At 69.7% G+C, this 54,389-nt stretch carries 57 protein-coding genes and 2 pseudogenes (1 of these 59 running past the window's edge); 29 read left to right on the top strand and 30 right to left on the bottom strand.

Translation table 11 applies throughout. From position 1 onward, the window contains the following. Positions 1–265 (top strand): annotated as a pseudogene (locus ACFU8W_RS34960) (HNH endonuclease); its annotated part reaches 20 nt to the left of the window's first position; the annotation flags it as partial. Positions 266–381: 116 nt separating this feature from the next. On the opposite strand, the gene ACFU8W_RS34955 reads toward ACFU8W_RS34960, so the two are convergent. Further along, positions 382–726: an ArsR/SmtB family transcription factor gene (locus ACFU8W_RS34955; RefSeq protein WP_384046052.1), complete on the bottom strand. Its 345-nt coding sequence runs from the start codon at positions 724–726 to the stop codon at positions 382–384. 102 nt (positions 727–828) lie between these two features. Here ACFU8W_RS34955 and ACFU8W_RS34950 point away from each other — a divergent pair, with 102 nt between their 5' ends. Next, positions 829–1,803, top strand: coding sequence for a zinc-binding alcohol dehydrogenase family protein (locus ACFU8W_RS34950; protein WP_384046049.1), 975 nt, complete (start codon positions 829–831; stop codon positions 1,801–1,803). Beyond that, positions 1,800–1,964: pseudogene (locus ACFU8W_RS34945) on the top strand (IS6 family transposase); the annotation flags it as partial. The gene ACFU8W_RS34950 and the pseudogene ACFU8W_RS34945, both read left to right, overlap by 4 nt. Here ACFU8W_RS34945 and ACFU8W_RS34940 read toward each other — a convergent pair. The 3 genes from ACFU8W_RS34940 to ACFU8W_RS34930 form a co-directional block, all read right to left on the bottom strand. After that, positions 1,915–2,226 carry a tetratricopeptide repeat protein gene (locus ACFU8W_RS34940; RefSeq protein ID WP_384046046.1) on the bottom strand — a complete coding sequence of 104 codons (312 nt, stop codon included), beginning with the start codon at positions 2,224–2,226 and terminating at the stop codon, positions 1,915–1,917. The pseudogene ACFU8W_RS34945 and the gene ACFU8W_RS34940 overlap by 50 nt on opposite strands. A gap of 373 nt (positions 2,227–2,599) precedes the next feature. Then, entirely contained in the window at positions 2,600–3,568 is a 969-nt protein-coding gene (locus tag ACFU8W_RS34935; RefSeq protein WP_384046042.1) for a LuxR C-terminal-related transcriptional regulator, read from the bottom strand. A 599-nt stretch (positions 3,569–4,167) separates the two neighbouring features. Next, positions 4,168–4,563, bottom strand: coding sequence for a contact-dependent growth inhibition system immunity protein (locus tag ACFU8W_RS34930; protein WP_384046039.1), 396 nt, complete (start codon positions 4,561–4,563; stop codon positions 4,168–4,170). Between the two features lie 107 nt (positions 4,564–4,670). Here ACFU8W_RS34930 and ACFU8W_RS34925 point away from each other — a divergent pair, with 107 nt between their 5' ends. The 5 genes from ACFU8W_RS34925 (at position 4,671) to ACFU8W_RS34905 (ending at position 8,660) form a co-directional block, all read left to right on the top strand. Further along, the gene (locus ACFU8W_RS34925; protein ID WP_384046036.1) at positions 4,671–5,339 is read left to right on the top strand and encodes a hypothetical protein; all 669 of its coding nucleotides are present in this window, start codon (positions 4,671–4,673) and stop codon (positions 5,337–5,339) included. Between the two features lie 260 nt (positions 5,340–5,599). Then, complete coding sequence (locus tag ACFU8W_RS34920; protein WP_384046031.1) at positions 5,600–5,779, top strand: hypothetical protein; 180 nt, start codon at positions 5,600–5,602, stop codon at positions 5,777–5,779. Positions 5,780–5,872: 93 nt separating this feature from the next. Next, positions 5,873–6,937, top strand: coding sequence for a sporulation protein (locus tag ACFU8W_RS34915; protein ID WP_384046027.1), 1,065 nt, complete (start codon positions 5,873–5,875; stop codon positions 6,935–6,937). A 364-nt stretch (positions 6,938–7,301) separates the two neighbouring features. Next, the gene (locus ACFU8W_RS34910) at positions 7,302–7,892 is read left to right on the top strand and encodes a hypothetical protein (RefSeq protein ID WP_384046024.1); all 591 of its coding nucleotides are present in this window, start codon (positions 7,302–7,304) and stop codon (positions 7,890–7,892) included. 54 nt (positions 7,893–7,946) lie between these two features. After that, on the top strand, positions 7,947–8,660 hold the full coding sequence (locus ACFU8W_RS34905; protein ID WP_384046021.1) for a DUF1775 domain-containing protein: 714 nt from the start codon (positions 7,947–7,949) through the stop codon (positions 8,658–8,660). A gap of 45 nt (positions 8,661–8,705) precedes the next feature. On the opposite strand, the gene ACFU8W_RS34900 is transcribed toward ACFU8W_RS34905, so the two are convergent. Next, the gene (locus ACFU8W_RS34900) at positions 8,706–9,065 is read right to left on the bottom strand and encodes a metalloregulator ArsR/SmtB family transcription factor (RefSeq protein WP_345515575.1); all 360 of its coding nucleotides are present in this window, start codon (positions 9,063–9,065) and stop codon (positions 8,706–8,708) included. A gap of 136 nt (positions 9,066–9,201) precedes the next feature. Between ACFU8W_RS34900 and ACFU8W_RS34895 the strand changes: the two genes are divergently transcribed. Beyond that, the gene (locus ACFU8W_RS34895) at positions 9,202–10,539 is read left to right on the top strand and encodes an MFS transporter (RefSeq protein WP_384046018.1); all 1,338 of its coding nucleotides are present in this window, start codon (positions 9,202–9,204) and stop codon (positions 10,537–10,539) included. A 54-nt stretch (positions 10,540–10,593) separates the two neighbouring features. On the opposite strand, the gene kdpC is transcribed toward ACFU8W_RS34895, so the two are convergent. Genes kdpC through ACFU8W_RS34870 form a run of 5 tightly spaced genes read right to left on the bottom strand, consistent with a single transcriptional unit; the run spans position 10,594 to position 15,228 of the window. Continuing rightward, a complete protein-coding gene (kdpC, locus tag ACFU8W_RS34890; protein ID WP_384046015.1) occupies positions 10,594–11,229 on the bottom strand; it encodes a K(+)-transporting ATPase subunit C in 636 nt (211 codons plus the stop codon). A gap of 13 nt (positions 11,230–11,242) precedes the next feature. Further along, the gene (gene kdpB, locus ACFU8W_RS34885) at positions 11,243–13,294 is read right to left on the bottom strand and encodes a potassium-transporting ATPase subunit KdpB (protein ID WP_384046163.1); all 2,052 of its coding nucleotides are present in this window, start codon (positions 13,292–13,294) and stop codon (positions 11,243–11,245) included. Positions 13,295–13,347: 53 nt separating this feature from the next. Further along, the gene (kdpA, locus tag ACFU8W_RS34880) at positions 13,348–15,012 is read right to left on the bottom strand and encodes a potassium-transporting ATPase subunit KdpA (RefSeq protein WP_384046012.1); all 1,665 of its coding nucleotides are present in this window, start codon (positions 15,010–15,012) and stop codon (positions 13,348–13,350) included. A 1-nt stretch (position 15,013) separates the two neighbouring features. Continuing rightward, the gene (locus ACFU8W_RS34875) at positions 15,014–15,103 is read right to left on the bottom strand and encodes a potassium-transporting ATPase subunit F (RefSeq protein WP_384046009.1); all 90 of its coding nucleotides are present in this window, start codon (positions 15,101–15,103) and stop codon (positions 15,014–15,016) included. Further along, positions 15,100–15,228: a hypothetical protein gene (locus ACFU8W_RS34870; protein ID WP_384046006.1), complete on the bottom strand. Its 129-nt coding sequence runs from the start codon at positions 15,226–15,228 to the stop codon at positions 15,100–15,102. Before ACFU8W_RS34870 ends, ACFU8W_RS34875 begins: the two co-directional genes overlap by 4 nt. A 135-nt stretch (positions 15,229–15,363) precedes the next feature. On the opposite strand from ACFU8W_RS34870, the gene ACFU8W_RS34865 reads away from it, so the two are divergent. After that, complete coding sequence (locus ACFU8W_RS34865; protein ID WP_384046003.1) at positions 15,364–16,116, top strand: DUF4118 domain-containing protein; 753 nt, start codon at positions 15,364–15,366, stop codon at positions 16,114–16,116. 9 nt (positions 16,117–16,125) lie between these two features. Here ACFU8W_RS34865 and ACFU8W_RS34860 read toward each other — a convergent pair whose 3' ends face one another. From ACFU8W_RS34860 to ACFU8W_RS34850, 3 genes are all read right to left on the bottom strand, one after another. Continuing rightward, the gene (locus ACFU8W_RS34860) at positions 16,126–18,657 is read right to left on the bottom strand and encodes an ATP-binding protein (RefSeq protein WP_384046000.1); all 2,532 of its coding nucleotides are present in this window, start codon (positions 18,655–18,657) and stop codon (positions 16,126–16,128) included. 59 nt (positions 18,658–18,716) lie between these two features. After that, positions 18,717–19,067: a hypothetical protein gene (locus ACFU8W_RS34855; RefSeq protein ID WP_384045997.1), complete on the bottom strand. Its 351-nt coding sequence runs from the start codon at positions 19,065–19,067 to the stop codon at positions 18,717–18,719. A 364-nt stretch (positions 19,068–19,431) separates the two neighbouring features. Beyond that, positions 19,432–19,692 (bottom strand): hypothetical protein, encoded by a 261-nt coding sequence (locus ACFU8W_RS34850; protein WP_384045995.1) that lies wholly within the window; start codon positions 19,690–19,692, stop codon positions 19,432–19,434. Between the two features lie 185 nt (positions 19,693–19,877). Here ACFU8W_RS34850 and ACFU8W_RS34845 point away from each other — a divergent pair, with 185 nt between their 5' ends. The 3 genes from ACFU8W_RS34845 (at position 19,878) to ACFU8W_RS34835 (ending at position 23,752) form a co-directional block, all read left to right on the top strand. After that, positions 19,878–21,830: an APC family permease gene (locus tag ACFU8W_RS34845; RefSeq protein WP_384045992.1), complete on the top strand. Its 1,953-nt coding sequence runs from the start codon at positions 19,878–19,880 to the stop codon at positions 21,828–21,830. Between the two features lie 540 nt (positions 21,831–22,370). Further along, complete coding sequence (locus ACFU8W_RS34840; protein WP_384045990.1) at positions 22,371–22,997, top strand: DedA family protein; 627 nt, start codon at positions 22,371–22,373, stop codon at positions 22,995–22,997. 377 nt (positions 22,998–23,374) lie between these two features. Beyond that, positions 23,375–23,752, top strand: a complete 378-nt coding sequence (locus tag ACFU8W_RS34835) for a glycosyltransferase (protein ID WP_384045987.1) — start codon at positions 23,375–23,377, stop codon at positions 23,750–23,752. On the opposite strand, the gene ACFU8W_RS34830 is transcribed toward ACFU8W_RS34835, so the two are convergent. Genes ACFU8W_RS34830 through ACFU8W_RS34820 form a run of 3 tightly spaced genes read right to left on the bottom strand, consistent with a single transcriptional unit; the run spans position 23,725 to position 26,044 of the window. Next, entirely contained in the window at positions 23,725–24,579 is an 855-nt protein-coding gene (locus ACFU8W_RS34830) for a phosphatase PAP2 family protein (protein ID WP_384045984.1), read from the bottom strand. The genes ACFU8W_RS34835 and ACFU8W_RS34830 overlap by 28 nt on opposite strands. After that, positions 24,576–25,394 carry a polyphosphate polymerase domain-containing protein gene (locus ACFU8W_RS34825; RefSeq protein ID WP_384045981.1) on the bottom strand — a complete coding sequence of 273 codons (819 nt, stop codon included), beginning with the start codon at positions 25,392–25,394 and terminating at the stop codon, positions 24,576–24,578. Before ACFU8W_RS34825 ends, ACFU8W_RS34830 begins: the two co-directional genes overlap by 4 nt. After that, positions 25,391–26,044 carry a DUF4956 domain-containing protein gene (locus ACFU8W_RS34820; RefSeq protein WP_384045978.1) on the bottom strand — a complete coding sequence of 218 codons (654 nt, stop codon included), beginning with the start codon at positions 26,042–26,044 and terminating at the stop codon, positions 25,391–25,393. The genes ACFU8W_RS34825 and ACFU8W_RS34820 overlap by 4 nt, the downstream gene beginning before the upstream one ends. Before the next feature lie 151 nt (positions 26,045–26,195). Here ACFU8W_RS34820 and ACFU8W_RS34815 point away from each other — a divergent pair, with 151 nt between their 5' ends. The 3 genes from ACFU8W_RS34815 (at position 26,196) to ACFU8W_RS34805 (ending at position 30,098) form a co-directional block, all read left to right on the top strand. Then, entirely contained in the window at positions 26,196–26,867 is a 672-nt protein-coding gene (locus ACFU8W_RS34815) for a response regulator transcription factor (RefSeq protein WP_384045976.1), read from the top strand. After that, complete coding sequence (locus ACFU8W_RS34810; protein ID WP_384045973.1) at positions 26,864–28,237, top strand: ATP-binding protein; 1,374 nt, start codon at positions 26,864–26,866, stop codon at positions 28,235–28,237. The genes ACFU8W_RS34815 and ACFU8W_RS34810 overlap by 4 nt, the downstream gene beginning before the upstream one ends. A gap of 232 nt (positions 28,238–28,469) precedes the next feature. Further along, a complete protein-coding gene (locus ACFU8W_RS34805) occupies positions 28,470–30,098 on the top strand; it encodes an IS200/IS605 family accessory protein TnpB-related protein (RefSeq protein ID WP_384045971.1) in 1,629 nt (542 codons plus the stop codon). Between the two features lie 481 nt (positions 30,099–30,579). Here ACFU8W_RS34805 and ACFU8W_RS34800 read toward each other — a convergent pair whose 3' ends face one another. Then, positions 30,580–30,783, bottom strand: coding sequence for a hypothetical protein (locus ACFU8W_RS34800; protein ID WP_384045968.1), 204 nt, complete (start codon positions 30,781–30,783; stop codon positions 30,580–30,582). Positions 30,784–31,230: 447 nt separating this feature from the next. On the opposite strand from ACFU8W_RS34800, the gene ACFU8W_RS34795 reads away from it, so the two are divergent. Next, positions 31,231–31,881, top strand: coding sequence for a phosphatase PAP2 family protein (locus ACFU8W_RS34795; protein ID WP_384045965.1), 651 nt, complete (start codon positions 31,231–31,233; stop codon positions 31,879–31,881). 72 nt (positions 31,882–31,953) lie between these two features. On the opposite strand, the gene ACFU8W_RS34790 is transcribed toward ACFU8W_RS34795, so the two are convergent. From ACFU8W_RS34790 to ACFU8W_RS34775, 4 genes are all read right to left on the bottom strand, one after another. Beyond that, the gene (locus ACFU8W_RS34790) at positions 31,954–32,280 is read right to left on the bottom strand and encodes a hypothetical protein (protein WP_384045962.1); all 327 of its coding nucleotides are present in this window, start codon (positions 32,278–32,280) and stop codon (positions 31,954–31,956) included. Positions 32,281–32,320: 40 nt separating this feature from the next. Continuing rightward, entirely contained in the window at positions 32,321–32,548 is a 228-nt protein-coding gene (locus tag ACFU8W_RS34785) for a hypothetical protein (RefSeq protein WP_384045959.1), read from the bottom strand. 109 nt (positions 32,549–32,657) lie between these two features. Further along, entirely contained in the window at positions 32,658–33,557 is a 900-nt protein-coding gene (locus ACFU8W_RS34780) for a M56 family metallopeptidase (RefSeq protein WP_384045956.1), read from the bottom strand. 49 nt (positions 33,558–33,606) lie between these two features. Beyond that, positions 33,607–33,993, bottom strand: coding sequence for a BlaI/MecI/CopY family transcriptional regulator (locus ACFU8W_RS34775; RefSeq protein ID WP_384045954.1), 387 nt, complete (start codon positions 33,991–33,993; stop codon positions 33,607–33,609). Positions 33,994–34,137: 144 nt separating this feature from the next. Here ACFU8W_RS34775 and ACFU8W_RS34770 point away from each other — a divergent pair, with 144 nt between their 5' ends. Continuing rightward, positions 34,138–34,482 (top strand): hypothetical protein, encoded by a 345-nt coding sequence (locus tag ACFU8W_RS34770; RefSeq protein WP_384045951.1) that lies wholly within the window; start codon positions 34,138–34,140, stop codon positions 34,480–34,482. Between the two features lie 23 nt (positions 34,483–34,505). Here the strand turns inward: ACFU8W_RS34770 and ACFU8W_RS34765 are convergent, their stop codons facing one another. Together ACFU8W_RS34765 and ACFU8W_RS34760 are read right to left on the bottom strand one after the other, a co-directional pair. Next, positions 34,506–34,904, bottom strand: a complete 399-nt coding sequence (locus ACFU8W_RS34765; protein ID WP_384045948.1) for a (2Fe-2S) ferredoxin domain-containing protein — start codon at positions 34,902–34,904, stop codon at positions 34,506–34,508. Then, positions 34,901–36,883, bottom strand: coding sequence for a heavy metal translocating P-type ATPase (locus ACFU8W_RS34760; RefSeq protein ID WP_384045945.1), 1,983 nt, complete (start codon positions 36,881–36,883; stop codon positions 34,901–34,903). The genes ACFU8W_RS34765 and ACFU8W_RS34760 overlap by 4 nt, the downstream gene beginning before the upstream one ends. Before the next feature lie 127 nt (positions 36,884–37,010). Here ACFU8W_RS34760 and ACFU8W_RS34755 point away from each other — a divergent pair, with 127 nt between their 5' ends. From ACFU8W_RS34755 to ACFU8W_RS34745, 3 genes are all read left to right on the top strand, one after another. Then, positions 37,011–37,382, top strand: coding sequence for an ArsR/SmtB family transcription factor (locus ACFU8W_RS34755; protein WP_384045942.1), 372 nt, complete (start codon positions 37,011–37,013; stop codon positions 37,380–37,382). Positions 37,383–37,724: 342 nt separating this feature from the next. After that, positions 37,725–38,582 (top strand): NAD(P)H-binding protein, encoded by an 858-nt coding sequence (locus tag ACFU8W_RS34750; protein WP_384045939.1) that lies wholly within the window; start codon positions 37,725–37,727, stop codon positions 38,580–38,582. Between the two features lie 431 nt (positions 38,583–39,013). Beyond that, positions 39,014–39,679 (top strand): hypothetical protein, encoded by a 666-nt coding sequence (locus tag ACFU8W_RS34745; protein ID WP_384045936.1) that lies wholly within the window; start codon positions 39,014–39,016, stop codon positions 39,677–39,679. Between the two features lies 1 nt (position 39,680). Here the strand turns inward: ACFU8W_RS34745 and ACFU8W_RS34740 are convergent, their stop codons facing one another. Continuing rightward, on the bottom strand, positions 39,681–40,289 hold the full coding sequence (locus tag ACFU8W_RS34740) for a hypothetical protein (RefSeq protein ID WP_384045933.1): 609 nt from the start codon (positions 40,287–40,289) through the stop codon (positions 39,681–39,683). A gap of 87 nt (positions 40,290–40,376) precedes the next feature. On the opposite strand from ACFU8W_RS34740, the gene ACFU8W_RS34735 reads away from it, so the two are divergent. The 7 genes from ACFU8W_RS34735 to ACFU8W_RS34705 all read left to right on the top strand — a co-directional run bounded on the left by ACFU8W_RS34735 (position 40,377) and on the right by ACFU8W_RS34705 (position 45,959). Beyond that, complete coding sequence (locus tag ACFU8W_RS34735; protein ID WP_384045930.1) at positions 40,377–41,291, top strand: ABC transporter ATP-binding protein; 915 nt, start codon at positions 40,377–40,379, stop codon at positions 41,289–41,291. After that, positions 41,288–42,307, top strand: coding sequence for an ABC transporter permease subunit (locus ACFU8W_RS34730; RefSeq protein WP_384045926.1), 1,020 nt, complete (start codon positions 41,288–41,290; stop codon positions 42,305–42,307). Before ACFU8W_RS34735 ends, ACFU8W_RS34730 begins: the two co-directional genes overlap by 4 nt. Positions 42,308–42,421: 114 nt before the next feature. After that, positions 42,422–42,916 carry a metal transporter gene (locus tag ACFU8W_RS34725; protein WP_384045923.1) on the top strand — a complete coding sequence of 165 codons (495 nt, stop codon included), beginning with the start codon at positions 42,422–42,424 and terminating at the stop codon, positions 42,914–42,916. Between the two features lie 2 nt (positions 42,917–42,918). Continuing rightward, the gene (locus ACFU8W_RS34720) at positions 42,919–44,145 is read left to right on the top strand and encodes a sensor histidine kinase (RefSeq protein ID WP_384045920.1); all 1,227 of its coding nucleotides are present in this window, start codon (positions 42,919–42,921) and stop codon (positions 44,143–44,145) included. Beyond that, positions 44,142–44,798 carry a response regulator gene (locus tag ACFU8W_RS34715; RefSeq protein WP_384045917.1) on the top strand — a complete coding sequence of 219 codons (657 nt, stop codon included), beginning with the start codon at positions 44,142–44,144 and terminating at the stop codon, positions 44,796–44,798. The genes ACFU8W_RS34720 and ACFU8W_RS34715 overlap by 4 nt, the downstream gene beginning before the upstream one ends. 94 nt (positions 44,799–44,892) lie before the next feature. Continuing rightward, positions 44,893–45,552, top strand: coding sequence for a cation:dicarboxylate symporter family transporter (locus tag ACFU8W_RS34710; protein ID WP_384045915.1), 660 nt, complete (start codon positions 44,893–44,895; stop codon positions 45,550–45,552). 2 nt (positions 45,553–45,554) lie between these two features. Next, entirely contained in the window at positions 45,555–45,959 is a 405-nt protein-coding gene (locus tag ACFU8W_RS34705; protein ID WP_384045913.1) for a cation:dicarboxylate symporter family transporter, read from the top strand. Between the two features lie 322 nt (positions 45,960–46,281). Here ACFU8W_RS34705 and ACFU8W_RS34700 read toward each other — a convergent pair whose 3' ends face one another. From ACFU8W_RS34700 to ACFU8W_RS34680, 5 genes are all read right to left on the bottom strand, one after another. After that, complete coding sequence (locus ACFU8W_RS34700) at positions 46,282–46,425, bottom strand: hypothetical protein (protein ID WP_384045910.1); 144 nt, start codon at positions 46,423–46,425, stop codon at positions 46,282–46,284. 272 nt (positions 46,426–46,697) lie between these two features. After that, positions 46,698–48,029, bottom strand: coding sequence for an MFS transporter (locus ACFU8W_RS34695; protein ID WP_384045907.1), 1,332 nt, complete (start codon positions 48,027–48,029; stop codon positions 46,698–46,700). Further along, entirely contained in the window at positions 48,026–49,726 is a 1,701-nt protein-coding gene (locus ACFU8W_RS34690; protein ID WP_384045904.1) for an amidohydrolase, read from the bottom strand. Before ACFU8W_RS34690 ends, ACFU8W_RS34695 begins: the two co-directional genes overlap by 4 nt. An 83-nt stretch (positions 49,727–49,809) precedes the next feature. Next, positions 49,810–51,498, bottom strand: a complete 1,689-nt coding sequence (locus ACFU8W_RS34685; protein WP_384045901.1) for an urease subunit alpha — start codon at positions 51,496–51,498, stop codon at positions 49,810–49,812. Further along, a complete protein-coding gene (locus ACFU8W_RS34680) occupies positions 51,495–52,073 on the bottom strand; it encodes an urease subunit gamma (protein ID WP_384045898.1) in 579 nt (192 codons plus the stop codon). Before ACFU8W_RS34680 ends, ACFU8W_RS34685 begins: the two co-directional genes overlap by 4 nt. 126 nt (positions 52,074–52,199) lie before the next feature. On the opposite strand from ACFU8W_RS34680, the gene ACFU8W_RS34675 reads away from it, so the two are divergent. Then, positions 52,200–53,414, top strand: coding sequence for a helix-turn-helix domain-containing protein (locus ACFU8W_RS34675; protein ID WP_384045895.1), 1,215 nt, complete (start codon positions 52,200–52,202; stop codon positions 53,412–53,414). Between the two features lie 160 nt (positions 53,415–53,574). On the opposite strand, the gene ACFU8W_RS34670 is transcribed toward ACFU8W_RS34675, so the two are convergent. Then, complete coding sequence (locus tag ACFU8W_RS34670) at positions 53,575–53,949, bottom strand: hypothetical protein (protein ID WP_384045892.1); 375 nt, start codon at positions 53,947–53,949, stop codon at positions 53,575–53,577. Positions 53,950–54,389 lie beyond the last annotated feature (440 nt).

Here is a 54,389-nt window from a genome sequence, read left to right as displayed (position 1 = left end):
TGCCGACCGTCGCGAGCAATACGCCAACGACCTCGACGCTGAGCGCTCCTTGGTTGCCGTCACTGCGAAGACGAACCGGTCCAAAGCCGACCGGGATCCGGCCGAGTGGTTGCCGCCGGCCGCCTCCGCGCAGTGCACCTACGGCGCCGACTGGGTCGGGACGAACCTCCGCTGGAAGCTCACCATGGACGACAAGGACCGGGCCGCGCTCGAGAAGCTTGCCAAGGGTTGCTCCGACACGGTGGTGAAATACCAGGTCGCTCCCAAGGCCGGCACCCGGACACCGACCGGATCGAGGCGGAGCTCCTGCTACCGAGAGCGGCTGCTCGCCGAACACTAACTGGGCGGGCTCGCGCCGGTACACGGGGATGCTGCCGGTTATCAGGAGTCTTCGTCGTCGCGGAGTGTGAGGTCGAGCAGGCCGGGGAAGCGGGCGTCGAACTCTTCCCGTCGTAGCCGGTTGAGTCGCTTGGGTCCTTCGTCGCGCTGTTCGACCAGCCCGGCGGCGCGCAGGACCGAGAAGTGGTGGCTCTTGGCCGCCCGGCCGACGGGCACGTCGAAGTTGCTGCAGCTCAGAGACCAGTCGGGATGGTCGGCCAGGGTACGGACCAGCTGGATGCGGACCGGGTCTGCGAGCGCGGTCAGCGCGGTCAGCAGCGGGACGTCGTCGGGGTGCGCGAAAACGGGTGCCGGGCGGTGGCTCTTGCCCGGGGTCCTGTCCGTCATTGCTCGCCCTCCTGGCGTTGCCCTTTGCAGAGTGTTCGATGAACATCGTACAGTGCGAGTGTTTGCTTCCCGTCGAACACTCTCGGAGAGGTGGTTCTGCGTATGCGTGCGGTCGAGTTCCAGGAGTACGGCGGCCCCGACGTGCTGCGAGTCGTCGAGGCAGAGGCCCCCGAGCCCGGCGCTGGGCAGGTGGCCATCGACGTCGCGTGGGCGGGCGTCAACTTCGCCGACCTCAAGGCGCGGGCCGAGGGGTACAGAGTCACCTCGCTGCCCCACCGCCCTGGCCTGGAGGTATCCGGGCGCATCCGGGCCATCGGCGAGGGTGTGACCACGCTGCAGGTGGGGCAGGAGGTCGCCGGGCTCGTGCAGGGCGGCGGATATGCCGACGTGGTCGTTGCCGAGGCGGCGGCCGTGTTCGCGCTGCCCGGCGGCGTGGACCTGCGTACCGCGGCGACCGTGCCGACGGTGCTGCCGACCGCTCACGCCCTGGTGCACGAGGTGGGGCGGCTGCGGGCCGGGGAGAGCATCCTCGTGCAGGGTGCTGCAGGCGGCATCGGTACGGCGGCCGGGCAACTGGCCCGCGCGGCGGGCGCCGGCGCCGTGTACGGGGTGACCTCCAGCAAGGCCAAGGCCGAGTACGCCCGCGCGCACGGATACGACGACGTGTTCCTGGCCGACACCTTCGACCAGGACGTACGCCGCGCCACCGGCGGCAGGGGCGTCGATGTGGTTCTCGACCCGGTCGGCGGAGACACGCTGCGCCGCGGACTGGATGCGCTGGCCGTCTTCGGGCGCCTCGTCTCCTTCGGCAACGCGAGCGGCGCCGAGCCGTGGCAAGCCGGACAGGTCGACCTTGCTGCCCGCGGCCTGTCCGTCAGCGGTTTCTCCGTTTTGGCCCTCGCCGGCACGGCACCGGAGGCGTTGCGCGAGCTGACCAGCCGCGCGCTGCGCACCGTCGCCGAGGGGACTGTGTCCCTGCCCGTCACCGCGGAATTCGCGCTGCAGGACGCGGCCGAGGCCCACCGCCTCATGGGCGGCCGCACCTCCACCGGCAAGCTCCTGCTGCACGTCGACTGAGACGAGCACTCCCACGACCGGAGCGGGACAGACACTACCCGGTAGAGGTCATCGCGCACTGCGTGTGGCTGTACTTCCGCTTCCCGCTCCGTTTCCGCGAGGTCGAGGAGTTCATGCTCCAGCGCGGCGTGATCGTCTCGCACGAGACGGTGCGCCGCTGGTGACCATCAGTGCCGGGCACGGCACCCGCTCGCCGGACTGGACCTGCGCGCCACCGCTGTCGTAGGCATCGGAGTGATCGGGGCCGAGCATCCGGACGCGGTCGTCCAGGGTTTGCCGGTGAAGAGCGACGGCTTCCTCGTCCCGGTTGAGGTACCGGAGTTCGTTGGCGAGGAGATTCCCGGACTCCTTGCAACGCTCGCCTCCGGAGACGTTGAAGCCGCCGACGGGGCTTTGCGGCAGCTGTGGAATTACCTTCACCATCAGGGCAGCACGATCATCCTCCCGCGGATCACTGCCCACAAGGCCTGCTCCGCCTGCGTCACCAGGACAGACGAGAAGGCTGCACGGGCCTGCACCACGTGCAAGGGGGAGGGCAGTGTCGTCCGAGAGCAGCGCACCTACAAGGTCCGCATCCTCGCGAGCATCAGGGACGGCCAGGAGGTCCGGATCCGTGAACTCGGGGCCCCGGCAAGCATGGTGGTGCGCCAGGGGACATGTCCGTGACTGTGCATATTGATGGCTGAGCGGGCCTCCGGAATCCGGTCGGGGCACCCGGATGAACGGCCGCGATGTCAATGCCGCTGATGGCAACGTGAGTTGGGAGGGAGGCGGGGGATTCGTGCGGCTCCGGCGCTCAGAGCCAGCCGTGGCGGCTGGCCTGGACGCCGAGTTGGAAGCGGGTCTGTGCGCCCAGGACTTCCTGGAGGCGGGCGATGCGGCGTCCCACCGTTCTTTCGCTGACGCCGAGTTCGCGAGCGATGGACTCATCGGTGAGTCCGCCGCTGAGGTAGGTGAGAAGCTGCCGGGTGTCGTCGGTGGGGGATGTGCCGGCGTCGTCCATGGACTCGTCGCTGGTGGGGAGCGGAACGGCCATCTGCCAGTATGACTCGAACACGCCGACGAGTCCGTCGAGCAGGGCCGATTGCTGTACGACGATGTGGTGGCGTCGCTGGTGGTCGCGCGCGGGTGCGGTGACGACGGCGAAGCGGTCGTCGCAGATGACCAGGTTCAACGCGACGTTGGGGAAGACGCGGGCGCGTTCACCGAGGTTGACGCAGGTCTGGATGGCCTCCCGGGCCAGCGGGTCGCGCAGCACCTGGGCGCCGTAGACCACTGAGTACGCGACGCCACGCGCGAGTGCCTCCAGACAGCCGGGCGCCACCTGCGCGGGTGCGGCGAGACGGCCGGTGGGGCCGATCGAGAGAGCGCGGACCTGGTGCATCGCCTCGTCCCGCACGCGCCGGCCGAGCGCTTTACGGGCCGCCTCCGTCCGGACTATCTCGATGTATCCCGGGCTTTCGGCGTGGTGGTCGCGCCAGAACCGGGCGAGTTCGTCGGCGCTGTCGCGCAGGGTGCCGAGTTCCTTCGCGCGGATCTCCGCGAGGGCATCGAGCGCTGCGCGCGGGGGGCGGGCGACGAGCCGTTCCCCGTCTGCTTCCAATAGGCCCAGTCGGGTGAGTTCGTCGGCGGCCGCGCGGACGGCGTCCAGGGTCACGCGCAGGGTGCTTGTCAGCCCGGCCGGAGGCGCCGGGCCGCGCTGAACGAGCGCGAGGTAGACGTCCTCGGCGGTCGCGGTGAGACCTATGACCCGAAGTGGATGCATATTCGAATCATTGCATATATAGACGACTCAAATTCAGCCATGTATTCGGTTGAGCCCTGCACGCAGCGGCGTTCCACCAGATCAGGGACCGTCACATCGGTTGTCCGCCGGGGAACGTGGCATCTGTCGCCTTCCTGCTATGCCGGATTCCGACAGCTGCGTCGCGGCAGGCCGCTGGCCTTCGATCGAGAGACCTACAAACAGCACACAGCGTCGAACGGTGCATCAACCGCTCGAAGTTGACGAGGGTGTAGCCGTCGGGAGCGTCTGCCCAGCTCGTGTGCGTAGGGGCAGGCCCTTCGTCCCTCGTCGCCCAGTCCCATTCGCGCCACACTCCCGTCACCAGGTCGAAATGGCGGTCGCTGGTGTCCGGTGTGGTTCCCAGCACCCAGTACCGGATGTCGAAGGTGGCCCAGCCGTCATCGGGATGGTTCAGGTCCTCGGACAGAACGACCCCGCGGTGCAGGCCCGCGTGGGGCAGGTCCGGATGCTGTAGCGCCAGCAACAGTTCCGGGGGGCAGCGCGCGGAGCGTGTCCGTGAAGTGCCGTAGCAAACGGTGCCCCTACCTGGGCACTTGCAGGGTGGTGCCGCCGGCGTGCTACAGAGCCAGGAACCGCTCCACCTCGCGCTTGAGGTTCGGTGTCAGATCGCTCAGGTCCGAGACGATCAGGCGAAGCTCACGCCCGAGCTCGGGCGACCTGCTCCAGATCTCCGGACTCCTGGTCAGCACCGCGGACAGCAGATCACCCTCGTACATGTCACCCTCCGCCATCGGATCCAGCCGCAGGACCTCCAACGCCAGTGGCAGGAGATGGGGCAGGCCCTCGTTCTGCCTGATCAGCAGCCTCATGTCCTCAACTGTCAGCTCGCCCATCGGCTTACGCCGAAGCGCGTGCGCGGTCGCCACAAGGCGAGTCGCGTTGCCCGACGGGGCCGGCCAACGGTCGTCCTCCAGCTCCTCAAGGGAGCGGTCACGGTTCAGGGGTCGAGTCACCGAGGGATCGTCCCATGCCAGATCTGCAACCGAATGTGCCCAGTTCCCTCGGTGTTCGGGGCAGAGGCGAGGATGCTGACCTATATCGGGAGGCGGTGTGGGAGGCGATGCGGGACACTCTGCCGGTGATCGTGATGCAGCCCGTCCTGGAGATAAATGCCCCTGACAGCTTCGCTCTCTGGCCTGTCGCTGAGGGGGAGCCGTTCAGGTACCTGGCACTCAGCGGCGAGCTCAGCTATGCCGAGGTCGGAACAGCGGTGATGCGCATCGCTCGGTGCAACGACATCGATCCCGATCCCAACGCGGGCGATGACCGCCCGCCTCGGCCGGCTGACCCCCTTGGATCCTTCCTGCACGGGCTGCTGACCTTTGACGGCCTCTTCGCGGCCGGTGGCCTGCGGGTCGCGGACAGCTCCACGGGCATCACATTTCTTCCAGGCTGCTGCAACGGGCTGGAGGACTGGCGCGAGTGGTGCACCGTCGTCGATGGCAGCGGACCTGTCTCCTTCGGCCATGACCCTGACCCGGTTGCCGAACTGCTCGGTGACACCGTCCGACTCGTCGTCGACGTCGAGCAGAGCGACAGCCAAGTGATCGAGTTGCCCGCCATGGAGCTTCGCGACCTGCTGGACGGGGTTGAGCGCGACCTCGCCGACTTCCTCGCGTTGGCAGCCGACTGGGCCCGCAGGCATTTGCCCAACCATGCTGTCTCCGTGACTGCCGCCCTCGCCCGGGTGCTCGCTCTACCCACGCCGGTCGTACCGTCGGGTCGATAGAGCGATCACCCAGTTCGGCGGATCAGCCGGAAGGCAGACGGCCCCACAATGGTAAAGCGGTCGCAAAAATGCCACTTCGGGCGCCCTGAGCTCCCGACAGCGAGAGCTTTTCAGACTTTCCGCCCGAAGGTGCCGTCAGGGCATCACCAGAGTCTTTCCTGCCCCTATTCTTCTACAGCGATGTAGAGGGCATGGGGGCGGGTTCCGGCCGGTTCCGCGTGCCTGAATGCTGGTCAACTGTCTCTTGGGAGGGGCTTGTCGTGGCTTCGATCGATCTGGACAAGGTGCTGGAAGCCCCGGTCTCCGCACTCAAGGGCGTCTCCGACCGGCAGGGCGAGCTGCTGAAGGAGGCGTTCGGGATCAAGACCGTCGCCGACCTCGCCGATCTGAAGTACGCCCGCTGGACGCAGGCACTGGTCGCGCTCGACGCCGCGAAGTAACACCCCTCCGGGCGGGGCAGGCGCCGGCTCCATGGCGACGCCTGCCCCGCCCGGTTCTTTGAAGATCACGTACACGAGAAGGGGAACGCCGTCATGGTGTTCAAGAAGCTGCTCGGTTCGCTCGGTGTGGGCGGCCCGCAGGTGGACACGGTCCTGGACCCGGTCGCCGCCGTCCCTGGTGGGACCCTGTCGGGTCAGGTCAACCTGCAGGGCGGGAACGCCGACTTCACCATCGACCACATCACCCTGGAACTGGTCGCCCGCGTGGAGGCCGAGCACGACCACGGCGAGTCCGAGGGCGCGGTCGTCTTCCACCGCACGACCGTGGGCGGCAGCTTCCGCCTGGCCGAGGGCGAGCTGCGGTCGGTCCCGTTCGCCTTCCCGCTGCCGTACGAGACGCCGATCACCGAGCTGTACGGGCAGCCGCTCGGCATCATCCTCGGCGTGCGGACCGAGCTGGGGGTGGCCGGCGCCAAGGGCAAGGGCGACCTCGACCAGCTAGCGGTACGGCCGCTGCCCGCCCAGGAGGCGATCCTGGAGGCCCTCGGCCAACTCGGCTTCGCCTTCAAGTCCGCCGACCTGGAGTACGGACACATCCACGGCACCGGCCAGCAGCTGCCCTTCTACCAGGAGATCGAACTCACCCCGCCTGCGCAGTACGCCCACCAGGTCAGCGAGATCGAGGTCACCTTCCTCGCCTCCCCGGCCGGCGTGGAGGTCGTCATCGAGGCGGACAAGCGCGGCGGCCTCTTCCACGGCGGCCACGACGCGCTGACCCGCTTCTCCTACGGCCACCACGAGGCCGCCGGCCGCAACTGGAACGCCGAGGTCGAGACCTGGATGAACCAGCTCCTCGGCCACCACGGCGGCCACGACCCATACGGCCACACCCCGCACACCCCGCACGCGGCGCATGACCCGTACGGGCACAGCGGGTACGGCACGCACGCCGACAAGGGTCACGGCCACGGCGGACATCACGGCCACGACGACCACGGGCACCGCTCCGGGCCCGGCATGGGCACCGCCATCGCGGCCGGTGCCGCGGGCCTGGCCGTGGGTGTGGTCGGCGGCATGGTGGCCGCCGAAGTCGTCGACGAGATCGGCGACTTCTTCGAAGGTGAAGACGAGGACGAGGGCGGGGACGACGACGAGTAGCCTGCACGGCCAGTAGCTCTCATCAGGGCTCTGGCAAGGCGCCGTCAGGCCGAAAGGGTGGCGGGGTGGTGCGCCGCCACCCCGCCGCTTGTACAGCGGCGTGGATTCGCTGCCGCCGCGGGGCGGGGGGCAACCCTCGCGGCGCGGCCGGGCCGTGGTTGGGGCCGCCGCCGTCATGGGGCCGGGTCAGCAAGCACTGGTAAGGGGGGCGTCGTCGGCCATCGAGGGCGGACGTAACTCCACACGCGCCGCCTCTTTACGGATCTCGGCCTGCTCAGGTCTGGCGATGCTCGATGATGGGCAGGACACGACCATGTTCCGTACGACGACGCACTGCGCTCCACTGCCCGTTCTCCGGGCAGCAGTGTTCGCGCTCGTCGGGACGGCTCTGGGACTGAGTGCCCACCATCTGGTCGCCGAAGGGCCGGCACCATGGCTGCCGGGCCTGGTGGCGGCCGCGGTGCTGTTCGGTGTAGGGCTCGTCGGTACGAGGCGGCCACGAACACTGACCACGATGGTCGGGGCCTGCGGTGCCGCTCAAGCGGGCCTGCACGTGTGGCTGGCCGTTACCCATCCTCACCAGACGGCCACGGCCATGCCCACTGATTCCCATCACGTCATGAACGTCCACGAAGCGTGGCACGAGCGGCTGCACAGTTCTGTGACCATGATTGCCGTCCACGCTGCAGCAGCCGTGCTCGTAGCGGTACTGCTGCATCGCGCGGATACCGTGTGCTGGTCACTCGCACGCGGCTTTGCGACCGCGGTCGACGCGGTACGTGCCCGCATTGCCACAGCCGGGACCCTGCTCGTCGGGCGTCCGCCACTCACGCATTCGGGCCTGGTGACGCTCGTCCACGCATGGTTGGAACGGCCGCGTATCAGGGGGGCGATGCTCGCGGACGCAGTGGTACGGAGGGGTCCGCCCCAGGCGGGGTTCGGTGGCGCCATCTGACCTTGCCGGGGCGGCGATCGGCCGTCCCGCGATCCCTCACGCCTGGAGACACCCATGTGCCATGCCAGAAAGCCCAGAACCGCCCGTCGCCTGACTCTGGTGACGGCTGCAACCGCCGCCAGCGTCCTCCTCACCGCCGGACCGGCCTTTGCCCATGTCGAGGTCGAGTCCGAGACGGCTCAGGCCCTCGCCGAGCACGTCGAGATCAGCTTTGACGCCGAGGCGGAGTCCAACACAGTCGGGATCAACAGGATCCGCGTGGTCCTGCCTGAAGGCATCGCACCCGCCGACGTGGCCTACGGCGAGGGACCCAAGGGCTGGAAGTTCACGTCCGGTGAGGACGGTTACACCGTCGAAGGTGCGGCGCTGAAGCCGGGCACGAGCGCCGAGTACTCGATCGTCGTAAAGCAGTTGCCGGACGCGAAGGTACTGGCGTTCAAGACGCTGCAGTCCTACAGCGACGGACGTACCGACCGTTGGATCGAGCTGGACGAGAACGGCGAGAACCCGGCGCCCGTACTCAAGTTGAAGGCCGCTGCACCGGGCGCGAAGCCGGCCGGCCCCTCTGCCGGTAAGCCCGAGACGATCTCGCCGTCGCCGACGGCTGAGAGGGCCGCGTCCTCGGCCTCTCCCGCTGCCGAGGCGAAGGCGAAGGAAGAAGAGAGCGGGCTGTCGTCGGGTGCATGGATCGGCATCGGTGCCGCGGTGATCGTCGCGGCGGGCGGCGTCGCATATCTCCTGCGCCGCAGGGCCGACTCACAGCAGTAGGACCATCCGCGGTCACCAGTAGGGGCCCTCAGCCGGCCGCCGCCCTCAGTCGTGGGAAGCCTTGCCGCTCACCCGATGGTCGGCATGGCTGAGGGCCTCCATCACAAGACGGCGCAGATGCCCGTCGCGGAGGCTGTAGTACACGTGCCGCCCCTGGCGGCGCGTCTCCACCAGCCCCGCGAGGCGCAGCTTCGCCAGATGCTGACTGACCCCCGTCCGGGACGCGGTGCACTGTTCCGCCAACGAACCGACGTCGGATTCTCCCTGCGCGAGCAGCCACAGCAGATGCAGCCGGGTTGTGTCGGACAGCAGCGCGAACACCTCGGTGGCTTCCGCGAGGCGGGCACCGTCCGGGGCACGCAGATGCGCATCGGATGCAGTTGGCAGTGGCTCGCGAGCAGGCATGCACACAGGGTAGAGCCCTGCACCGCGCGGCTGCGGGTGCCGGTATCCCGACAGTGAAGTCAACATGTGCACAGGTGCGCACCTATCGATACAGTGGGGGAAGTCGCGCTCGTCCCGCCCGTCCAGGGGATCCTGCATGCTGTCCGTACTGCGCAACCGCATCTACCGCCACCTCTTCACTGCCCAGGTCATCGCCCTGGTCGGCACTGGCCTGGCCACGGTCGCGCTCGGTCTGCTGGCGTACGACGTCGCGGGCGCCGACGCCGGGTCGGTGCTCGGCACAGCGCTGGCGATCAAGATGGTGGCGTACGTGACGATCGCTCCGGCCATCGGCGCGGTAGCCGACCGGCTGCCGCGGCGCGCGCTGATGGTGGGCGCGGATCTGACCCGGGCCGCTGTTGCGCTGATGCTGCCGTTCGTGGACCAGGTCTGGCAGGTGTATGTCCTGATCTTCCTGCTCCAGGCGGCATCGGCCGCGTTCACGCCGACGTTCCAGGCGGTCATCCCCGACGTACTGCCCGAGGAGCGCGACTACACCCAGGCCCTGTCTCTGTCCCGCCTCGCGTACGACCTGGAGAGCCTGTTCAGCCCGGCGCTCGCCGCCGCCCTGCTCTCCGTGATCACGTACAACTGGCTGTTCCTGGGCACGACGGCCGGCTTCCTGGCATCGGCCGCGCTCGTCGTCTCGGCGGTATTGCCGAAGCCGCTGGCCACCACCACGCCGCGAGCCGGCAGCGTCTACGCCAAGGCCACCGCGGGCACCCGTCTGTTCTTCGCCACCCCGCAGCTGCGTGCGCTGCTCGCCCTCAACCCGGCGGTGGCGGCGGCGAGCGCGATGGTCACCGTCAACAGCGTGGTGTACGTCCGCGACCAGTTGGGGCGGAGCGCTGCGGATGTGTCGCTGGCGTTGGGCGCGTACGGAGGCGGTTCGATGATCGTGGCGCTGATCCTGCCCCGCGTTCTGGACCGGGCCTCGGACCGCGCGGTGATGCTGCCCGGTGCCTTGTTGCTCACGCTGGTCTTCGCCGCGCTCGGCGCCGTCACGGCGGCCGGGAGCGGCGGCTGGCAGTGGCCCGCGCTGCTGTTCATCTGGGCGGCGTTCGGCGCCGCCTGCTCGATGGTCCTCACGCCGACCGGTCGGCTGATCCGCCGCTCCGTGCCGCCCGAGGAGCGCACGTCGGCGTTCGCCGCCCAGTTCTCCCTGTCGCACAGCTGCTGGCTGCTGACGTACCCGCTGGCCGGGTGGCTGGGCGCGGAGGCGGGGCTGCAGTCGGCGGTGGTGGCACTGGGTGCGATCGTCCTGACGGCCGGACTTCTGGCGGTGCGTCTGTGGCCGACGAAGAATCGGCTGGTCGTGGAGCACGAGCACCGCGATCTGCGCGATGGCCACCCGCACCTCGTGGACGCCGTACGGGGGCCGAACGGCTGGCGGCACAGCCACGACTGTCTGGCCGACGCGCTGCACCGCCGTTGAGAGGCCGCTCGGTCTGCCGCTGCGCCACCGGACACCTCCCTTCGGGACAACCGGTCAGCCGAGCCGCATGAGGGCGAGGTTGAGGGTGACGACGTTCACCCGGCGCTGGCCGAGGAAGCCGAGATCGCGGCCCTGCAGGTGCTGCTCGACCAGTCGGCGTACGGCCGTCGGGTCCAGGCCACGCGCTGTGGCCACGCGGTTGACCTGCTCATCGGCGTAGGCCGGGGAGATGTGCGGGTCGAGACCGGAGCCGCTGGCCGTGAGCGCGTCCGGCGGGACCTGTGACGGGTCGACACCGTCGAAGGCAGCCACGGCCGCCCTGCGGTCCTGGACGGTCTTCGTCAGGGCTGCGTCGTTGGGGCCGAGGTTGGACCCGCCCGAGGCGGTCGGGTCGTAACCGGTGCCCGCCGCCGAGGGCCGGGGCTGGAACCACTTCGGGTCCGGCTGCGGCTGCTCCTTCGGGTCGTTCGGGTTCTTCTTGGGCAGGTTGTAGTTCTGGCCCAGCAGGCCGGAGCCGACCACCTGCCCGTTCCGTTCAAGCTGCGAGCCGTTGGCCCGCCGGGGGAAGGCGCTCTGGGCGATTCCGGTGAGCAGCAGCGGGTACGCCAGCCCGCAGATCACGGTGAAGACCAGGAGCAGGCGCAGCGCGGTCAGGTGCAGCCGGATCCAGGGCACGAGTGACGTCGGCACGGCAGCTCTCCCTTCAGTGCAGCCCGGGAAGGAACTGAACCAGGAGGTCGATGAGCTTGATCCCCAGGAAGGGCAGGACCAGCCCGCCCACCCCGTACACGCCGAGGTTGCGGCGCAGCAGTGCCGAGGCCGAGGAGGGCCGGTAGCGGACGCCGCGCAGGGCGAGCGGGATCAGGGCGACGATGATCAGCGCGTTGAAGATGATCGCTGAGGTGATCGCCGAGGTGGGGCTGTGCAGGCCCATGATGTTGAGGTGATTCAGGCCCGGGTAGACGCCGGCGAACATCGCGGGGATGATCGCGAAGTACTTCGCAACGTCGTTGGCGATCGAGAAGGTGGTCAGCGCGCCGCGGGTGATGAGCAGTTGTTTGCCGATCTCGACGATCTCGATCAGCTTGGTGGGGTTGGAGTCGAGGTCGACCATGTTGCCGGCCTCCTTGGCGGCCGAGGTACCGGTGTTCATCGCCACGCCCACGTCGGCCTGGGCAAGGGCTGGGGCGTCGTTGGTGCCGTCACCGGTCATCGCGACCAGCTTTCCGCCGCCCTGCTCCTGCCGGATCAGCGCCATCTTGTCCTCCGGGGTGGCCTCGGCGAGGAAGTCGTCCACACCGGCCTCGTCGGCGATGGCCCGGGCGGTGAGCGGGTTGTCGCCGGTGATCATGACGGTCCGGATACCCATCCGGCGGAGGTCCTCGAACCGCTCCCGGATGCCGTGCTTGACCACGTCCTTGAGGTGGAGGACGCCCAGGACACGAGCGGGCTCGTCACCGTGCCGGTCTGCGACCACGAGCGGCGTGCCGCCGGCGGCGGAGATACCGTCGACGAGCGGGCCGATCTCCGTGCCTGGCGTACCCCCGTTGTCCTGCACCCAGCGGATCACCGCACCGGCCGCGCCCTTGCGGATACACCGGATGCTGCCGTCCTCGGGCAGGTCGGCGCCGCTCATCCGGGTTTGGGCGGAGAACTGGATCCACTCGGCGTGCCCGATCTCCTGCTGGGTTCGGGCACGCAGGCCGTACTTCTCCTTGGCGAGGACGACGATGGACCGGCCCTCCGGTGTCTCGTCGGCGAGGCTGGAGAGCTGCGCCGCGTCGGCCAGTTGCCGCACGTCTGTGCCGCCGACCGGGGTGAACTCGGCGGCCTGGCGGTTGCCGAAGGTGATGGTGCCGGTCTTGTCGAGGAGAAGGGTGGAGACGTCACCGGCCGCCTCGACCGCCCGGCCGGACATGGCAAGCACGTTGCGCTGCACCAGCCGGTCCATGCCCGCGATGCCGATCGCCGAGAGCAGTGCGCCGATGGTGGTGGGGATCAGCGCCACCAGCAGGGCGACCAGGACGACGATAGTCTGCTCGGCGCCCGCGTAGGCGGCCATCGGCTGCAGGGTGACCACCGCGAGCAGGAAGACGAGCGTCAGCGACGCCAGCAGGATGTCGAGCGCGATCTCATTGGGGGTCTTCTGCCGGGCGGCGCCCTCGACCAGGGCGATCATGCGGTCGATGAAGGTCTCCCCGGGCTTGGAGACGATCTTCACGATGATTCTGTCGGACAGCACGGTGGTGCCGCCGGTGACCGCGCTGCGGTCGCCACCGGACTCGCGGATCACGGGAGCCGACTCCCCGGTGATCGCGGACTCGTCGACCGAGGCTGCGCCCTCGACCACGTCGCCGTCGCCCGGAATCAGCTGGCCGGCCTCGACGATCACATGATCACCGGGCCTCAGGTCGGCTGCGGGGATCGTCTCCTCCGGCACTACCACAAGGCCGGGGCGCCACGGTGAGGTGATCCGCCGGGCGACGGCCTCGGTACGGGTGCGGCGCAACGTGTCCGCCTGGGCCTTGCCCCGGCCCTCGGCCACGGCCTCGGCCAGGTTGGCGAAGACCACCGTGAGCCCCAGCCAGACGGTGATCAGCCAGGCGAAGACGCTGGTGTGCCGGATCGCCGAGTAGGTAGTCAGCGCGAAACCGACCTCCACCACGAACATGACCGGTCGACGGGCCATCACCCGGGGGTCGAGCTTTCGCAGCGCGTCCGGGAGGGAACGGGCCAGCTGTTTCGCATCCAGCATCCCGCCCGAGACCCGGTGCGCCTGGTGCGCGGGCGGCGCGCCCGCCGGCGCCGTCACCGGCGGATTCCTTCCGCCAGCGGCCCCAGGGCGAGGGAGGGGAAGTAGGTGAGCCCGACGACGATCAGGACGACGCCGGTCAGCATCCCCACGAACAGAGGCCGGTGGGTGGGCAGCGTGCCGGCGGTCACCGGCACCGGGCTCTGCTGGGCCAGCGATCCGGCCAGGGCCAGCACGAACACCATCGGCAGCAGCCGTCCGAACAGCATGACCAGGCCGAGCGCGGTGTTCCACCAGGTGCTGGTGGCGGTGAGACCGGCGAACGCGGAGCCGTTGTTGTTGGCTGCCGAGGTGAAGGCGTACAGCACCTCGGAGAAGCCGTGCGCGCCGCTGTTGAGGATGGCGGCCCGCCCCGACGTGAACGTCATCGCCGTGCCGGTGCCGATCAGCACGAGCGCCGGGGTGGCGAGAATGTAGAGGGAAGCGAACTTGATCTCCCGGCTGCCGAGTTTCTTGCCCAGGTACTCGGGCGTACGGCCGACCATCAGACCCGCCACGAAGACGGTCACGATCGCCAGGATCAGCATGCCGTACAGCCCTGAACCCGTACCGCCCGGCGCGATCTCACCGAGCATCATGTTGAACAGCAGCACGCCTCCGCCGAGCGGAGAGTACGAGTCGTGGAGTGAGTTGACCGCGCCCGTCGAGGTCAGAGTGGTGGAGGCGGCGAACAGCGTCGAGGCCGGGATGCCGAAGCGGACCTCCTTGCCCTCCATCGCCGCGCCCGCCACCTTGAGCGCCGTGCCCTCGTGCTGCCATTCGAAGAAGGTCAGCAGGCAGGCAGAGGCGATCCAGAGCAGCGCCATCACGGCGACGATGGCGTGGCCCTGGCGCCGGTCGCCGACCATCGTCCCGAAGGTGCGCGGCAACGAAAAGGAGATCACCAGGAGCAGGTAGATCTCCAGCCAGTTGGTCAGCGGCGTGGGGTTCTCGAACGGATGCGCGGAGTTGGCGTTGTAGAAGCCGCCTCCGTTGGTGCCCAGCTCCTTGATGGCCTCCTGGGTGGCCACCGGACCGCCGGGAAGGCTCTGGGTGTCGCCGCTCATCGTGGTGACCTGGACAGCCGGGTGCAGGTTCTCCACCATGCCGCAGGCCACGAAAACGATGGCGAAGACGACTGAGACCGGGAGCAGCAGGCGCAACGTCAGCCGAGTGACGTCCACCCAGAAGTTACCCACCCGGTCGGTGCGGCTGCGGGCGAATCCCCGGATCAGCGCCGCCACGACGGCGATACCCACAGCGGCCGAGAGGAAGTTCTGCACCGTCAGCCCAGCCATCTGCACCAGATGACCCATACTCGACTCGCCCGAGTACGACTGCCAGTTGGTATTGGTCACGAAGGAGACCGCGGTGTTCCAGGCGGTCGCGGCGGGCACCGCCGGGAAGCCGAGCGAGAGCCACAGGTGGTTCTGCAGACGCTGGAAGCCGTAGAGGAAGAGCACCGAGACCGCAGAGAAGGCGAGCACGCTGCGCAGATAGGCCATCCAGGTCTGGTCGAAGTCCGCGTTGACACCGATCAAGCGGTAGAGGCCGCGTTCTGTCCGCAGATGCCTGCGGCTGGTCAGCAGGTGCGCCACATAGTCACCGAGCGGCCGGTGCGAGAGCGCGAGCGCGGCCACCAAGGACAGCGCCTGCAGGCTGCCCGCAAGCGCCGGGTCCACCTCAGAACCTCTCCGGGTGGATGAGGGCCAGTACCAGATAGACGATGATGACCGCGGCGACCGCCAGCCCCAGGACGTTGTCAGCCGTCACAGGCGCCCCACCCCCTTGGCCAGAACGGCAAGGACGCCGAACGCGAGGATGGTCACACCGATGAAGACCAGGTCCACCACGGTGACTCCACTCCGTAACTGATCGATCGGGTCCGGTGAGGACATTGTCGGCCGCAGAGGGCAGGGCGTACCGACTTTTCCTGGGCCATCAGGGTCGGGCGCAAGGGTTGCGTCAATGGTTGGTGCTGGTTTGTCGCGCGGGGTGCCGGGCCTGCTACACCGGAGGTCAGGAGGTGCACCATGCTCCGGTTCATCACCCGTGGGCCGTTCTCCCTGCTCGCAGCGGTGCTGGCCCCAGTTGCTCTGTGTGCGGTGCTGCTGCCGTGGCGCGGCAGCCTTGCGAACACCAACGTCGCCCTGATGCTGGTCGTCGTGGTGGTAGCAGTAGCCGCTCTGGGGTACCGGGGAGCCGGTGTTCTTGCCGCAGTGGGCGCCGCCCTGTGGTTCGACTTCTTCTTCACCCCGCCCTACGAGCGGTTTGCGATCAGCAAGTCCGCCGACATCACCACCGCGGTCCTGCTGCTCTGCGTTGGCCTGGCAGTCTCCCAACTGGCAGCCCGCGCAAGGCGTTTCCGGGTGATAGCGATCACGGACGCCGGATACCTGGCGCGGATCCATGACACCGCCGTGCTCTCCCGCTCGGCCAACTCTGCCCTCACCGTGGTCGACCACGTGGGGGACGAGCTGATCGACCTGCTGCAGCTCCGCGGCTGCTACTTCCAGTACGGCTCCCTGATCGGCCACCCGCCGCGTCTGGAGCACGACGGCTCGATCACCATCGGGCGCAAGCAGTGGGACGCCGACCGTCTCGGTCTGCCCGACCAGGACGTGGAACTGCGCATGTTCGGCAACGGCAGGTACATCGGCCGGTACATGCTCGACCCCACGCCGGGAGCGGTGCCCTCGCGGCAGGCGAGGTTGGTCGCGGTCACTCTGGCAGACCAGGCCGGGGCCGCCATGGACACCCTGCGGCGGCCGGCGAAGTCGGTCTGACGGGGGCGTTCAGCCCGTGGTCGGCGCTCCCGACCAGACGCGCAGGCCGAAGACGAAGGTGGTCCCGCCTCCCGAGGTGCTCTCGACCGTGAGTTCGCCGCTCATCGCCTCGACGAAGCCCTTGGCAACCGTAAGGCCGAGTCCCACCCCGCCGTTGGCGCCCCCGTCATGGGGCTGGCTGCGCCGGAAGGGCTGGAAGAGGTTGTCCGAGTCGACCTCCGAGATGCCGGGGCCACGATCGATCACCCGTACGTCGACCCGGCCGGCCACGGCGCCCGCGTCGACCACCACCTCGACATCTGGTGGGGACCACTTGCGGGCGTTGGCCACCACGTTGGCCAACGCCCGCTCCAGCAGCCCGGGGTCGGCCTCGACCTTCGGCAGGCCGTCGGCGATCGCGATCCTGACGCCGGCGGCTGCCTGCGAGTCCGGAAGGCTGTCCACCGCCGCCCGGACCACCTCGCCGACATCGGCCGGACAGAGCGTCACCGGCACCGCGCCGACCTGCAAACGGCTCAGGTCCAGGAGGTTGGCCACAAGATGGTTCATCCGCTCCGCCTCGGCGCCGATCCGGGTGGCCAGCCTGCGAGCGTGCCCCGCGTCCCGTTCGCTCTCGGGTGACCGGAGGCCGGCGGCGGCCGCGCTGATCGACGCCAACGGGGTGCGCAGGTCGTGCTCCACCGCCTCCAGCAAGTTGATGTGCAGTGCGTCGGTGCGGGCCAGCGCCTCCGCCGCCTGAGCCTGGGCGGTCAGCCGCTCCCGCTCCCGGATCAGCCGCAGCTGGGTGACGAACGGGCCAAGCAACCGGGCATCCTCCTGGCTCAGCGACGGGCCCGCCAGGACGAGCGCCGTGTCCTGGCCGAGGCCTGCGGCGAAGGCCGCCTCATCCGGCCGGGCGGGCGGCTCCGGGCCCCAGGACGCTACCGGACGCCACTCCTCGCCCATCCGGACCAAGACGGCCGCGCCGGCCAGGGCGAAGACCTGGCACAGCTCCCCGAGCAGCTCGGGCAGCGCCCGGGCGGCGGAATCCACCGTTTCCCCCGCCAGCCGGGCCAGTACCTGCGCCTCCGCGCGGGCCCGGGCGGCCTGCTGCGAACGCCGGGCCAGACCGTCGATCAGGTGCGCGATGATCCCCGCGACGGCCAGGAACAACAGTAGGGCCGCCACGTCCGCCGCCCGGCCGATGACGAGGCTGTGCCAGGGAGTGGTGAAGAAGTAGTCCGCGGCCACCGCCGCCGCCGCGGTGGTGGCGGCCGCCGGGAGCAGCCCACCCAGCCGGGCCACCCCGGCGACGACCAACAGCAGGCACAACAGCGCCCCGGAAAGGCCGAGTGAGCCGCGTAGCGGCGACAGCACCGCCGCAAGTGCGGCCGCTCCGGCCGGCCCGAGAAGCCAGGCCGACCAGCGCCGTCGCGCCGACACCAGTGCGGGCCTGCGTCGGTGCGGCGCCGACGGGACGGCGAGCAGGTCCGGGTCGGGCGGTGGCAGCACCCGGACATCGATCGGCCCGGCCACGCGGATCACCCGGTTGATCACCGAGCCGCCGATCAGCTCCTTCAACCTCGAGCGGCTCGTCGGCCCGAGCAGGATCTGGGTGGCGCTCTCCGCGCGGGCGAAGTCCACCAGGGCCTGCGCGACGTCGCTGCCGCTGATCTCCACATAGCTGCCGTGCAGCTCGCGCAGCAGTCGGCGCTGCTCTTCCAGGCCCGGCGGCTCCGACTGCAGCGTGCCGTCGTCCAGCCGGACGTGGATGCCGATCAGATCGCCGTGCACCCGGGCGGCCGTTCGGGCGCCCCGGCGGATCAGGTGCTCGCCCTGCGGGGCACCGTTCAGGGCGACCGCGATCCGTTCCTTGGTCTCCCAGGGGGCACGGATACCGTGCCGGGCCCGGTAGTCGGCGAGCTCTTCCTCGACCCGGTCTGCCAGCCAGAGCAAAGCCAGTTCGCGCAGCGCACCGAGGTTGCCGGCCCGGAAGTAGTTGTCCAGCGCCACGTCGATCCTGTCGGGCCCGTAGATCTCACCCTGCGCCATCCGGGTGCGCAACGCCCCGGGGCTCAGGTCCACCAGCTCGATCCTGTCGGCGGCCCGGGCGACCGCGTCCGGGATCTGCTCGCGCTGGACGATGCCGGTGATCTGCTCGACCACATCGTTGAGGCTCTCCAGATGCTGGATGTTCAGCGTTGTCGCGACGTCGATCCCAGCCCGCAGCAGTTCCCCCACGTCCTGCCAGCGCTTGGCGTGTCTGCTGCCGGGCACATTGGTGTGGGCCAGCTCGTCCACCAGGGCCAGCGCGGGCCGTCGGGCCAGCAGCGCGTCCAGGTCCATCTCGGTCAGCTCGATCCCCCGATACCGCAACACCCGGCGCGGCACCACCGGCAGATCGCCCAGCTGCTGCTCGGTGCCCCGACGGCCGTACGTCTCGACGAACCCCACCACCACGTCAACGCCGCCCGCGCGTAGTCGGCGCCCCTCGGCGAGCATCGCGTACGTCTTGCCGACACCTGGCGCGGCTCCCAGGAACACCCGCAGCTTGCCTGTCATGGCCGATCGGTGTCCTTCCTCACCCGCCCTGCAGCTCCATGGTCGCACCGGTGGTCGCGTCAGCACGGGATCTCGATGCGGAAGCGCAGGCGGCAGATCACGGCGTCGGTGTGGTGCCGGAACGCCCGGTCGAGGACCGCGCCGCGCCTGCCGGCACCAGCACCCCGTACGTGCGGCACGTGGCGGTCCCGCGCCGGGAGCGAGGTCAGGATCGGCGTTCCGCCGAAAGAGGTGTTGGCCGCCAGCGCCAGCAGTGCGGCAGCGGCGCGCGAACTATCGTCGGAGGTACGGGACGTATCACCAAGCAGGACAACGGTATGCAGACGGTTGAGGTGTCCGGCGACAACCTGGTGACGATCCTCGACCGAATCCAGGAAGCCGCGTACGAGGAACACGTACGTGGCCCTCATGGATTTGCCCCGAATCGGGCTGCATGCGGCCCTTTCTATAGGCGAATCGAAACTTGGCTCGAAGGCCTTGAGGCCGGTTCAGCTGACAAGCCAGGGACCCTCGTACTTGACGAGCGGATCGACATTACCCAACCCGCATAGCCCGCCTAACTCCACCGGTAAATCGCTACGCCGCCCACCGAATGCCGAGGTTGGCGAGGGCTGCTGTCCAGGGTCGGTTTTTGTGATCAATTCATGGGTGGCTGAGCTGGGCTGATCAGTTCGGGTGTGCGGCTGAGTTCGTGGGGGAGTGGATGCGGGAGGCGATCACTGGTGGCTGGGTTGTTGACTGTGGTCGCGGTGTGAGCTGTAGGTTTGTCAGGTATCAGGCTCGGTGATCAGTTGTAGCGATCCTCTTCTGAGTGCTGGTCACTTTCGCTGATCGTGGGTATGTGCCGGGCGGAGTGGCCGGAGCCCTGGCGAACCGGTTCCCCGGCGCCGACACGACAACGACCACGACGACCAGCAGCAGCGCGAGGTTGGTGTGCGTGACGCTCGTCCGCAGTGGCAGCAGCGCGAGCGCCGCCAAGAAGGGGGCGAGGACCGCGGCCGTCACAGTGGTCACGTCCCGGGGCGCAATCCGCATCGTCGGCCTCCTCCAGGAACCCCTCGAGGCTGTGCACGGTGTGACGCATCAGACGCCTGACCGGGGCGTCTTGACGGTTTCCTGACGCGTGAGCCGCGATCCGCGGCTCAATCCCTGCTTAGTCTTGCCCGGCTGTTCGCCGAAACGGCGGAAAACCAACCACCACTGACATCCAGGGATACCCGATGGCCACCACGGACAACACTCGCACCAGCGGATTGCGCGCGTGGATGCTGGAGGGCCTGTCCGACATGGGCAAGGGCCGGCCGGCCGCCCCGAAGACCGAACAGGAGCCCGCGCACCGGGGCCAGCCCTGGTACCGGGTGATGTGCCTGACCGGCGTCGACTACTTCTCCACCCTCGGCTACCAGCCCGGCATCGCCGCACTCGCGGCCGGACTCCTCTCCCCTGTCGCGACGATCGTCCTTGTGATCGTGACCCTCGCGGGCGCACTGCCGGTCTACCGGCGGGTCGCGGAGGAGAGCCCGCACGGCGAGGGCTCGATCGCGATGCTGTCGCGGCTCCTCTCCTTCTGGAAGGGCAAACTCTTCGTCCTGACGCTGCTCGGCTTCGCCGCGACCGACTTCCTCATCACCATCACGCTCTCGGCCGCCGACGCCTCCACCCACCTGGTGGAGAACCCGCACCTCGAATCGTCCCTGCACGACAAGCAGATCCTGATCACGATGATCCTGATTGCGCTGCTCGGAGCGGTCTTCCTCAAGGGATTCCTGGAGGCGATCGGCGTCGCCTTCGCCCTCGTCGGCGTCTACCTCGCGCTCAACGCGGTCGTCGTCGTCACCGGCCTGTGGCAGGTGATCACCCAAAGCCATGTCGTCACTGACTGGTCCGCCGCCCTGACCACCGAACACGGCAACGTCTTCGCCATGATCGGCGTCGCCCTCCTCGTCTTCCCCAAACTGGCCCTCGGCCTGTCCGGCTTCGAAACAGGCGTGGCGGTCATGCCCCATGTGAAGGGCGACCCGGGCGACACCGAGGCGAAGCCCACCGGCCGCATCCGCGACGCAAAGAAGCTCCTGACGACCGCCGCGCTCATCATGAGCGTGTTCCTGATCTGCACGAGCTTCATCACCACCGTCCTCATCCCCCACAAGGAGTTCGAGCCCGGCGGCAAGGCCAACGGCCGCGCCCTCGCCTACCTCGCCCACGAGTACCTCGGCAACACCTTCGGCACCGTCTACGACGTCTCGACCATCGCCATCCTCTGGTTCGCCGGCGCCTCCGCCATGGCGGGTCTACTCAACCTCATGCCCCGCTACCTGCCCAAGTACGGCATGGCCCCCCACTGGGCGCGCGCCGTGCGCCCCATGGTCATCGTCTTCACCCTCGTCGCGTTCCTCGTCACCTGGATCTTCGACGCCGACGTCGACGCCCAGGGCGGCGCGTACGCGACCGGCGTCCTCGTCCTGATCTGCTCGGCCGCGATCGCCGTGACCATCGCCGCCCGCAAGGCCCGCCAGCGCCGCTGGGCCATCGCCTTCGGCGTCATCTCCGCCGTCTTCCTCTACACCACCGTCCTCAACGTCATCGAGCGCCCCGACGGCGTGAAGATCGGCGCCTGCTTCATCGCCGGCATCATCCTCATCTCCCTCCTCTCCCGCCTAGGCCGCGCCTTCGAACTGCGCGTCACCCACGTCGAGCTCGACGACATGGCCGAGCGGTTCATCCGGGACGTCTCCCACCGCACGCCGAGGTTCATCGCCAACGAGCCCGACAACCGGGACGTCGCCGAGTACCGGGACAAGATCGACCAGATCCGTACCGACAACGAACTCCCCACCACCGACGACTTCGTCTTCGTCGAGGTCACCGTCACCGACCCGTCCGAGTTCGAGGCCGGGCTCACCGTCCGCGGCGAAGTCCTCCACGACCGCTACCGAGTCCTCACCCTCGAATCCTCCTCGGTGCCGAACGCCCTCGCGGCCCTCCTCCTCCACTCCCGCGACCTCACCGGCACCCGCCCGCACATCTACTTCGAGTGGACCGAGGGCAACCCCTTCGCCAACTTCCTCCGCTTCTTCCTCCTCGGGCAGGGCGAGGTCGCCCCGGTCACCCGCGAGGTACTGCGGGAGGCGGAGCCCGACCGCGAGCGCCGCCCCCGCGTCCACGTGGGTTAGTACTGGGCTAGCTGAGGAGTAAAGGCAGGAAAGCCCCGCCAGTATTGCTGTGATCGTCCGGCTCGCGGGCTCCTGCGCCGCAGGGCCGACTCCCAGAAGCAGCACCATCCGCGGTTCCCCCGCTTCTCACCGCCCAGCGCAACCCGTCGCATATGCGCGGGCAAGGCAGAAAGTCCGCGCATCTACGGGGGACCGTCGCCGCCATGGGGATGCGTCCACGTTCTACAGCCTGTAGTAGTTTGTGGTGTGCCCGCCCAGCCCACTCCCGATCCGGAGAGCCCATCGATCCCTCACGCCGCCGCCTTTGACCAGTTGCCGCCTTTGTGACATATCGGCTCGTCGCCCTGACCAGGTGAAACCGGCCGCCTGGAGCTTTTGAGGCGCAGTCGGCAGAGGCAGCCGTTCTGGCCTCATCGCCCCCACGCCTCCGGTTCGGCACTGTTGGCGCAGCAATAGCCTGAACACGACCACCCCCGGCGCGGCCCGGTCCGAGACGCATGTCAACCGGACTCGCCATTTTGCGGAAGGAACGAGATCTGCATGAGTGCACCACCGCTACCCGGGGTTCTCGGTGACATCGCACCGATCCTGGACCACTGGGGCTACTGGGCGGTAGGCGGCCTGATCTTCGTGGAGGACTTCGGCATCCCCGTCCCCGGCGAGACGATCCTGATCGCCGCGGCCGTGTATGCGGGGGCCGGGCAGCTCAACATCATCGCCGTCATCGTCATCGGCGTCCTCGCCGCCATCCTCGGCGACAACGTCGGCTACCTCATCGGCCGCACCGGAGGACACGCCCTGGTGCAGCGCTACGGCAGGTACGTCTTTCTCCCGCCCGAACGGTACGAGAAGGCCGAGAGATTCTTCACCCGCCATGGCGGGAAGGTCGTCACCGTCGCGCGCTTCATCGAGGGGCTGCGCCAGGTCAACGGCATCATCGCCGGTGCCGCCGAGATGCCCTGGACCCGCTTCGTCGCCTTCAATGCGCTCGGGGCGGCGCTGTGGGTCGGCTTGTGGGCGGGCGTCGGCTACTTCGCCGGCAACCACATCACCACCATCTATACCGAGGTCAACCGATATTCGACCTATCTCCTCGTCGCCCTGGGCGTGCTGATTCTTGCGCTCGTGGCCCGCGCCGTTGTGAGCCGCCGTCGCGCGGCGGGCTGATCATCCTTTCCGCATCAAGATCTTTGGATCCGGCGACAAGCATCCGCGCTGGTCACAGCCGCCGAGGCGACGTCCTCGGTCAGCGGATACGCCCCCTCGGTCGAGCATCCCGAACGTCGACCACCACTTGCTGCCCTTGGTCGGGCTGATTGTCGTCATCTCCTTGTTGCCACTGGCTCTGGAACTTCTGCGAGCCCGCTGCCCAGGCCGCAGCACCGCAAAGCCCGCCCGGAGGCAGGCCGCATGAAGATCAAATTCCTGATCCATCCCCGATCTTGCGTTTCCCTGCCCGGCTTCAGTACTACCGAGGCGGACGCCGCCGTCTACCGGGCAAAGCTGGCCCGCCAGGAGTCCGGGTCCTGGCCATTCCCAACGGCGTGCCCGACCTCGGCCTGCCACCCGCCGAAACCGCCACCAAGGTCATCGCCGCGGCCGGACGCCTGGCCCGCGGCAAGCGGTTCGACCTGCTCATCGGGGCGTTCGCCGATATCGCCCCCAACCACCCCGGCTGGACCCTGCGCATCTACGGCGTCGGACCCGAGAAGGCCCCCCTGCACCAGCTCATCGACGAGCACTACTCGGGCGGCCAGGCGGCCCTACCCTCGCCCACGGTTACGCCGTATTCGGCGTCATCCTCGCCCTCGGTCCGATCTTCGCTGTCGTACGGCGCCGTCTCGCCGCAGGGTGAGACCTGCACAGCGGACGGCGCCGAGCATGACGGCAGGCATCAACGCCCGGTGATCGTGAGTTCGTAGTCGCCGATCAGGTCGCCGAGGAGGGTTCCGGCGGTGATGTCGCTGGTGACGTGGCCAGCCATGTACAGACGGGAATAGAGGACCTCGTCCTGCATCCAACGGTAGTCCTCAGCCCGGTGCGGGGAGAGGGCGCTGAGGTAAATGACGGCAGCGGCCGCCCGGGCGGCGTGGCTGGAGGGGTAGGAGTACGGCCCCTTGGCGCCGGGCTTGATGTGCTTCTCCGGGCGCAGGGTGGGGTCCAGGACGTAGGGGGCCGGCTGCTTGTCCTTGGCGGCGACCTGGTCGCTGATCGTCTTGGCCATCTTCAGGGCAGCCTTGAGCTCTGCCTTCTCGACCTTGCCCTGCTGGGCGGGGACCAGTTCGCGCTGGTCGTGCAGGTAGAGCTTCCAGATGTCCTTCTTGCCGTGGAGTTCCAGCCAGGTGGCGGCCTTCTTCCCGGCCGCCGTGCGGGTCTTGGCGAGCTGCTGGTCCTGTTGGAGTTCGGCGGTGCGCTGAGCGGCCGTGGGCGGGGCGGGCACCTGCTGGGCGGCCCAGGCCGTGAACGCCTTGTCGTCGCGAGTGGTGCCGTGCATCTTCTTCCACTGGGCGAAGAGGGCGTCGGCCTTGATGCGCTGGGCGTCCGCCTTCTTGCCGATCGCGGCGATCTCGGCGTCGGCGAAGAGTGCGGGCGGCGGGCTCTGCTTGATCTTGTCCGTCGCGCTGGGCTTCTTCTTCGAGGAGGTGTTGGCCGTGACCGGCTGCGGTCGCAGCATGCCCACGGCGACGGCCGCGACGGCAAGCAACGCGATCAGGGCGTACGGCCATTTGATGCCACGCAGGACGTTCATGCGGCTGGGATCCTTTCGAGGAGCGGTGAGGGGTTCGCCCCGGTGGTGAAGTGGGCGCGGGAGAGGCGCCGCACGTCGTTGTCGGGCAGGCCCGGGGTGAGTAGGGACTGGCCGACGATGTACTTGCTGAGCGACACCGGCCGGACACCCATGCCGAGCAGCAGCCTGTCGGCGGGCGCGGGCTGCGCGCCGCCCTTGGTCTCGATCAGGACATGCGCGGGGTCGAGCGTGGCGGTGCGGCCGTCGCGGTGGCAGCTGAGGGCGCCGTCGAGGGTGACGCGGCTGCCGCCGTCGAGGTCGGCGAGGGCGGCGCGGACGTAACGGACCTCGGCGGCTGCGGACAGTTCCTTGGCAGTCACGGGGATGCCGGCCCGGTCCAGCACCTCATCGACGAACTGGGCCGCGTGCTCGGCCAGTTGACCGTACTCGGCGGCCGGAACCTTCAGGGCGTGCTTGACCGTTGCGCCGCGGCCGTCCTTCGTCTTCACCTCCACCCGGCACAGACCGTCCTCCGCGTACAGGCGGGTTCGGACCTTCCAGCGGCGGCGGCGCCCTTGGACATGAGCGCGCCAGGCGCCCAGTTCCGGGGTGTCGAAGTAGGTGCTGAGGTAGCTCGTCGTCCGGCGCCCGCCGAGGTCGAGGACGTGGTGGCTGCCGGCGAGGCAGGTGATGAGGCGGCGAGCATGGTCGAGCGGGACCAGGTACTTGCGGTCGACACGGTGCTGGAGCGCCGCGGCTGCGTCCACCTCGGCGAGCGTCGCACTGCGCAGCTCCTCCAGCCCCAGCCCGGCCGCGAGGGAGGGGGTGAGGGTCATGACACCGTCACCGGCTCACGCTGCTCGGTGTCCGCGTTGATCGCGGGTTCCTGCGGCTGGGCGGGGTAGCGGGCCGAGACCCGGGTGGTCTCGCGGACGTAGTCGACCTCGTCCACGACCACGGACAGCGGCGCCTGACCGAACCGGAAAGCCACGTCCTCGGCGATCATCGAGGGGTCCGGGTAGATCCGGTCGAGGGTGAGCTTCACCGTCCGGGTCGGCGGCTCGTACGACTTCGGGTCGTCGACCAAGAGCACCGCCACCAGGACCACGACGTCCAGCGCGACGACGAGCCACATCTGGCGCTGCGGCAGACCCGTGCACAGGGCTGTCACGAGCGTCACAAAGGTATAGGCGACGTCGCGGAGGGTAAAGGCCGCGCTGCGCAGGCGGACCAGGGAAAGGATGCCGAACAGGCCGAACCCGACCCCGGCCGGGAACTTGCCGGCGCTGATCGTGGTCATCGCGGCGAACAGGCCGATGTTCAAAGACGCCAGCACCAACGGCATCGCCGGAACGCTGGGACGGCGGCGGTAGAACCAGCCGACGAGGATCAGCAGGGTGATGACGTCGAGACCGCCCCGGGCCGTGAGGTCGGTGACCGCGATGTGGTCGGTGATGCCCTTGGCGGCGAGCACCAATGTGTGCATGGCTGTCCCTTCCGTCACGGCGCGTCGGACGGCGGACCGGTCGCGGTCCGCGGAGCACCGCGACTTGAAGGACGGTAGGGATGCCACATGAACAGATCATTAAGGCTTCCCGTCTGCTGGGCGTGGGCGGCGGGTGGTTAGCCTGACCGACATGCACTGCCTGGTCGTCGATGACGAGACCCGCCTGACCGATCTGGTCGTCCGCTATCTGACCGAGTCCGGACACACCGCCGAAGGCCGCTACGACGGCCTCTCCGGGCTGTCCGCCGCTCGCGACCCCCGGCTGGACGCCGTACTGCTGGACGTGATGCTGCCCGGCATGAACGGTGTGGAGGTGTGCCGGACGCTGCGCAGCGAGGGCATCGACGTACACGTGATCCTTCTCACCGCACGGGGAGCGATCAGTGAGCGCGTCGCCGGGCTGGACGCGGGAGCCGACGACTACGTGGTCAAGCCGTTCGCCATGGAGGAGCTGCTGGCCAGATTGCGTGCGATATCCCGGCGCCGCCCCGATCCGGCCGGCCGCCTCCAGGTCGGCGACCTCGTCCTCGACCCCGAGCAGCAGCGTGCCTGGCGAGCGGATACCGAACTGGAACTGTCGCGGCGGGAGTTCGCCGTGCTGTGGGTGCTGATGGAGAACGCCGGCTGTGTTGTCTCGCGACTGCGGCTGCTGGAGGAGGTGTGGGACGGGGAGGCCGACCTGCGCAGCAACGCCATCGACGTGCACGTCTCCAAAGTGCGCGCCAAGGTCGACCGGGCCTTCGGCCGTACGACGATCACGACGCTGCGGGGGCGCGGCTACCGGCTGGAGACCGCACAGTGACCCTGCACGGCCGTCTGCTGCCGCAGCTTCGGCGGCTGCCCGTGGTCACACGCCTCGTGCTGGCCGTGGCCCTTACCATGTCGCTGGTCCTCACGGGAGCGGCGAGCTTCGTCTACTGGCGGGTCAGAACCGCCCTGGATCAGCAGCTCGACGACGACCTGACCACCTACCAGCACAGCCTCGACAAAGCCGTCCGCAACGGGGCGCAGCTCCCGCCCGGCCCCAGCGGCAGTCTCCGGCAGGTCCTCGACGCGCACGGCCGAGTGCTGGCCTCCAGCCACGCCATCCGCCACCAGACGCTGCTCACTCCGGCCGACCGGGACTCCGTCGCCCACGGAGCCACAGTCCGGCGTGATGTCGGCTCCCTGCTGCCGATCACCCCGGGCACCCTGCGCCTGCGGGCCCATCGCGTCACAGCCGACGGCCACCAGCGAATCGTGATCGCTGCCGTCCGGCGCGGCCACCGCGACGAAGCGTTGCGCGAGCTCCTCGCCCAGCTGGCCATTGCCTCCGGCCTGACCCTCATCGCCGCCTCCTACGTCGGCTACCGCACCGCCCGCGGCGCCCTGCGCCCCGTCGAGCGCTACCGCAGCGGGGCCGCCACGCTCGCCGACGGCACCCAGAACCTGCGCCTGGACGTACCCCCCGACCGAGACGACGAGATCACCCGCCTCGGTCACACCCTCAACCACATGCTCGACCGCCTGGAGGCGTCAGCCGAACGCGAGCGCCGCTTCGTCGCGGACGCCAGCCACGAACTGCGCACCCCGCTCATGCTGATGCGCGCCGAACTCGACGTCTCCCTGCACCGCCCCCGCTCCGCCGGGGAGCTCACCGAGACCCTGCGCTCCGTGGACGCCGAGGTCCAGCGCCTGATTGACCTCTCCAACGCCCTGCTGGGCCTGGAGGAACTCGGCAGCACCGGCCACATCACCCGCGCTCCCACGTCCCTCGCCAACCTCCTCGACGCCGCCGTCACCCCTCATCGACGGACCGCAGAGCGGGCCGGGCGCGATCTGGACGTCGACACCACCCGCGTGACCGTCGACATCGACGCCCGGTGGCTACGGCCGGCCGTCAGCAACCTCGTCGACAACGCCCTGCGGCACGGGCAGGGCACCGTCCGCCTCACTGCGACCGTCCACGAGGGCGTGCTGACTGTGTGCGTCACGGACGAAGGTCCGGGCTTCTCACCTGATTTCTTGCCGCGGGCATTCGACCGCTTCGCCCGCGCCGAAGCCAGCCGCACCAGCGATGGATCCGGCCTGGGACTCGCATTCGTGCACGCGGTGGCCACCGCTCATGGCGGCACCGTCCACGCCGACAACGCGGGGAACGGAGCGGCTGTCAGCCTTCGCTTGCCCTGCTGACCGGCACGGGGCTTTCCGTTACCTCACTGTGCTCGGTGCCCGTGCTCGCGCAGGGGTTGTGAGCTGCTGTCGGTTTGCTGAGCTGAAGTGAGTTGTGGTGTGCGGGAGCGAGTGCTGTCGGTGGGTTTGTGGGGGCGGGAACGGGGGTTCTGTGGTCGAATGGGTGACCTTGGCGGCTGCTGCTCGTTGGGCTGGGTGGCAGGCGTCCGGCCTTGCGGGAGGGGGTGGCGCGGTGGGTGGTGTGCGGGAGTTTGCGGCACCCTTCGTGGTGCCCGGGCCTTGCGGGGTGGCGGTCCGGGACCGTTTCAAGCACCTCACCTCCCGGGACGAGATGGTGCTGCGTGCGGTCGGTGAGCATCAGGGTGCGCTCGCTTCCCGTGATCTCAGGGCTCGCTGTGCGGATGGTCTGGAGCACAGCGCTCAGACGTGGGCGTCGCGTAAGCGGGACCTGACGAAGGAGTCGTCGTCGCGGATCGCGGGTGCGATCACCAAGGCCACGCACGACCAATGGGCGCTCGCGCGCCGCTGCCAGGCCGCGCACATCCAGACGCTGGCAGCCGGGATCAGGACGCTGCGGCACCGCCTGTCCCTCCCGGTCGGGGAGAAGGGCACCAAGCGCGCGGCGGGTGGCTACCGCTCCAAGGGCGAGTGGTTCCACAAGTCCCGCCGCCTCGCGGCACTGGAGGCACGGCACGCCACTGCTGTTGCCGAGTGGCAGGCCGGGCGGGTGGGGGTGGTGCGGGGTGGCAGACGTTTGCTCAGCACCCGCCACCACCTCGCCGAGGCCGGGCTCGCCGAAGGCCAGTGGCGGGAACGGTGGGAGGCGGAGCGGTGGTTCATCGCGGCGGACGGTGAGTCGGGGAAGCGGTTCGGGAACGAGACGATCCGTGTCACCCCGGACGGCGAAGTGTCCATCAGGCTGCCTGCTCCGCTCGCGCACCTGGCCAACGCCGGGCACGGCCGGTACGTCCTCGCCTCCCGGATCTCGTTCGCGCATCGGGGTGTGGAGTGGGCCGACCGCATCGCCGCGAACCGGGCCGTCGCCTACCGCATCCACCTGAACGTGGACCGCGGCCGCTGGTACCTCACCGCGTCCTGGCAACGCCCCGCCATCCCGACCATGACGCTGTCCGCCGCCCGCGCCCGGGGCATGATCGGTGTCGACACCAACGCCGACCACTTCGCCGCCTACCACCTGGACCGGCACGGCAACCCCATCGGAGACCCGCGCCGCTTCGGCTTCGACCTGTCCGGGACCGCCGGTCACCGCGACGCGCAGCTCCGCCACGCGCTGACCCGGCTGATCCACTGGGCCGAGCGAGTCGGTGTCGCCGCGATCGGCATCGAAGACCTCGACTTCACCACCGAGAAGACCCGGGAGAAACACGGCCGCAGGAAACGGTTCCGGCAGCTCATCTCCGGCATCCCGACCGGGAAACTCAAGGCCCGGCTCGTCTCCATGGCCGCCGAACACGGCCTGAGCATTGTCGCGGTCGACCCCGCCTACACCACTTTGTGGGGTGCCCAGCACTGGCAGAAACCACTGGTCACCCCGCACCGCACCATGTCCCGTCACGATGCCGCGGGCATCGCGATCGGACGACGCGCCCTCGGGCACCCGATCCGGCGACGGACGGCACCGCCCCCACACGACCGGAGCGATCGTGCGGGGCATCGGACCGCCCAGGCCGGACCAGGTGACCGGGGACGTGAGGGAACCCGCCCACCCACAACGGACCGGCCGCCCGGAGGGCCGTCACCGAACGGGACGCGAACGCGGGAACCCAGCGCATCCAACACCGTTCGGGATGCGCCCAGTACGCAACAGTGGGACCAGGACTCACTCACGCACACTGGCTAGGAACGGTCCGACCTGCCAGTCACGCTCCTCGCAGGCGTCGAGGATGCGGGGCAGTGCTCGCAGGGTGGTGCGCCAGGAGCCGGTGGCGGAGGCGCAGTCGGAGTCGTGCAGCAGGATGGTGCCGCCGCCGCGCAGGTCTCGCAGGACGGTGTCTTCGACGGATCGGGGGGTTGTGAGCTGCTGTCGGTTTGCTGAGCTGAAGTGAGTGGTGGTGTGCGGGAGTGGGGCCTGTCGGTGGGTTTGTGGGGGTGGGAACGGGGGTTCTGGGGTCGAATGGGTGACCTTGGCGGCTGTTGCTCGTCGGGCTGGACAGCGGGTGGCTGGCCTTTGCGGGCGGGGGTGATGTGGTGGGTGGTGTGAGGAAGTTGGCCGGGTCCTTCGTGGTGCCGGGGCCTTGCGGGGTGGCGGTCCGGGACCGTCTGGGGCACCTCACCTCCCAGGACGGGGGCGGTGACCCGGCAGTCATCGAACCTTGAATCACTCACCCCGCCACGCGGACCACCACCGGTACCAATGCATACAGAGCCAGAGTGAACAGATACCCGGCACATCCGAACTGGCCGCGCACCCTGGCCGAACACAGGGCGGATGTGGCAAGGAGGGCGGCGATCGGGGTGAGCACGGCGATGACCTGCAGTCCAAGCCCGACGGTGGTGGCGAGGGTGTGTAGGAGGGTGGCGATCACGGGGGCGGGCTCCCACGGTGCGGATAGCAGAGGAACGAACGGCAGAAAGCTACTACATGATGTAGAAGCTCGATGCGTGGATGCGTGGAGGGTGACGGGTTCATCGATGACGCCAGACATCACAGCCTCGGCCGAGAGGTCGCAGCCTCTCGCTCCGGCCGCACCAGGTAGCCGTTTTTCTCGACGGGTCTACCGTCGCGGCGCGGGTCGGGCCCTCGGGTGCCGAGATGTGCGCAGTTCAGCCGTGCGCCAGCGGCGACCGGGCGTCATTCAGCGAATGTCCGGTCGGGCCGCCAGTTAATTTCTACTACATGTAGTAGATTGGCTGACGGCCGCCACTGGTTCACCGTGATGTCATCACCATGTCATCGCGTGCGTGGGGGATTGGCCGGCGGCGCCGGGCCGTTCCGTCAGCGTCGCCTCTTGCTGACACGGAAGGACGTGCCCATGACCGCGGCCACCACCGCACAACTGGCCTTCGACGGGTCCGGTATCGACGGCTCGTTGTTCACCTCCGTCACGGACTTCGCCCGCGACACCAAGTGGCTCAACACCCCTACGGAGGTGTGGACCAACCTCGGCCTGGGTGTGTTCGCGGTACTCATGGTGATGGGCTGGTGGAACGCCCGTCGCCGCGGAACCGAGGTGATGACCGTCGCCCTGGCCGCGCCGGTCGCCGTCGTGACCGCCTTCGCTGCTGCCGAGGTGGTCAAGAAGATCGTGGCCGAGGCACGGCCCTGCCGGTCGATGCCCCACGCGTACCTGGTTGACTCCTGCCCGGCGCCCTCGGACTACGCCTTCCCCAGCGGGCACACCACCGTGGCGGCCGCCACCGTGGCCGCTTTGTTCTTGCTGGACCGGCGCTTGAGCGCCATCGCCGCGGTGTTCGCCGTGGTGGAGGGCTTCTCCCGGGTCTACGTGGGCGACCATTACCCCCACGACGTCCTCGGTTCCGCGATCCTCGCCCTCCCCGTCGCCTATCTCACCAGTCTCGCGCTGCGCCGCTGGGCCACGCCACTGGTCGTCGCCCTGAACAGTGGCGCGCTGCGCCCGCTGCTGACCGCCGAACCCCGTACCGCCGCGCAGCACGCTCGCTAACCGGCGCCCGCAGGGACGCAGCAGCGGAGAGGCGTCCTTCGGAAGCGGCCTGCTTTCTCTTCGGCGCCGATCTCAGCCGGGTAGGCGCGCAGGGTGTGGGACAAAAGCGGGCCAAGGCTGCGGGAAGGGCCTTAGCCGCTGCCAGTCGTACGGGAGGTGGCCGAGTTTCGGATGTCCCCGGTCGTAGCCGTTGATCAGCAGCCAGCCTGCGACACACACCACGATCAGCACGCGCACGGTGATGTCGCTCGGATGCACTCCGGGCGCGAGCAGGCCGCCGACGCCGACCGTCCACAGCCAGTACCCGAGCAGTGGACAGACCACCACCAGCTGATGCCAGATCTTGGTCGGAGCCACCGCCTGCTGACGCGTGAAGAACGCCGCTCGTAGGTCTCCCACTACTGCACCAGGCCGAAGCACCCCCAGCCCGCGCCGGAGATCAGTCCCCACCACGACCCTGCCAGTCCTCCTGGCGGCGCCTCACCCATCCGACACCCCCCGGTGCGACGGCCAGGGCAAGCAGCGGCTCGCCGAGCAGCATCGCCACGAGCCCAGTGCGAAAATCCATCAGACGGCGCTCCAGAAGCAGCGCCAACAGCCACAGGCCACCCGGCGCGACGGCGAACACCGCCAATGCGGCGATCCATGGGCCGTGCTGCAGCGGCACCCCCAGCCACGGTACGTACCCGTCCGCTCACACCGGGCACGATCCCCCGGCGGGCCAGCACTCATCCTCAACCGCCTGGGTCCCGTACGAAGGGGCCCGGGGAGGGCGATCAGCGCGTGCGGAGCTGCGTGGCGGTGGTGTGGGCGTGCATGGCGGCCTCGAACAGCCGCTCGGTGTCGTGTGCCGTAACAGCCAGGCTCACGCAGCAGGCCGCCATGAGGACGGCGAACGCCGCCATCACACCGTTGGGGGAGCGGAGCGGTGGAGCCAGCAGCGCCTGGACGCGCTGGGGTACCGGTCCACCGGTGGCGGACAGCGCAGCCTGCTTGGCCCGGCTCGATGCCAACGCTGCCCGTGCGATCGCTCGGGCGACCAGCCGTCGATCCCCCACCACAGCGCCCGCTTCCTCGTCCGCCCACCGCTCCACGGCAAACGCTCCGGCCCGGTCCAACGGCCTCAGCAACGGATTCACCACCGCCGTCAGATGCAGCACCAGCGAAAACAGATGGTGCCGGTACTTTAGATGCGCCCGTTCGTGGGCCAGCAGAGCCTGCCGCTCCGGTCCGTCCAGCAGCCTCAGCATCCCGGAAGAGACAACCACCCGCCCAGGCATGCCGAGCACGGCAAACGCTGTCGGTACCGGATCGTCGACCACGGCCAGGTCTCCGCCTGCCGTGATGTGCCGGCACTCCCGCCAGGCATCCACCAGTGCACGCCCACGGCGCCAGGACGCCACGGTCAGGCTCACCACCACGAGCAGTACCACCGCGGCGCACACCGCAGCGACGTTCCGGCTCACTGGGTCCTCCGCCGCCAGGACACGCACCGACCAAGCCCCTTGCGCCGCCACCAGCGGCACCTGCCCTATAGCGGTGAAGGCCAGAATCGCCAGCTCGGTTACCCACGTGCCGGCCGCCACCGTTGCCGCGCACACCATCGCCCACGCCCCCGCACGCGGCGGCATCCGACGCCCCGCCCACGGCGCAACCACCGCCAGCACCGCGCTCACGAGCAGCGGTAGATACATCGGTATCGGCCAGAACACGGCTCATCCCCGCTCAGGCAGAGGGATCGCCGTGCAGCAACTGCTCCAGCACCTGCTCGTCCTCCGCCGACAGATCCGACACGAACCGGGCCAGCACCGCCGCACGGTCCCCTCCCTCGTCCAGCAGCGAGTGCATCCCCGAAGCCGCATGCCCGGCCTGGTCATCCACGGGCGCATAGACATGACTGCGCCCCTCCCGCTGCCGGGTCACCATCCCCTTGTCGCACAGCCGCGTCAGGATGGTCAGCACCGTCGTATACGCGGCACCGGGCACCTGTTCCTGGACCACAGCCGCGGGCACCGGACCGTCAGCCGACCACAGGGCAGCCAGAACCTCCGCTTCCAGCTCACCCCGCGCACGCCGCCGGGCGTCCCCCCGGTCGTCCTTACCGCCCGTCACCTGGCACCTCCCTCACTACTCCGGCCAGGTTCTCTTCGATCGTCCAAACTACTACGAGACGTAGAGAAGCGGCCATCTCGATCGCATGGCGTCTCGAATGACCGCTTGAGGACGCGCACCCGTCGAGCAAGCTCTACAGCAGCGATGTACAGCAACCACCACAACCGCAACCGACCGGCACAGGAGCGCACGTCGGCGTTCGCCGCCCAGTTCTCCCTGTCGCACAGCTGCTGGCTGCTGACGTACCCGCTGGCCGGGTGGCTGGGCGCGGAGGCGGGGCTGCAGTCGGCGGTGGTGGCACTGGGTGCGATCGTCCTGACGGCCGGACTTCTGGCGGTGCGTCTGTGGCCGACGAAGAATCGGCTGGTCGTGGAGCACGAGCACCGCGATCTGCGCGATGGCCACCCGCACCTCGTGGACGCCGTACGGGGGCCGAACGGCTGGCGGCACAGCCACGACTGTCTGGCCGACGCGCTGCACACCGGTTGAGAGAGCGGGTCGGCCGAGCACACTCAGTCCTCGATGGCCCGCCGTACCCGGCGCGACGGCCCGAACGCGTACAGGTCGAGGATCTCGGGCGTCTCGGCGAGGCCCGGTCCTCCGGCGCGTACCCAGGCCGCGATGTCGGCGGTCGCGTCCGGGTCGTTGACCAGCCCGAGCCAGACCGGGCGCCCGCCCGCGGCCCGTCCAGCCGATGAGGGCTGTACGACGACGACGTTGGCCTGCTCGCAGGCGTCGAGGCAGTTCACTGCCCGGACCCTCGCGTTCGATGCCAGTTCGGTCTTGAGAGCCGCGAGTTGGGCAGCGTGGTCGACGCCGGAGATCTTGTCCGTGCCGCAGCAGCAGCCCCGGCACACGGTGACCGTGCACCGGGGCTCTGCCTGCGTGGCAACCTTGTGCCGGCGGCTCACTGGACTGCCCGTTTCCACGCCGCCTCGCGCAGCAGCCGCAGTCCGTTGAGGCCGACGATGACGGTGGACCCTTCGTGGCCGGCCACGCCGAGCGGGAGTGGCAGGGTGCCGATCAGGTCCCAGGCGACCAGGCCGGCGATGAAGACGCCCGCAATGATCAGATTCTGCGCGACCAGCTGGCGGGCCCGGCGGGACAGCGCGATCACGGCGGGAACCGTACGGAGTTCATCGCGGACGATCACCGCGTCGGCGGTCTCCAGCGCGAGGTCGGATCCTGCCCGGCCCATGGCGACGCCGGTGTGGGCGGCCGCCAGGGCAGGGGCGTCGTTGACGCCGTCGCCGACGACCATCACCCTGCGGCCTGCATGCTCCAGTTCCTTGACCACGTCGACCTTGTGCTGCGGCAGCAACCCTGCCCGCACGTCGCCGATGCCGACCTCGGCGGCCAGACGGGCGGCAGCGCGGGGGTTGTCGCCGGTCAGCAGCACGGGCGCGGCCCCGGTGAGGGACGTCAGCGAGGCCACGGTCGCGGTGGCGTCGGCACGCAGTCGGTCGGCGATGGCGAGCAGTCCGACGGGGGCGCCGTCCACGGTGACAAGAACAGCGGTCCCGCCGCTGTCCTCCAGTTCGCGCGCGACGACGGCCGCCCGCGCGGAGTGTGCGTCCGAAGATCCGTCCAGCAGCCGTGCCGGTGCGCCGACCGCGACCACCCGCCCGCCGACGGATGCGGTCACCCCGATCCCGGGCGTGGAGTCGAAGTCCTCCGCCACAGGGAGGTCGAGCCCGCGCTCGCGCGCAGCGTCCACGACGGCGCGGGCCAGCGGGTGCTCGCTCGGGTGCTCGGCTGCTGCCGCAAGAGTCAGCACCTCGTCCTCGTCCAGTCCCGATCCGGTGAGCGGGCGGGCATCCGTGACGCGCGGCGTACCTTCGGTCAGTGTGCCGGTCTTGTCGAGCGCGACCGCGTCGGTCTCGCCGAGGCGCTCCATGACCACCGCGGACTTGACCAGCACACCGTGGCGTCCGGCGTTGGCGATCGCCGACAGCAGCGGCGGCATGGTGGCGAGGACGACCGCGCACGGCGAGGCCACGATCATGAAGGTCATCGCGCGCAGCAGTGAACCGGTCAGCTCCGCGCCGAAGGCGAGGGGGACGAGGAAGACGGCCAGGGTCGCGGCGACCATGCCGAGCGAGTAGCGCTGCTCGACCTTCTCGATGAACAACTGGGTGGGCGCCTTGGTCTCGGACGCCTCCTCCACCATGCGCACGATCCGGGCGATCACCGAGTCGGATGCGTCCCGCTCCACCCGCACCCGCAGCGCGCCGGTGCCGTTGAGGGTGCCCGCGAAGACCTCGTCGCCCACCTCCTTGGCGACCGGCAGCGGCTCGCCGGTGATGGTCGCCTGGTCGACGTCGCTCGCGCCGTCCAGGACGCGGCCGTCGGCGCCGACTCGCTCACCGGGCCTTACGAGAATGGTGTCCCCGACCGCGAGTTCCTCGACGGGGACGATCACTTCGCTTCCGTCGGTGTCGAGGCGGGTGGCCTTGGCGGGTGACAGGTCCAGCAGTCCTCGCACGGAGTCGGCCGTCCGCGCGGTGGCGAGCGCCTCCAGCGCGCCCGAAGTGGCGAAGATGACGATCAGCAACGCGCCGTCCATCACCTGACCGATCGCCGCCGCCCCGAGTGCCGCCACGATCATCAGCAGGTCGACGTCGAGGGTCTTGTCCTTCAGCGCCTGCAAGCCCGCCCATCCCGGCTCCCAGCCACCGGTCGCGTACGACAGCGCGTACAGCGGTCCCCACGCCCAGGCAGGGGCATCGGTCAGCTGCAGTGGGAGCGCGATCAGGAAAAGGATGGTGGCCGCGGCGGCCCAGCGCGCCTCGGGCAGGGCGAAGACCCGGGTGCGGCGGCGGGGTGCACCGCCTTCGCGCGGGGCCGCGGTGGCCCGGTCTGGTGAGGGCGCGGTCAGGGTGGAGGGCATGGGAGACGAGGGTCCTTCACGACGGAATGACGAGATGACGGCAACCGGGACAAGCCCGTGCCACGCCTCCACCATACAGGAATACATGAAGACGCATTCATATCTTCATGTCCGTAGGATAGCGGGCATGGGCCACGGAGCTGACACCAACACCACCGCCACCGCACGCGAGCGCCTGGAATCGGTTGGTGCCGCCGACGTGGCCGCCACCCTCCAGGCCCTGGCCACACCTTCGCGGCTGAGGATCCTGGCCCGCCTTCAGGAAGGCCCGTGCGCAGCCACCGAACTGGCCGACGCCGTGGGGATGGAACAGTCCGCCTGCTCCCACCAACTGCGCCTGCTGCGCAACCTCGGCCTGGTCACCGGTGAGCGACAAGGCCGGTCGGTCATCTACGCGCTCTACGACAACCACGTCGCCGAACTCCTGGAGCAGGCCCTCTACCACGTCGAGCACCTACGGCTGGGGCTGCGCGACATCCCCGCGCCCGCGGTCGGCTGAGGTACCGAGGCCGCGCCCTCGTGGCCCGGCCCCAGCACGTCGCCTCATCCCGGCACGGGGACCGGCTTCGGCGCCAGATGCCCGGCGCGGTGCAGTTGGTGCTGCCGGGCACAGCCGACCTGCAGACGGACTTGTCCCGCCGCCACCTTCCATCGCTCTCTTCGACGTCCAGCCATGACGGAGCATCACTCGGCACGGAAGTTGTGCCAGAACCCGGGAACGGGTGTCGACTGTCGACGACTTCGGGAGTCACGGTGCCCCCCATGACAGTCCCTGTCTCCGTTTCCGGCCCGAGCGCTCTTGAGGACAGAAGCTGACCTCAAGGCTCCCTATGGTCGTGCCATGACACAGACGCAGAGGATTCTTGTCACCGGTGCCACCGGAACCGTCGGCCGCCAGGTCGTCGCCGAACTGCTCGCCCGCGGCCATGCGGTCCGCGCCCTCACCCGGGATCCGGCGAGAGCAGCCCTCCCGGACGGCGTCGAGGTCGTCCAGGGGGATCTCACCGAACCCGACAGCCTGATTCCGGCCCTGGAGGGCGTCACCGGCCTCCATCTGATCACCATCGGCGGGGCCCACTTCGCCCCGCTGGAGACCGGCCCGCGGATCCTGGAGCTGGCCCGCGCGGCGGGCGTACGCCGGGTCACCGTGCTGCATGGCGGCGGGCCGTCCCCGCTGGAGGACGCCGTGCGTGCCGATGACGATGTGGACTGGACCGTGCTCATGCCGGTCGAGTTCATGGCCAACTGCCTGGAGTGGGCGGATGGGATCGTGGCCTCGGGCGAAGTACGCGAGCCGTTCGTCTCCCGGCTGAGTGCCATGGTTCACGAGGGCGACATCGGCGCCGTCGCCGCGGTCGCGCTCGCCGAAGAGGGCCACGGGGGCCAGGAGTACGTGATCACCGGCCCCGAGCTGCTGACCGTCGGCGACAAGGTGGCGACGATCGCTGCCGCCCGCGACCGGGAGATCGCCCTGGTCGAGCTCAGCGAGGAGCAGGCCATCGCGCGATGGCGGGCGGCGGGCCACCCGGAGGACGTCATCGGCTTCCTGATCCAGGTGTACAAGAACACCCCGGAAGCGGGCCGTACGGTCGTCGACACCGTCGAGAAGGTCACCGGCTACCCGGCCCGCACATTCGCCCAGTGGGCCGCGGAGCACGCGGACGCCTTCACCGCAACAGCCCCTGCGGTCACGGCATAGCCCCCTGCCCAGTACGGGGGTCGGACGCGGAAGGACCCCCATCACAAGTGACGACCACGTCCGCGTCCGGCCCCGCCCGACGAAGTCGGGTGACTCCCGATCGCGTGAACATCGGCTCTTCGCGCGAGCATGCGACTTCGACTCCGGTGTCGAAATGACGTCGTTGCTCACGTACATAGCCAGTGGGCGGTGCTGGAGCCGTTGCTGCGCAGTCCAGGACGTCCTCGGGGGAGCCGGTGAAGGCGCCGGTGGGTAGGGCGAGTTCATGAGGACAGTGGACGACCCGGGTGCTCTCCCCGAGGGGGATCTCGGCCGCCAGGCCTTCGCCATCACCGTCGAGGACCGCGGGTACAAGGGCTACGGACCTGCACCACGCTCGTACGGTCATTCGTACAACCCATCAGCAGTACCGACGAAAGCAGAACACCCGCATGCGCGCTGTCCGTTCACTCACCACGGCTGCCCTCGTCCTCGCCCTCGCCTCCACGGCCGTCGCCTGCGGTGGCGACGGCGGCACGGGACAGGACGATGGCCACGCGGCGGCAAGCGGCGCGCCGCAGGGTGCCACGGCGGACCCCGGCGCGGACGGGAACGGCAAGACCGCAGTGGCCGGGTTGGGCAAGGTCGCCGACATGAACGGGGTGGCGGAGCTCGTCAAGTCTGCCACCGAGTGCGATGGCTTCAACCATGACAACGAAAACATGTTCGCCGACATCGACGGTGACTACGTTGAGGACGACAGTGCCTTGGCCGCTCAGATCACAGCCACCAACAAGGCCTTCTCCATCAAGGACCGTGCATCCTGCTCCGGCGAAAGCGCGATCGACAATGTGCACAAGATGATGCTCATCGACGACATGGCGACCTTTGAGGCCGCCTACAAGAAGTATCAGCGGTCGGACGGTGACACACACACCCGCTACTTCGTCGGCCAGAATTTCGCGGTCCAGCTCAACGGCCGCAGCAGCGAGGAAGAGGCGCTCGTTCGGGCCGGCACGCTGGGTATCAACTGCTCGCCCAACTTCGTCCCGCCGGCCGGGTTCCGTAGCGAGCCGGCCCAGGTCGACGGCTGCGTCCTCACCGACTACGTCGGCTGAGTCACCGGCGGCTCCTCGTTACAGTCCCGGACTGCAAGTGCATCGGATTCGCCGCCCAAGAGACGGTTCGGTCGAACAGGTCTCTTATGACGGGGCGGTCCGGATCGATGTCCCGCAGGCCGTCGGCAAGGAGAAGGAGAGGGACGAGTTGGTCGGCGGCCTGCGAGTAGCCGCCGACACCGTAGAGAGTGCGCCAGTCATCGACGCAGGTTTCGAGAGCAGTGATCAGATCAGGAAGCGCGCGGGGGTCACGGTGATCGGCCAGGGCATCGAGCCAGGCCGTCACTGCGGGCCGCGTGGTCGGTAGTCGGTCCGGGAGTCCGGCCATCGTTCGAACGATCAGCAGCCGCTCCACGAACCCGTTCTCGGCCGTCAGCCGGTGGGCCGGCGTCCGTACCGCACGGTCGCCGTCACCGAGAAAGAGGCCAACGGCCTCGATCGCCAGGTGGCGCACCAGCGGGTCTGGGTCCGCCGCGTACCGCAGGAAGGCGCCCGCCCGTTCGGGCATTTCCGCGGCGATGTCGACGTGAGCCGTCGACTCGACGCCGTACGCCGTGAAGTGGATGCCGTCGGGGTGGGAAGTGGCGCAGTCCGGCGCAGGGCATGGCATCGAACCAGCCGAAAGTACGATCGCCGACGGTGCGAATCGTGCTTTCGCCTGGTGACCCGGGGTGGCGCCGCTCTCGACGATGGATCCATGTCGAAAGAGCAATCCGTCCCTGTGCTGCTGGCCGAGGGATTGACGAAAAGGTACGGCCGCCGGGAGGCGTTGAGCGGGGTCGATCTGAACGTTCCGGCCGGTTGCGTCGTCGGTCTGGTCGGCCCGAACGGGGCCGGCAAATCGACGCTGTTGAATCTGGCCTGCGGGCTGCTCGAGCCGACGTCGGGCTCGTTGCGCGTTTTGGGGTCCCGTCCGGCGGCGAGTGCCGCGCACCTGGCCCGAGTGGGGTTCGTGGCGCAGAACACCCCGGTGTATCCGTCGTTCAGCGTGGCCGACCACCTTCGGCTGGGCGCGCGTCTGAACCCGTCGTGGGACCAGAGCCTGGCCGAGCGGCGCATCACGCAGGTCGGGCTCGACCCGGGCCAGAAGGCGGGACGGCTGTCGGGCGGTCAGCGCGCGCAGCTAGCACTGACGATTGCCGCCGCCAAGCGCCCCGAGCTGCTGATCTTCGACGAGCCGGCCGCCGCGCTGGACCCGCTGGCGCGCCAGGGGTTCGTGGTGAGCCTGCTGGAGTTCGTCGCCGAACTCGGTGCCAGCGCCGTGCTGTCATCGCATCTGCTGGGTGACATCGAGCAGGCATGCGACCACCTCATCGTGCTGTGTGAATCGCGGATCCAGGTCGCCGGCGAGGTCCGGGACCTGCTGGCCGCCCACCACCGGCTGGTCGCGCCCCGCGGCGAGCTCGACCGGCTGCCCGCCGGGGTCGAGGTCATCCGGACCGAGCACCACGCCCAGTCCAGCAACGCGGTGGTGCGTACCGGCCTTCCGCCGTCGGAGATCCCGTTCCGGGCTGAGCCCGTCACGCTCGAAGAGCTGGTGCTCGGTTACATGTCGCGGGCGAACGCGCCGGTCGCCGAGGTCGGCGCCGTGGCCGGGGAGGGAGTGCGATGATCTGGTTGAACTGGCGGCAGTTTCGCCTCCAGGCGCTCGTCGGCGCCTTGGGGCTCGCCCTGGTCGCCGTGTACCTGCTGTACCTGGGCATGGACATCCGGGACGCCTACGACGCCTACCGGTCCCGGTGCACCGACCCTGCCAGCTGCGCACAGGCCGGCAGCCAGTTCCAGAGCGCCTACAGGAACACGCTGCTGTTCCTGGCCGGCGGGCTCGGGCTGATTCCCGTCATCATCGGGGTGTTCTGGGGGGCGCCGCTGATCGCGCGGGAACTGGAACTCAGCACCCATCGGCTGGTGTGGAACCAGAGCATGACCCGCCGCCGCTGGCTGATCGGCAGGATGGCGTTCGTCGGCGTGGCCGCGATGGTCATGACGGGCCTGGTCGCCCTGTTGCTCACCTGGGCGGCCTCCCCGTACGACCAGGTCGCCTCCGACCGGTTCGGCACGGTGGAGTTCGGTGCCCGCAACATCGCCCCGATCGGCTACGCCTTCCTCGCCTTCACCCTCGGCACCATCGTCGGCCTGCTGGTGCGCCGGACGCTGCCGGCGATGGCCATCACGGGCGTGGTCTTCCTCGTTGTCCAGTTCGCCGTGCCGAATCTGGTGCGGCCGCATCTCATGGTGCCGGAGAAGGCGTCCCTGCCGATGTCCGCGCAGGCCATCAACCAGGCCAGGAACCTGGGCAGCATCACCGGCGCCCCGGTCATTGGCGGCCTGCAGGTGCCCGGCGCCCCCGACGCGTGGATCAGCCGGACCAGCCCGCTGCGCACCGCCGACGGGCGAACGGTGGGCGGGAGCACGTTCAACGAGTGCCTCAACTCCCCGCCCAGGACCGGCGCCGGCGGCACGTTCGGTGACGCCGCGGTGTGCCTGTCCGAACTCGACCTGCACGTTGACATCGAGTACCAGCCCAGCAGCCGGTACTGGCCGTTCCAACTGGCCGAAACCGGGCTCTATCTGGTGGCGGGCGCGTTCCTCACCACCATCGCTGTGCGGCGCGTCAGGCGCGCCTGACGCGCTCATGCTCACTGATTCTCGTTCCGGCTGCCGATTCAGAAAACTAGGTCCCTCATGCCGCTTGCCAACAGTCATGGAAAAGATGCCGGTCCGTCTCCAGCGAATCCGGCTGTGCTGGTCAGCATCGGGTTGGGCGTGGTGTTCGTCCTGGGCATCGCCTTCACCGCGTACATGCTCATCGTTAGCTGGGGCGGCGCCTACTGGATCCACACCACCGCCGTCGCGGTGGTGATGTGCGGGCTGGCGCTGCTGCGCGAGCGAGGAAGGTCGTGGACGGCAGCGGCGGGCGTGGCCGTCACGGCCGTCGCCGTCGGGGTGTCCCTGGCCGGCGACCTTCCGCAGGAGCCGTCTCCCACGGCGGCTCTGGCGCTTGCCGTGCTCGTCGGTTCCTCCCTCAGAACGCTGCGGGTACTGCCGGCCGTCGCCATCGCTGCGGGCGGCGTCGCGGTGACCGCGTTCGCCTGGGTCTGCGGGCCCACCGGCGTGACGAGCATGGCGACCCTGCTGGTGCTCGGCGGGCTGATCGCCGGGCCGTCGCTGCGCGCGTTCGCCCTTGTCCGGCGGTCCGGCGCTCCGTCGCCGCCGCTCGGCCGGCCGGAGCAGTAGAGATGGAACGCAACCGGGACGTGCCGGGCACCGTCCTGCCGGACAGCGCCGCCGGACGGCGCATCGATAGTCTGACCGGCATGACCATTACGGGGGGATGGGGCCGGGTCGTGTCCGTGGCCGGGCTCGGCGCCGTCCTGCTGGCGGCGATCGCGGTGCAGGCCGCCGCCATCGCACAGAGCTGGGGCTCCTGGTACTGGATGCCGGGCTGTGTCTGCGCGGCGGCGGTGTGCCTGTCGGCGTTGCTGGGGCTGCGCCGGCCGCTCCGGCCGGCAGTCGCGGGGCTCGGCGTCGCGGCGGCGGCCATCGTGGCCACCCGTGTGGCCGGCCCCGACCTTCCCGCCGAACCCAGCCCGGCCATGATCCTGGGGTTGGCGGTGCTGACCGGCTCCGCGCTCCGGGCCCTTGCGCCGGTACCGGCCGGTGCCATCGCGGCCGCCGGACCTGCGGTGATCATCGCCAGTCAGCTCGCCGCCGGGCCGCCGCCCGTCGGCCTCGCGGCGGTGACGGCGCTGGACGGCTTGGTCTGGCTGGCCGGCGCCGGGACCGGGCTGGCGCTGCGGACGTTGGACGCGCGGGCGTCGGCCACCGCCGAGCGGGTGCGCCAAGCCGAGCGGCTGGAGCTGGCCCGGGAACTGCACGACGTCGTGGCCCACCACATCACCGGCATGGTCGTCCAGGCGCAGGGCCTCCAGGTGGTCGCGCGGAGAAACCCCGAGCAGGTGACCGACTACCTCAGCGAGATGGAGGCCGCCGGCACCGAGGCCCTGGCCGCGATGCGCCGCGTCGTCGGGCTGCTGCGCGACGCCGACGACGCCGCACCGGCGTCCCCCGGACCGGAGCGGCTCGGCGTGCTGGTCGAGCGTTTCGGCCGAAACGGCCCCGCGGTGCGCCTGACCCTGCCGGACGGGGAGACCACGTGGCCGCCGGAGGTGACCAGCACCGTCTACCGCATCGTCCAGGAGGCGCTGACCAACGTGCTGCGGCACGCGCCCAAGGCCCGCGCCGTCACGGTGACCGTCGAGCAGGACCCGCGGGACGTCACCGTCGAGGTCACCGACGACGCCCCGGCGGCCCAGGCCTGGCACCCTCATCGCGGCGGCTATGGTCTGATCGGCATGCGCGAACGCGTCGAGACGCTCGGCGGCTCGCTGCGCGCCGGACCACGACCCGGCGCCGGCTGGTCGGTGCGGGCGACCCTGCCCGCCCCCACCAGGGAGCCACGATGACCATCTCGGTCCTGCTCGCCGACGACCAGTCCATGATCCGCCGAGGGCTGCGGCTGATTCTGGAGGACCAGCCCGACATCAGGGTCGTCGGGGAGGCACCCGATGGGGCCGAGGCGGTCGCCATGGCCCGGCGGCTGCGCCCCGACGTGTGCCTGGTGGACATCAGGATGCCCCGGCTCGACGGCATCGAGGTGACCCGCGCGCTGGCCGGCCCGCAGGTGCCCGACCCGATGCGGGTCGTCGTGGTCACCACCTTCGACCTCGACGAGTACGTGTACGGGGCCCTGCGAGGCGGTGCGGTGGGATTCGTCCTCAAAGACGCCGGGCCCGCCCTGCTCGTCGAGGCGGTCCGCGCCGCCCACAACGGCGAAGCACTGGTCTCGCCGTCGGTCACCGTCCGGCTGCTGCGGCACCTGACGGCCGCCTCGACACCCTCGCGCGCCGCGCAGCCCCTGCCGCTGTCGGACCGCGAACTCCAGGTCGTCCGAGCCCTCGCGCGCGGCCGGACCAACCAGGAGATCGCCGCAGAACTGCTCATCTCGCTGAGCACGGTCAAGAGCCACCTGTCGGCCATCCAGACCAAACTCGGAGCCCGTAACCGGGTCGGAATTGTCACCTGGGCATGGGAGAACCGGCTCGTCGACTCCGGCTGACGCGGCACCACCAGCCGGCACACATGCGGGAAGCTCGCGCGAGCTCGCCGGTCGCGCGGGTGACGGAGCTTCAGCAGGCCGGGATGGCCTGTGCATGGCCGTCGGCCTGATCGTCGGCAACGTCTTCCATCCGGGCGCGGGGATGCACATCGCCGCGTCCTCCCTGAGCACCGACGACCTGCCCGAAGGCACGACCAGCACCCACATCGACCTGCCGGACTTCATCCTGTCGATCATCCCCGGCACCATGTTCTCCGCCTTCACCGAAGGCGAGATCCTGCCCGTCATGCTGGTCTCGGTGCTGTTCGGCATCGGCATCAAGGCCGTCGGCGAGCCGGCACAGGGGCTGCTGCGCGGCGTGGAGAACATCTCCAAGATCGTCTTCAAGGTCGTCGGCTGGGTCATGCGCACCGCTCCGCTCGGCGCGTTCGGCGGCCTGGCACTGACGGTGGGCAAGTACGGCATCAGCACCCTGCACCAACTGCTGATCCTCGTCGCGATCTTCTCCGCGACCTGCGTGGTGTTCATCCTCGTCGTCTTCGGCGGCCTGCTGCGCTACACCGGCCTGAATCTGTTCAAGCTCTGCCGCTACCTCAAGGAAGAAATCCTGATCATCCTGGCCACCTGCTCCAGCGAGGCCGTCCTGCCCCGCATGGTCGGCAAGATGGAACACCTCGGCGCCTCCCGCCCGGTCGTGGGCCTCACCTCCCGGCCGGCTACTCCTTCAACCTCGACGGCACTGCCATCTACCTGACCATGAGCTCGCTCTTCCTGGCCCAGGCCCTGGACATCCACCTCTCCATCGGCGAGCAGCTGGTCATGCTCGGCATCATGATGCTCACCAGCAAGGGAGCAGCCGGCGTGCCCGGCGGCGCGTTCGTCGTCCTGGCCAGCAGCGTCAGCATCATCGGCCACGTCCCCATGGCGGCCCTGGCCCTCATCGTCGGCATCGACCGATTCCTCAACGAGGGCCGCATCCTCACCACCGTCCTCGGCAACGCGGTCGCCACCATCTTCATCGCCAAGTGGGAGAAGGAATTCGACCTCGAACGCGCCAAGGCCGTCCTCGACGGCAAGGACGTCCCGCCCATAGGCGCTGATGAACACCAGCCCGTCCCTGTTCTGCCCGACGCCACCCCGGCACCGGCCGCAGCGGGCTGATCCCCACCGCGCAGGGCGGCCGGCCGCACGATCCGGACGGCGCCGACCGCCCCGTCACCCGCACTGTGCCCGTTCCACCGGAAGGAAGCGCGGCACCCATCGTCCACCGCACGGCGCTCGTGCCCCACCACCCCGCAACGGGCCGTGCTGCCGCCGACCGTCTCCCCCTTCGGCCTCCGGCGCACACGACAGGAAGGGGCACGAGTAGCGCGGCCAAGCTGCGCCGCCGTCCCCACGACTGGTCCTGGCCACTCTGGCCTGATTCCGAACACGCACCCGGGGCCCGCACCGACATCAGCGGTGCGGGCCCCGGGAAACGTGCTCACATGTGGCCTCCCAGCAGGTGTAGACCCGAGCGGTGGTACACCGGCGGCCGCCGGTCCGCATCGGCCAGGTGCTCGTGGATGCGCAACACGACGATCTCGTGGTCGTCGGCCGGATGCACCGCGTGGATGGAGGTCTCCATCCCTGATCTTGCGTGGGTATCCCCGGCTTCAGCCGGGGAGGGAAACGCGTCCGGGTCCTTCGACTCCTGGGGCTGGCGTCTGCCGTTCCTGCTCGCCTTCCCGCTGATGGGCATCGCCGTCTACATCCGCCGCAGGGTGGAGGAGTCGCCGCTCTTCGACGAGATGCGGCCCGCTGCACGAGGAGGCAGCGGGCCGCACGGTGTGGTTCGCCCGGACCGTCGGCAGCGCACGGGGCGGTGCCGGCGGTCCGGGCGACGGGGCCTGGCGAGGCTCAGACGGTGGTGACGTTGTCCTTCTCGCGCATCCGTGCGCCCAGGAGTCCGCCAAGGGCGGTGATCAGGGACAGGATCATCAGCAGCAGGGCCGCCGGCCACGAGGCACCGCCGCCGGCCGCCAGCAGTGCGGTCGCCAGGAACGGCAGGAAGCCGGTGAGTGCGCCGGCGAGGTTGTAGGACAGCGCCACGCCGGTGTAGCGCAGCTGCGCCGGGAACAGGTCGGCGAGCAGCGCCCCGGACACTGCGTAGGCGATGGAGAGCACCGCGACGCCGACTGTCATGGCCAGCACGACCACGAAGGGATTCTTGGTCTCGACCAGCCAGAAGACCGGGAAGGCGAGGACGGCGCTGAACAGGCCGCCCCACAGCATGACCCGGCCGGGGCCGAGGCGGTCCGCCATGCGTCCCACGACGATGATCACCGCGATCTCGACGACTGCAGCCACCAGCGTTCCGTTGACCATGAGGGATCGCGGCAGTCCCAGGGTGTCGGCGCCGTAACTGATCATGAAGGTGGTCAGCATGTAGAACCCGCCGACTCCCAGGGTTGCCGAGGCTATCGCGATCAGCAGTCGGCCCCAGGCCTTACGGAAGACGTCGAGCGCCGGCACCTTGGCCTGCTCGTTGTGCTCCATCATCTCGTCGAAGAGCGGCGACTCCTCCACCCTGCGGCGGATGTAGACGGCGATGCCCATCAGCGGGAAGGCGAGCAGGAACGGCAGACGCCAGCCCCAGGAGTCGAAGGACCCGGACGGCAGGAGGAGTACCAGGGAGAAGGCGCCGGAGGAGAGCAGGGTGCCCACAGGAGAGCCGACCTGGGGGAGTGCGGCGTACCAACTGCGCTTCTCCGGCGGCGCGTGCTCCACGGCCAGGGTGACTGCGCCGCCCCACTCTCCACCGACGGCGATGCCCTGGACCAGGCGCAGGAGCACCAGCAGCAGCGGCGCGGCGATGCCGATGGTTGCGTAGCCCGGCAGCACACCGAGCAGCCCGGTGGCCATACCGATCATCACCACGGTGATCAGCAGAGCCGGCTTGCGGCCCATGCGGTCGCCCAGCCAGCCGAAGGCGAGTGCGCCGATCGGTCGGGCGGCGAATCCGACACCAAAGGTCGCGAAGGATGCCAGGGTGGCCGTGGTGGGGTTGAGGGTGGTGAAGTACAGCCGGTTGAAAACGATGGCGGAGGCGGTGCCGAAGAGGAAGTAGTCGTACCACTCCAGTGCCGTGCCGACGAAGGCCGCGAAGGCGACCCGCCCGGCGTCCTTGCCGGTCGCTGTGGCCGGCGTGCCCGGCGGAGCCCCTGGGGTGACCTGACCGACTGTGCTCATGTGTGACTCCTTGGGTGCGGCCGGGGCGATCCGGACGTAGAGAGGGGACCATCCGCGGCTGCGATGTCCCCGAGTGAGTCGGCGCCGTGGACACACTCCCCGGCCACGAAGGTGGCCAGGACGTCGATGGCGCCAATCCGAGCACTGTCGACACTGACAGGGTCATCGGAAAGTATGACAAAATCGGCGAATTTGCCCGGCGTGATGCTGCCGCGACGGTCCTCGTCGTGGCTGGCCCACGCCGCATTGATGGTGTAGGCCCGCAGGGCCTGCTCCGCGCTCACCCGCTCATCCGGGGCGAGCACTGTGCCCGCCCGGCTGAGACGCTCGACCATGGACTGGATGCCGAGGAGGGGGGCGCCCGGGGCGACGGGCCGGTCGGAACTGCCCGGCACCCGGATCCCCCGGTCGAGGAAGGACCGGTGCCGGTACATCCAGAGGGTGCGTTCGGGGCCGAGTCCCTCGGCCATGCTGTCGCCCACCTCGTACAGGAAACGCGGCTGCGGCACCGGGACCGCGCCCAGCGCGGCGTAGCGGTCCAGCTGGTCGGGTCGGACCACCCCGGAGTGCTCGATGCGGTGCCGCACGTCCGGGCGGGGCAGGATGTGCTGTGCCTCGGTGAAGGCGTCCAGGGCGAGGTCGACGGCGCTGTCGCCGATGGCGTGCGCGGCCACCCGCCAGCCGGCCCGGTGGGCGTCGACGACGAGCCGGTGCATCTCCTCCGGGCTGTTCTGGTAGACGCCACTCGCGTGGTCGTGCCCGCAGAACGGCTCGGAGACCGCAGCCGTGCGGCCGATCAGCGATCCGTCCAGCCAGATCTTCATCGGGCCCAGGCGCAGCCGGTCGTCGCCGAAGCCGGAGCGCAGGCCCAGGTCGATTCCGGTGGTGATGCCGTCGTCGGCGTGCGCGTGCAGGGCGTGCAGGTTGTCGGCGGCCACCATCAGCTCGACCCGGGTGCGCAGCGTGCCGCGTTCGCGGGCCAGCTGGTAGGCGGCGGCCTCGACGGGGCTGCGGCCGATGAGGCCGAGCCCGATCCCGGCCTCCACCACATGGGTCAGGCCCTCCGCGGCGTAGACCTCGCTCGCCCGGCCGAGGGCGTCGGCCAGGTCGGCCACCGGGTAGGGCATGACGAGGTCGGTGACCAGAGACTGGGCCCGTTCCTGGAGCAGACCGGTCGGGGTGCCGTCGCCGTCGCGTACCACGACCCCGCCCTCGGGGGCGTCCACGCTCCCGTCGAGGACGCCGGCGCGCCGCAGCACCTCGCTGCCGGCCACGCACATGTGCCCGGAGCGGTGCTTGAGCCACACCGGCCGCCCGTCGGCGGCCCGGTCCAGTTCCGTGCGGTGAGGGTGTCCGCCCATGATCGTGTCGTCGTACCCGGAGCCCACGATCCAGGCGTCGGCCGGCAGGCCGGCCGCGCGGCGGGCGACGGCGTCGTAGACCTGGGACAGCGTGGTCGCCGTGCTCAGGTCGAGTTCGCCCAGGGACTGGCCGAACCAGGCCATGTGGTTGTGGGCGTCGCCGAATCCGGGGACGACGACCGCGCCGCCGCAGTCGAGCACGGTGCGCGCGGGCAGGTCCTCGACCGTCTCGTCGAGGCCGACGATGCGCCCCGCCAGGACGCCGAGGGTGCGGGCGCTGGGATGGCGGTCGTCCACCGTGCGGATACGGGCGTTGCGGAGTTTGAGATCGAGCATGGAGCGGCTTTCGGATGGGCGGGCGGGGACCGGTTCGGTGCGGTCCGGTTCGGTTCTGGCCGGGCCGGGTGGCCGTGGCCGGTTCAGGCGAGGTTCTGCAGGCGGGTCAGCGGCAGGTCGGCGGCGCGGTGGATGTCCACCGGGCGGCCGTCGACGAGGACCGGGTCGGGCGTGGTGGGCACCTGCACCGTGGGCACGGCGGTGTTGGCGACCATGTCGCCGCGTGTCAGGCCGCGGCTGTTGCGCAGGGCCGTGTAGCGCACCCCCTTGGGGAGGGCGTCGGCGCAGGCGCGGTCGTCCAGGCATGCCTGGGAAACGAAGACCGTGGACAGCCGGCGCGGAGCCCCGCCCAGGCCGCCGAAGTAGGGCTTCATCACCCGCGGCTGGGTCAGCCGGGTGGAGCCGGAGCCCGATCCCGACAGCCCCCAGGCAACGAAGCCCGCCTTGAGCACCAGCTCCGGCTGCGCGCCGAAGGTGGCGGGGCGCCACAGCACGATGTCTGCGATGCTGCCGGGCCGCAGGGAACCGACGTCCGAGGCCATGCCGTGGGCGATCGCGGGGTTCAGCGTGATTTTGGCCAGGTAGCGCAGCACCCGTTCGTTGTTGACGAAGTCCGCACCGGTCTGCCCGGCCAGGTGGGCCTGGACGTGGGCGAGCTGCCAGGTGCGGCGCGCGGTCTCGGCGATGCGGCCCATGCCCATGGAGTCGGAGTTGACGATGCTGATCGCGCCGAGGTCGTGCAGGGCGTTCTCGGCGGCGATGGCGTGTTCGCGCACTCGGCTCGCCGCGATGGAGACGTCGCTCTCCACCCCGTGGTGGCCGCCGTGGACGGTCATCGTCATGGGCAGCAACTCGGCGACGGTGGCCGGGGTCAGAGGCAGTGTCGGGGTGGTGGAGGAGGTCAGCACGTGCGGCTGGGAGACGATCTCCAGCAGGTCGGGGTGGCCGCCGCCGCCCTCGACGTGGTAGGCGTGCACGGTGCGTCCGCGGGTGGCCGAGAGAGTGTCGGCCAGGTAGCCGGACTCGTTGAGGGTGTCGGTGTGCAGGGCGACCGGCAGGTCGGCCTCCTCCGCGACGCCCAGGCAGGTGTCGATGATGCGAGGCGTGGCCCCCCAGTCCTCGTGGATCTTGAAGCCGCCGGAGCCGGCGAGGACCGCACGCTCCAGCAGCTCCTGCGAGGAGGAGGAGCCGCGGGCGAGGAACGCCACGTTGACCGGGGCGTCGCGCCAGCCCTCGATGAGGCTGTGCAGGTTGTAAGCGGGGTTCGCGCCGACGTCCCACACGCCGCCGATGCCCATGCCGACCATGGTGGTGACGCCTGCGGAGAGCGCCGCAGGCACCACCTCGGGGCTGGAGAGGTGGACGTGGGAGTCGACGACCCCGGCCGTGGCGATGAGTCCCTGGCCGTTGATCATCGCGGTGTGGGAATCGACGACGAGCTCGACGCCGTCGTTGTTCTCCGGGTTGCCGGCCCGCCCGACGCCGACGATCCGGCCGTCCTGGATGCCGATGTTGGTCTTGCGGACTCCGAGCAGTGGATCCATGACGACCACGCCGAGGATCACCATGTCCAGAGCGCTCTCCCGCGGGGCGCGACCGGCCACGAGCAGGCCGTCGCGGGCGGTCTTGCCGCAGCCGCCGAGCATCTCCTCGCCGGGCTCGGTGTCGTCGGCCTCCACCTGCACCCACAGGTCGGTGTCGGCCAGCCGGATCCGATCACCCGTGGTCGGGCCGTACAGGGACGCGTACGCGCGCCGGGACATCCGGCTCATCGGTTTCCTCCTCGTGCCACCACGGTGACGGTGCGGGTCGCACCGGGCTCGAACCGGTCCGACGTCCCGGCCGGGACGTCCAGCCGGTGGCCGCAGGCGGCCTCGCGGTCGAACTCCAAAGCGGCGTTCGCCTCCTCCAGCGGGAAGTGGGAGGAGACCCACACCGCACGGGCACCCCGGTTCGTGATCTGAAGCTCCTTGCGCCGGCGGCCGGGAGCCAGGTCCCTCTCGCCCTCGACGGCCAGCACGGCGCCGGGGTCGCTCGGCCCGGCCGGCCCGAACGGGTCTGCGACGTGGACCAGCGTGGAGCCATGCGGGAAGAGCGCCTCCACCTGGATGCTCGGCACAGTCCCGGCAACTCCCGGCAGCAGCTGCTCGCGCGGGACGACCTCCCGGGCACGAACGACAACGGTCTCCAGCGGCACGCCGTCCCAGGCCATCTCCAGGACCTCGTCGCACACCAGGGCGACGGCCTCGGTCGCACCGAGCAGGGCACCGCGGGCCAGCCGCCGCCGTGCGAGTTCGGCGGCCGAGAACAGCGTCAGACGTTCCTGCTCGCGTGGAGTCAAGTGCATGGGCATTCCCCTCGAGATCGTGCACGGCCCCCTGACCGCGCAGCGGGGCACGCACAGCACAATGCCCTGGCAGGAGAGCGTGAACAATGCCAAAACGCTGCGTGCCGGAGCAGCGATAATGGGCACATGCACAATCCACCGCGCATTGACGGTCCCGCTCGCGCCCCCGCCGCCCGGCCCGGCGCTGACATGGGCGCATCGGTTTCCCCCGAGCTGCGCACCCTCGTGCGCGACTGCCTGGACGACCTGGACGAGCTGGTCGGGCGCTACGTTCCGGAGGTCTCCGCGTTCGACGGCTACGAGGCCACGGTCCCGCCCGAGGACCTGCGTGAGACCGCCCGGGCCTGCTTCGAACTGCTACTGCGCCTGATCGGTGATCTGCCAGTGCCCGAGGACCTGCGCGAGGTGCCGGACCGGCTCGGCCGCCGCCGTGCCCACCAGGGCGTGCCCCTGGAACGGCTCCTGCAGGCGGTACGCATGGATTTCCGCGTGCTGTGGACCGCGATGCTCGAACGCACCCGCCCGCACGACCAGCTGCAGCTGACGCGAGGGGCGGTGCGGGTGTGGGAAGCCGTGGAGTTCCACACCGTGCACGTGCACGCCGCCTACCTGGACCAGATCGCCGTGCTGGCCCGCGAGCAGGAACGCGAACAGGCCGCACTCATGGGCAGGCTGCTGTCCTCGGACGGCCGCGACCAGCAACTCGTCGCGCAGGTGGCCACCCTCCTCCAGGTGAACGCACAGTCGGAGTTCGCCGTGGCGGTCGCGCCGCCCGAGTCGCAGCAGGAGCTGCGCAGGGCCGTCACGGCACGACTGACGGGCCAGTCCGCCCACTTGCAGCAGCACAACGGCATGCTGGTGCTCGTGGCCAGGCTGCCGCAGGGGGCGGACGCGCCCCCGCCCGCCTGGCTGGACGGAGTGGCATGCGCGGTCGGGCCGGTGGCGCGCGGACTGGCCCGCGTCCCCGACATGGTGCGTGTGGCCGAGACGATCGCCACGACGATCGACGGAGGGACGGCGCACCCGGTGACCCTTGCCGAGGCATGGATGCCCGTGGCCGCGGCGCGGCTGGGTCCGATGGCGGGGATGCTGGCCGACTCGGTGCTGTCCGATCTGGACCGGCTGCCTCCGCACGAGCGCGAGCGCCTGCTGGACACTGTGGTCGCGTACTGCGGGTCCGGGTCCGTCGCAGCGGTTACCCGCGAGCTGTACTGCCACCGCAACACCGTGCTCAACAGGCTGAGCCGGTTCACCGAGCTCACAGGCCTCCACCCCACCAGGCCGACGGAGGCGGCCGCGATTCTGTTCGCCCTGGAATGCGCCCGCAGCCGCACCGTGTGACCACCCGCGGCGCAATCGTCCGCGCGTCTACCACTGGGCGGCCGAACGGCTGCCGGTCATTGCCGAGTTCGATTACCAAGGCGAGGGACCCTCACCAGATGCGGTAGGCACTGGCCCGGCGCAGCAACAGCAAGCCCGACGAGATCGCCAACTACCTTGCCTACGCCTCGTCGGAGGCCACCGACCAGACGGATACGCCGGTGGCGACCGGAGCCCGCTGCGTCGGGGGCCCGCCCCGGGCGGGCACTGCGCCCGCCGGCGAATCCGTCTGCGGCGTGACCGCGGACGTCTGTGCCGCAGGCATCTTCGCTGCCGAGCTCTTCCGCCGGGAGCGCACTCGCGGCCGTTTCACCGGCTCATCCGGTCCCAGCCGGGCGAGTTCCTCCGGCGTCCAGCCCGCGGCTTCCGCATCCACGTAAGCCTTGCTGTACGACGCCTCCAGAGCGGCCAGTTCCTCCAGCAGTGCGCTCCGCTTGGCCAGGACCTCCACCGGCGGCCCGATGGCCTGCTCGCGGTTTGCCTGGAGTGCCCTCATGCTCCGCAAGATCTCACCTACTTGGCATGCGGTGCTCGTAGTGCCCGCGCTGTTTTCGACAGGGTGAAGCGGAGCCACTCGGGCAACGAGATGGGAGAGCCACCGTGCTCCGTCCGTAAAGACGATGGACCGCTGCACATGTCCAAGATCAGCAGTGCTTTGACAGCCACTCCTATCGGGTGAGCTCCGGAATGCCGGGGCACGCGGATCTGGGCCGACCGTCGGGAGCGCGTGGGCATGGCCGCCGGCCGCGTCGAGATCGTCCCGCGTGACCCCCTGTGGTGTGGGACGGCTTTGGAGGCCGCCACGGAATCTGCCGGATCATCTGAGTGCTTTCGTGGATACCCCCGCCTTCAGGACTCTGCTGAGGAATGCGTGATTCGAGCAGGACTGGGTCGTTGTTCCTCCGTGACTGTTGTGGTTATGGGCGGGAGGGCCGA

The sequence above is a fragment of the Streptomyces sp. NPDC057565 genome (assembly GCF_042801455.1).
Taxonomy (GTDB): domain Bacteria; phylum Actinomycetota; class Actinomycetes; order Streptomycetales; family Streptomycetaceae; genus Streptomyces; species Streptomyces yanii.
This window is presented reverse-complemented; position numbering and strand designations above follow the sequence as displayed.

What these genes read in the sequence shown, in the direction of transcription:
- ACFU8W_RS34860 (WP_384046000.1), bottom strand. Translation starts at nt 18,657, where the DNA reads ATGACAGGCAAGCTGCGGGTGTTCCTGGGAGCCGCGCCAGGTGTCGGC.
- ACFU8W_RS34820 (WP_384045978.1), bottom strand. Translation starts at nt 26,044, where the DNA reads ATGCACACATTGGTGCTCGCCGCCAAGGGCATCACCGACCACATCGCG.
- ACFU8W_RS34760 (WP_384045945.1), bottom strand. Translation starts at nt 36,883, where the DNA reads ATGCCCTCCACCCTGACCGCGCCCTCACCAGACCGGGCCACCGCGGCC.
- ACFU8W_RS34720 (WP_384045920.1), top strand. Translation starts at nt 42,919, where the DNA reads ATGGAACGCAACCGGGACGTGCCGGGCACCGTCCTGCCGGACAGCGCC.
- ACFU8W_RS34905 (WP_384046021.1), top strand. Translation starts at nt 7,947, where the DNA reads ATGTGCCATGCCAGAAAGCCCAGAACCGCCCGTCGCCTGACTCTGGTG.
- ACFU8W_RS34935 (WP_384046042.1), bottom strand. Translation starts at nt 3,568, where the DNA reads ATGCATCCACTTCGGGTCATAGGTCTCACCGCGACCGCCGAGGACGTC.
- ACFU8W_RS34750 (WP_384045939.1), top strand. Translation starts at nt 37,725, where the DNA reads ATGACACAGACGCAGAGGATTCTTGTCACCGGTGCCACCGGAACCGTC.
- ACFU8W_RS34745 (WP_384045936.1), top strand. Translation starts at nt 39,014, where the DNA reads ATGCGCGCTGTCCGTTCACTCACCACGGCTGCCCTCGTCCTCGCCCTC.
- ACFU8W_RS34770 (WP_384045951.1), top strand. Translation starts at nt 34,138, where the DNA reads ATGTACAGCAACCACCACAACCGCAACCGACCGGCACAGGAGCGCACG.
- ACFU8W_RS34940 (WP_384046046.1), bottom strand. Translation starts at nt 2,226, where the DNA reads ATGGTGAAGGTAATTCCACAGCTGCCGCAAAGCCCCGTCGGCGGCTTC.
- ACFU8W_RS34675 (WP_384045895.1), top strand. Translation starts at nt 52,200, where the DNA reads ATGCACAATCCACCGCGCATTGACGGTCCCGCTCGCGCCCCCGCCGCC.
- ACFU8W_RS34710 (WP_384045915.1), top strand. Translation starts at nt 44,893, where the DNA reads ATGGCCGTCGGCCTGATCGTCGGCAACGTCTTCCATCCGGGCGCGGGG.
- ACFU8W_RS34795 (WP_384045965.1), top strand. Translation starts at nt 31,231, where the DNA reads ATGACCGCGGCCACCACCGCACAACTGGCCTTCGACGGGTCCGGTATC.
- ACFU8W_RS34670 (WP_384045892.1), bottom strand. Translation starts at nt 53,949, where the DNA reads ATGAGGGCACTCCAGGCAAACCGCGAGCAGGCCATCGGGCCGCCGGTG.
- ACFU8W_RS34685 (WP_384045901.1), bottom strand. Translation starts at nt 51,498, where the DNA reads ATGAGCCGGATGTCCCGGCGCGCGTACGCGTCCCTGTACGGCCCGACC.
- ACFU8W_RS34695 (WP_384045907.1), bottom strand. Translation starts at nt 48,029, where the DNA reads ATGAGCACAGTCGGTCAGGTCACCCCAGGGGCTCCGCCGGGCACGCCG.
- ACFU8W_RS34700 (WP_384045910.1), bottom strand. Translation starts at nt 46,425, where the DNA reads ATGGAGACCTCCATCCACGCGGTGCATCCGGCCGACGACCACGAGATC.
- ACFU8W_RS34950 (WP_384046049.1), top strand. Translation starts at nt 829, where the DNA reads ATGCGTGCGGTCGAGTTCCAGGAGTACGGCGGCCCCGACGTGCTGCGA.
- ACFU8W_RS34705 (WP_384045913.1), top strand. Translation starts at nt 45,555, where the DNA reads ATGAGCTCGCTCTTCCTGGCCCAGGCCCTGGACATCCACCTCTCCATC.
- ACFU8W_RS34900 (WP_345515575.1), bottom strand. Translation starts at nt 9,065, where the DNA reads ATGCCTGCTCGCGAGCCACTGCCAACTGCATCCGATGCGCATCTGCGT.
- ACFU8W_RS34740 (WP_384045933.1), bottom strand. Translation starts at nt 40,289, where the DNA reads ATGCCATGCCCTGCGCCGGACTGCGCCACTTCCCACCCCGACGGCATC.
- ACFU8W_RS34690 (WP_384045904.1), bottom strand. Translation starts at nt 49,726, where the DNA reads ATGCTCGATCTCAAACTCCGCAACGCCCGTATCCGCACGGTGGACGAC.
- ACFU8W_RS34845 (WP_384045992.1), top strand. Translation starts at nt 19,878, where the DNA reads ATGGCCACCACGGACAACACTCGCACCAGCGGATTGCGCGCGTGGATG.
- ACFU8W_RS34850 (WP_384045995.1), bottom strand. Translation starts at nt 19,692, where the DNA reads ATGCGGATTGCGCCCCGGGACGTGACCACTGTGACGGCCGCGGTCCTC.
- ACFU8W_RS34815 (WP_384045976.1), top strand. Translation starts at nt 26,196, where the DNA reads ATGCACTGCCTGGTCGTCGATGACGAGACCCGCCTGACCGATCTGGTC.
- ACFU8W_RS34825 (WP_384045981.1), bottom strand. Translation starts at nt 25,394, where the DNA reads ATGACCCTCACCCCCTCCCTCGCGGCCGGGCTGGGGCTGGAGGAGCTG.
- ACFU8W_RS34855 (WP_384045997.1), bottom strand. Translation starts at nt 19,067, where the DNA reads ATGAGGGCCACGTACGTGTTCCTCGTACGCGGCTTCCTGGATTCGGTC.
- ACFU8W_RS34755 (WP_384045942.1), top strand. Translation starts at nt 37,011, where the DNA reads ATGGGCCACGGAGCTGACACCAACACCACCGCCACCGCACGCGAGCGC.
- ACFU8W_RS34865 (WP_384046003.1), top strand. Translation starts at nt 15,364, where the DNA reads ATGCTCCGGTTCATCACCCGTGGGCCGTTCTCCCTGCTCGCAGCGGTG.
- ACFU8W_RS34955 (WP_384046052.1), bottom strand. Translation starts at nt 726, where the DNA reads ATGACGGACAGGACCCCGGGCAAGAGCCACCGCCCGGCACCCGTTTTC.
- ACFU8W_RS34870 (WP_384046006.1), bottom strand. Translation starts at nt 15,228, where the DNA reads ATGTCCTCACCGGACCCGATCGATCAGTTACGGAGTGGAGTCACCGTG.
- ACFU8W_RS34830 (WP_384045984.1), bottom strand. Translation starts at nt 24,579, where the DNA reads ATGAACGTCCTGCGTGGCATCAAATGGCCGTACGCCCTGATCGCGTTG.
- ACFU8W_RS34840 (WP_384045990.1), top strand. Translation starts at nt 22,371, where the DNA reads ATGAGTGCACCACCGCTACCCGGGGTTCTCGGTGACATCGCACCGATC.
- ACFU8W_RS34715 (WP_384045917.1), top strand. Translation starts at nt 44,142, where the DNA reads ATGACCATCTCGGTCCTGCTCGCCGACGACCAGTCCATGATCCGCCGA.
- ACFU8W_RS34735 (WP_384045930.1), top strand. Translation starts at nt 40,377, where the DNA reads ATGTCGAAAGAGCAATCCGTCCCTGTGCTGCTGGCCGAGGGATTGACG.
- ACFU8W_RS34730 (WP_384045926.1), top strand. Translation starts at nt 41,288, where the DNA reads ATGATCTGGTTGAACTGGCGGCAGTTTCGCCTCCAGGCGCTCGTCGGC.
- ACFU8W_RS34680 (WP_384045898.1), bottom strand. Translation starts at nt 52,073, where the DNA reads ATGCACTTGACTCCACGCGAGCAGGAACGTCTGACGCTGTTCTCGGCC.
- ACFU8W_RS34925 (WP_384046036.1), top strand. Translation starts at nt 4,671, where the DNA reads ATGCGGGACACTCTGCCGGTGATCGTGATGCAGCCCGTCCTGGAGATA.
- kdpB (WP_384046163.1), bottom strand. Translation starts at nt 13,294, where the DNA reads ATGCTGGATGCGAAACAGCTGGCCCGTTCCCTCCCGGACGCGCTGCGA.
- ACFU8W_RS34915 (WP_384046027.1), top strand. Translation starts at nt 5,873, where the DNA reads ATGGTGTTCAAGAAGCTGCTCGGTTCGCTCGGTGTGGGCGGCCCGCAG.
- ACFU8W_RS34895 (WP_384046018.1), top strand. Translation starts at nt 9,202, where the DNA reads ATGCTGTCCGTACTGCGCAACCGCATCTACCGCCACCTCTTCACTGCC.